At 72.4% G+C, this 53068-nt stretch carries 63 protein-coding genes and 1 tRNA gene (2 of these 64 cut by a window edge); 33 read left to right on the top strand and 31 right to left on the bottom strand.

Annotated elements, in window-relative coordinates; all coding sequences use genetic code 11:
• The 4 genes from infB to rimP all read right to left on the bottom strand — a co-directional run.
• A protein-coding gene (gene infB, locus ACZ7OH_RS21785) for a translation initiation factor IF-2 (RefSeq protein ID WP_470282602.1) crosses the window boundary here: on the bottom strand, positions 1 to 1101 show its 5' portion. 1896 nt of this gene lie to the left of the window's left edge; 1101 of the gene's 2997 nt are visible here — the first part of the coding sequence; it begins with the start codon at positions 1099 to 1101; its stop codon lies beyond the left edge, outside the window.
• 77 nt (positions 1102 to 1178) lie between these two features.
• Entirely contained in the window at positions 1179 to 1496 is a 318-nt protein-coding gene (locus ACZ7OH_RS21780; protein ID WP_364271753.1) for a YlxR family protein, read from the bottom strand.
• Between the two features lie 77 nt (positions 1497 to 1573).
• Positions 1574 to 2620, bottom strand: coding sequence for a transcription termination factor NusA (gene nusA / locus ACZ7OH_RS21775; protein ID WP_470282420.1), 1047 nt, complete (start codon positions 2618 to 2620; stop codon positions 1574 to 1576).
• Positions 2617 to 3150 carry a ribosome maturation factor RimP gene (gene rimP, locus ACZ7OH_RS21770; protein WP_470282419.1) on the bottom strand — a complete coding sequence of 178 codons (534 nt, stop codon included), beginning with the start codon at positions 3148 to 3150 and terminating at the stop codon, positions 2617 to 2619. Before rimP ends, nusA begins: the two co-directional genes overlap by 4 nt.
• Before the next feature lie 109 nt (positions 3151 to 3259).
• Here rimP and ACZ7OH_RS21765 point away from each other — a divergent pair, with 109 nt between their 5' ends.
• Complete coding sequence (locus ACZ7OH_RS21765; RefSeq protein WP_470282418.1) at positions 3260 to 4192, top strand: ferritin-like domain-containing protein; 933 nt, start codon at positions 3260 to 3262, stop codon at positions 4190 to 4192.
• A 40-nt stretch (positions 4193 to 4232) separates the two neighbouring features.
• Here ACZ7OH_RS21765 and ACZ7OH_RS21760 read toward each other — a convergent pair whose 3' ends face one another.
• The 6 genes from ACZ7OH_RS21760 to ACZ7OH_RS21735 all read right to left on the bottom strand — a co-directional run bounded on the left by ACZ7OH_RS21760 (position 4233) and on the right by ACZ7OH_RS21735 (position 8264).
• Positions 4233 to 4853 (bottom strand): hypothetical protein, encoded by a 621-nt coding sequence (locus ACZ7OH_RS21760; RefSeq protein WP_470282417.1) that lies wholly within the window; start codon positions 4851 to 4853, stop codon positions 4233 to 4235.
• An 88-nt stretch (positions 4854 to 4941) separates the two neighbouring features.
• Positions 4942 to 5943, bottom strand: a complete 1002-nt coding sequence (locus ACZ7OH_RS21755; RefSeq protein ID WP_470282416.1) for an aminotransferase class V-fold PLP-dependent enzyme — start codon at positions 5941 to 5943, stop codon at positions 4942 to 4944.
• A gap of 31 nt (positions 5944 to 5974) precedes the next feature.
• Positions 5975 to 6739, bottom strand: coding sequence for an isocitrate lyase/PEP mutase family protein (locus ACZ7OH_RS21750; RefSeq protein ID WP_470282415.1), 765 nt, complete (start codon positions 6737 to 6739; stop codon positions 5975 to 5977).
• A 42-nt stretch (positions 6740 to 6781) separates the two neighbouring features.
• Positions 6782 to 7153 carry a winged helix-turn-helix transcriptional regulator gene (locus ACZ7OH_RS21745; protein ID WP_400905059.1) on the bottom strand — a complete coding sequence of 124 codons (372 nt, stop codon included), beginning with the start codon at positions 7151 to 7153 and terminating at the stop codon, positions 6782 to 6784.
• Positions 7154 to 7190: 37 nt separating this feature from the next.
• The gene (locus ACZ7OH_RS21740; protein WP_470282601.1) at positions 7191 to 7763 is read right to left on the bottom strand and encodes a TetR/AcrR family transcriptional regulator; all 573 of its coding nucleotides are present in this window, start codon (positions 7761 to 7763) and stop codon (positions 7191 to 7193) included.
• Positions 7764 to 7829: 66 nt separating this feature from the next.
• Positions 7830 to 8264, bottom strand: coding sequence for an SRPBCC family protein (locus ACZ7OH_RS21735; protein WP_470282414.1), 435 nt, complete (start codon positions 8262 to 8264; stop codon positions 7830 to 7832).
• A 23-nt stretch (positions 8265 to 8287) separates the two neighbouring features.
• On the opposite strand from ACZ7OH_RS21735, the gene ACZ7OH_RS21730 reads away from it, so the two are divergent.
• From ACZ7OH_RS21730 to ACZ7OH_RS21710, 5 genes are all read left to right on the top strand, one after another.
• Complete coding sequence (locus ACZ7OH_RS21730) at positions 8288 to 8824, top strand: TetR/AcrR family transcriptional regulator (RefSeq protein ID WP_470282413.1); 537 nt, start codon at positions 8288 to 8290, stop codon at positions 8822 to 8824.
• Positions 8825 to 9055: 231 nt separating this feature from the next.
• Positions 9056 to 9460 carry a hypothetical protein gene (locus tag ACZ7OH_RS21725; RefSeq protein ID WP_470282412.1) on the top strand — a complete coding sequence of 135 codons (405 nt, stop codon included), beginning with the start codon at positions 9056 to 9058 and terminating at the stop codon, positions 9458 to 9460.
• On the top strand, positions 9457 to 9645 hold the full coding sequence (locus ACZ7OH_RS21720; RefSeq protein ID WP_400905047.1) for a hypothetical protein: 189 nt from the start codon (positions 9457 to 9459) through the stop codon (positions 9643 to 9645). The genes ACZ7OH_RS21725 and ACZ7OH_RS21720 overlap by 4 nt, the downstream gene beginning before the upstream one ends.
• Before the next feature lie 45 nt (positions 9646 to 9690).
• The gene (locus ACZ7OH_RS21715) at positions 9691 to 10377 is read left to right on the top strand and encodes a response regulator (RefSeq protein WP_470282411.1); all 687 of its coding nucleotides are present in this window, start codon (positions 9691 to 9693) and stop codon (positions 10375 to 10377) included.
• On the top strand, positions 10374 to 11744 hold the full coding sequence (locus ACZ7OH_RS21710; protein WP_470282410.1) for a HAMP domain-containing sensor histidine kinase: 1371 nt from the start codon (positions 10374 to 10376) through the stop codon (positions 11742 to 11744). Before ACZ7OH_RS21715 ends, ACZ7OH_RS21710 begins: the two co-directional genes overlap by 4 nt.
• Here the strand turns inward: ACZ7OH_RS21710 and ACZ7OH_RS21705 are convergent.
• Entirely contained in the window at positions 11698 to 12111 is a 414-nt protein-coding gene (locus tag ACZ7OH_RS21705; protein ID WP_470282409.1) for an ester cyclase, read from the bottom strand. The two genes, ACZ7OH_RS21710 and ACZ7OH_RS21705, sit on opposite strands and share 47 nt — an antisense overlap.
• A gap of 80 nt (positions 12112 to 12191) precedes the next feature.
• Between ACZ7OH_RS21705 and ACZ7OH_RS21700 the strand changes: the two genes are divergently transcribed.
• The 7 genes from ACZ7OH_RS21700 to ACZ7OH_RS21670 all read left to right on the top strand — a co-directional run bounded on the left by ACZ7OH_RS21700 (position 12192) and on the right by ACZ7OH_RS21670 (position 18517).
• A complete protein-coding gene (locus ACZ7OH_RS21700) occupies positions 12192 to 12743 on the top strand; it encodes a TetR/AcrR family transcriptional regulator (RefSeq protein WP_470282408.1) in 552 nt (183 codons plus the stop codon).
• 9 nt (positions 12744 to 12752) lie between these two features.
• The gene (locus tag ACZ7OH_RS21695; protein ID WP_470282407.1) at positions 12753 to 13658 is read left to right on the top strand and encodes a LysR family transcriptional regulator; all 906 of its coding nucleotides are present in this window, start codon (positions 12753 to 12755) and stop codon (positions 13656 to 13658) included.
• A 117-nt stretch (positions 13659 to 13775) separates the two neighbouring features.
• On the top strand, positions 13776 to 14918 hold the full coding sequence (locus ACZ7OH_RS21690; protein ID WP_470282406.1) for a CaiB/BaiF CoA transferase family protein: 1143 nt from the start codon (positions 13776 to 13778) through the stop codon (positions 14916 to 14918).
• 13 nt (positions 14919 to 14931) lie between these two features.
• Positions 14932 to 15675 (top strand): crotonase/enoyl-CoA hydratase family protein, encoded by a 744-nt coding sequence (locus ACZ7OH_RS21685; RefSeq protein WP_470282405.1) that lies wholly within the window; start codon positions 14932 to 14934, stop codon positions 15673 to 15675.
• A 1-nt stretch (position 15676) separates the two neighbouring features.
• A complete protein-coding gene (locus tag ACZ7OH_RS21680; RefSeq protein WP_470282404.1) occupies positions 15677 to 16423 on the top strand; it encodes an acetoacetate decarboxylase in 747 nt (248 codons plus the stop codon).
• Complete coding sequence (locus ACZ7OH_RS21675; RefSeq protein ID WP_470282403.1) at positions 16420 to 17325, top strand: 3-hydroxyacyl-CoA dehydrogenase NAD-binding domain-containing protein; 906 nt, start codon at positions 16420 to 16422, stop codon at positions 17323 to 17325. The genes ACZ7OH_RS21680 and ACZ7OH_RS21675 overlap by 4 nt, the downstream gene beginning before the upstream one ends.
• A 1-nt stretch (position 17326) precedes the next feature.
• The gene (locus tag ACZ7OH_RS21670; protein ID WP_470282402.1) at positions 17327 to 18517 is read left to right on the top strand and encodes an acyl-CoA dehydrogenase family protein; all 1191 of its coding nucleotides are present in this window, start codon (positions 17327 to 17329) and stop codon (positions 18515 to 18517) included.
• A gap of 4 nt (positions 18518 to 18521) precedes the next feature.
• On the opposite strand, the gene ACZ7OH_RS21665 is transcribed toward ACZ7OH_RS21670, so the two are convergent.
• Positions 18522 to 19724, bottom strand: coding sequence for an LCP family protein (locus tag ACZ7OH_RS21665; protein ID WP_470282401.1), 1203 nt, complete (start codon positions 19722 to 19724; stop codon positions 18522 to 18524).
• Positions 19725 to 19910: 186 nt separating this feature from the next.
• On the bottom strand, positions 19911 to 20708 hold the full coding sequence (locus tag ACZ7OH_RS21660; RefSeq protein ID WP_470282400.1) for an SDR family NAD(P)-dependent oxidoreductase: 798 nt from the start codon (positions 20706 to 20708) through the stop codon (positions 19911 to 19913).
• 40 nt (positions 20709 to 20748) lie between these two features.
• On the opposite strand from ACZ7OH_RS21660, the gene ACZ7OH_RS21655 reads away from it, so the two are divergent.
• Positions 20749 to 21723, top strand: coding sequence for an RNA polymerase subunit sigma-70 (locus ACZ7OH_RS21655; RefSeq protein WP_470282399.1), 975 nt, complete (start codon positions 20749 to 20751; stop codon positions 21721 to 21723).
• A 147-nt stretch (positions 21724 to 21870) separates the two neighbouring features.
• On the opposite strand, the gene ACZ7OH_RS21650 is transcribed toward ACZ7OH_RS21655, so the two are convergent.
• Both ACZ7OH_RS21650 and ACZ7OH_RS21645 read right to left on the bottom strand, forming a co-directional pair.
• Complete coding sequence (locus tag ACZ7OH_RS21650) at positions 21871 to 22134, bottom strand: WhiB family transcriptional regulator (RefSeq protein ID WP_086679434.1); 264 nt, start codon at positions 22132 to 22134, stop codon at positions 21871 to 21873.
• Positions 22135 to 22327: 193 nt separating this feature from the next.
• Complete coding sequence (locus tag ACZ7OH_RS21645; protein WP_470282398.1) at positions 22328 to 22960, bottom strand: endonuclease; 633 nt, start codon at positions 22958 to 22960, stop codon at positions 22328 to 22330.
• A 158-nt stretch (positions 22961 to 23118) separates the two neighbouring features.
• Between ACZ7OH_RS21645 and ACZ7OH_RS21640 the strand changes: the two genes are divergently transcribed.
• Both ACZ7OH_RS21640 and shbA read left to right on the top strand, forming a co-directional pair.
• On the top strand, positions 23119 to 23604 hold the full coding sequence (locus ACZ7OH_RS21640; protein WP_470282397.1) for an RNA polymerase sigma factor: 486 nt from the start codon (positions 23119 to 23121) through the stop codon (positions 23602 to 23604).
• Between the two features lie 146 nt (positions 23605 to 23750).
• Positions 23751 to 24347 carry an RNA polymerase sigma factor ShbA gene (shbA, locus tag ACZ7OH_RS21635; protein WP_470282600.1) on the top strand — a complete coding sequence of 199 codons (597 nt, stop codon included), beginning with the start codon at positions 23751 to 23753 and terminating at the stop codon, positions 24345 to 24347.
• On the opposite strand, the gene ACZ7OH_RS21630 is transcribed toward shbA, so the two are convergent.
• A complete protein-coding gene (locus ACZ7OH_RS21630) occupies positions 24344 to 25177 on the bottom strand; it encodes a LysR substrate-binding domain-containing protein (RefSeq protein ID WP_470282396.1) in 834 nt (277 codons plus the stop codon). The genes shbA and ACZ7OH_RS21630 overlap by 4 nt on opposite strands.
• A gap of 96 nt (positions 25178 to 25273) precedes the next feature.
• Between ACZ7OH_RS21630 and ACZ7OH_RS21625 the strand changes: the two genes are divergently transcribed.
• A complete protein-coding gene (locus ACZ7OH_RS21625; RefSeq protein ID WP_470282395.1) occupies positions 25274 to 26242 on the top strand; it encodes a bile acid:sodium symporter family protein in 969 nt (322 codons plus the stop codon).
• Between the two features lie 40 nt (positions 26243 to 26282).
• The gene (locus ACZ7OH_RS21620; protein WP_470282394.1) at positions 26283 to 26843 is read left to right on the top strand and encodes a dihydrofolate reductase family protein; all 561 of its coding nucleotides are present in this window, start codon (positions 26283 to 26285) and stop codon (positions 26841 to 26843) included.
• A 191-nt stretch (positions 26844 to 27034) separates the two neighbouring features.
• On the opposite strand, the gene ACZ7OH_RS21615 is transcribed toward ACZ7OH_RS21620, so the two are convergent.
• Entirely contained in the window at positions 27035 to 27310 is a 276-nt protein-coding gene (locus ACZ7OH_RS21615; protein WP_470282393.1) for a hypothetical protein, read from the bottom strand.
• Between the two features lie 187 nt (positions 27311 to 27497).
• Between ACZ7OH_RS21615 and ACZ7OH_RS21610 the strand changes: the two genes are divergently transcribed.
• Positions 27498 to 27571 (top strand) — tRNA-Ile (locus ACZ7OH_RS21610).
• A gap of 294 nt (positions 27572 to 27865) precedes the next feature.
• Here the strand turns inward: ACZ7OH_RS21610 and ACZ7OH_RS21605 are convergent.
• Positions 27866 to 28657 carry a metalloregulator ArsR/SmtB family transcription factor gene (locus tag ACZ7OH_RS21605; RefSeq protein ID WP_470282392.1) on the bottom strand — a complete coding sequence of 264 codons (792 nt, stop codon included), beginning with the start codon at positions 28655 to 28657 and terminating at the stop codon, positions 27866 to 27868.
• A gap of 45 nt (positions 28658 to 28702) precedes the next feature.
• Positions 28703 to 29659: a hypothetical protein gene (locus ACZ7OH_RS21600; RefSeq protein ID WP_470282391.1), complete on the bottom strand. Its 957-nt coding sequence runs from the start codon at positions 29657 to 29659 to the stop codon at positions 28703 to 28705.
• 180 nt (positions 29660 to 29839) lie between these two features.
• Between ACZ7OH_RS21600 and ACZ7OH_RS21595 the strand changes: the two genes are divergently transcribed.
• Complete coding sequence (locus tag ACZ7OH_RS21595) at positions 29840 to 30844, top strand: hypothetical protein (RefSeq protein WP_470282390.1); 1005 nt, start codon at positions 29840 to 29842, stop codon at positions 30842 to 30844.
• A 512-nt stretch (positions 30845 to 31356) separates the two neighbouring features.
• Here ACZ7OH_RS21595 and ACZ7OH_RS21590 read toward each other — a convergent pair.
• Positions 31357 to 31872 carry a hypothetical protein gene (locus ACZ7OH_RS21590; RefSeq protein WP_470282389.1) on the bottom strand — a complete coding sequence of 172 codons (516 nt, stop codon included), beginning with the start codon at positions 31870 to 31872 and terminating at the stop codon, positions 31357 to 31359.
• A gap of 207 nt (positions 31873 to 32079) precedes the next feature.
• Between ACZ7OH_RS21590 and ACZ7OH_RS21585 the strand changes: the two genes are divergently transcribed.
• Complete coding sequence (locus ACZ7OH_RS21585) at positions 32080 to 32361, top strand: early set domain-containing protein (RefSeq protein ID WP_470282388.1); 282 nt, start codon at positions 32080 to 32082, stop codon at positions 32359 to 32361.
• A 1-nt stretch (position 32362) separates the two neighbouring features.
• Here ACZ7OH_RS21585 and ACZ7OH_RS21580 read toward each other — a convergent pair whose 3' ends face one another.
• Entirely contained in the window at positions 32363 to 33082 is a 720-nt protein-coding gene (locus ACZ7OH_RS21580; RefSeq protein ID WP_470282387.1) for a LysR substrate-binding domain-containing protein, read from the bottom strand.
• Positions 33083 to 33124: 42 nt separating this feature from the next.
• On the opposite strand from ACZ7OH_RS21580, the gene ACZ7OH_RS21575 reads away from it, so the two are divergent.
• The 4 genes from ACZ7OH_RS21575 to ACZ7OH_RS21560 are packed head-to-tail and all read left to right on the top strand — an operon-like array spanning position 33125 to position 36002.
• Positions 33125 to 33496 (top strand): DUF5997 family protein, encoded by a 372-nt coding sequence (locus ACZ7OH_RS21575; protein WP_470282386.1) that lies wholly within the window; start codon positions 33125 to 33127, stop codon positions 33494 to 33496.
• Positions 33493 to 34698, top strand: a complete 1206-nt coding sequence (locus ACZ7OH_RS21570) for a kynureninase (RefSeq protein WP_470282599.1) — start codon at positions 33493 to 33495, stop codon at positions 34696 to 34698. The genes ACZ7OH_RS21575 and ACZ7OH_RS21570 overlap by 4 nt, the downstream gene beginning before the upstream one ends.
• Positions 34699 to 34734: 36 nt before the next feature.
• Positions 34735 to 35178 (top strand): MarR family winged helix-turn-helix transcriptional regulator, encoded by a 444-nt coding sequence (locus tag ACZ7OH_RS21565; protein ID WP_470282385.1) that lies wholly within the window; start codon positions 34735 to 34737, stop codon positions 35176 to 35178.
• Positions 35175 to 36002 carry a haloalkane dehalogenase gene (locus tag ACZ7OH_RS21560; protein ID WP_470282384.1) on the top strand — a complete coding sequence of 276 codons (828 nt, stop codon included), beginning with the start codon at positions 35175 to 35177 and terminating at the stop codon, positions 36000 to 36002. Before ACZ7OH_RS21565 ends, ACZ7OH_RS21560 begins: the two co-directional genes overlap by 4 nt.
• A gap of 1 nt (position 36003) precedes the next feature.
• On the opposite strand, the gene ACZ7OH_RS21555 is transcribed toward ACZ7OH_RS21560, so the two are convergent.
• The 5 genes from ACZ7OH_RS21555 to ACZ7OH_RS21535 all read right to left on the bottom strand — a co-directional run bounded on the left by ACZ7OH_RS21555 (position 36004) and on the right by ACZ7OH_RS21535 (position 39932).
• Entirely contained in the window at positions 36004 to 36630 is a 627-nt protein-coding gene (locus ACZ7OH_RS21555; RefSeq protein WP_470282383.1) for a TetR/AcrR family transcriptional regulator, read from the bottom strand.
• Between the two features lies 1 nt (position 36631).
• The gene (locus ACZ7OH_RS21550) at positions 36632 to 37786 is read right to left on the bottom strand and encodes an NAD(P)/FAD-dependent oxidoreductase (protein ID WP_470282382.1); all 1155 of its coding nucleotides are present in this window, start codon (positions 37784 to 37786) and stop codon (positions 36632 to 36634) included.
• Positions 37783 to 37971: a ferredoxin gene (locus tag ACZ7OH_RS21545; RefSeq protein ID WP_364461850.1), complete on the bottom strand. Its 189-nt coding sequence runs from the start codon at positions 37969 to 37971 to the stop codon at positions 37783 to 37785. The genes ACZ7OH_RS21550 and ACZ7OH_RS21545 overlap by 4 nt, the downstream gene beginning before the upstream one ends.
• A complete protein-coding gene (locus tag ACZ7OH_RS21540; RefSeq protein WP_470282381.1) occupies positions 37971 to 39362 on the bottom strand; it encodes a fatty acid desaturase in 1392 nt (463 codons plus the stop codon). The genes ACZ7OH_RS21545 and ACZ7OH_RS21540 overlap by 1 nt, the downstream gene beginning before the upstream one ends.
• Positions 39363 to 39566: 204 nt before the next feature.
• On the bottom strand, positions 39567 to 39932 hold the full coding sequence (locus tag ACZ7OH_RS21535; RefSeq protein ID WP_470282380.1) for a hypothetical protein: 366 nt from the start codon (positions 39930 to 39932) through the stop codon (positions 39567 to 39569).
• A 518-nt stretch (positions 39933 to 40450) separates the two neighbouring features.
• On the opposite strand from ACZ7OH_RS21535, the gene ACZ7OH_RS21530 reads away from it, so the two are divergent.
• From ACZ7OH_RS21530 to ACZ7OH_RS21500, 7 genes are all read left to right on the top strand, one after another.
• Positions 40451 to 42865, top strand: a complete 2415-nt coding sequence (locus ACZ7OH_RS21530) for a sensor histidine kinase (protein ID WP_470282379.1) — start codon at positions 40451 to 40453, stop codon at positions 42863 to 42865.
• Between the two features lie 52 nt (positions 42866 to 42917).
• A complete protein-coding gene (locus ACZ7OH_RS21525) occupies positions 42918 to 43343 on the top strand; it encodes a roadblock/LC7 domain-containing protein (protein WP_364461841.1) in 426 nt (141 codons plus the stop codon).
• Positions 43340 to 43711, top strand: a complete 372-nt coding sequence (locus tag ACZ7OH_RS21520; RefSeq protein ID WP_086680729.1) for a DUF742 domain-containing protein — start codon at positions 43340 to 43342, stop codon at positions 43709 to 43711. The genes ACZ7OH_RS21525 and ACZ7OH_RS21520 overlap by 4 nt, the downstream gene beginning before the upstream one ends.
• Positions 43692 to 44270: a GTP-binding protein gene (locus ACZ7OH_RS21515; RefSeq protein WP_400904946.1), complete on the top strand. Its 579-nt coding sequence runs from the start codon at positions 43692 to 43694 to the stop codon at positions 44268 to 44270. Before ACZ7OH_RS21520 ends, ACZ7OH_RS21515 begins: the two co-directional genes overlap by 20 nt.
• 286 nt (positions 44271 to 44556) lie before the next feature.
• On the top strand, positions 44557 to 45513 hold the full coding sequence (locus ACZ7OH_RS21510) for a hypothetical protein (protein WP_470282378.1): 957 nt from the start codon (positions 44557 to 44559) through the stop codon (positions 45511 to 45513).
• A 48-nt stretch (positions 45514 to 45561) separates the two neighbouring features.
• On the top strand, positions 45562 to 46191 hold the full coding sequence (locus ACZ7OH_RS21505) for a hypothetical protein (protein WP_400904942.1): 630 nt from the start codon (positions 45562 to 45564) through the stop codon (positions 46189 to 46191).
• Positions 46188 to 47000, top strand: coding sequence for a hypothetical protein (locus tag ACZ7OH_RS21500; RefSeq protein ID WP_470282377.1), 813 nt, complete (start codon positions 46188 to 46190; stop codon positions 46998 to 47000). Before ACZ7OH_RS21505 ends, ACZ7OH_RS21500 begins: the two co-directional genes overlap by 4 nt.
• On the opposite strand, the gene ACZ7OH_RS21495 is transcribed toward ACZ7OH_RS21500, so the two are convergent.
• The 5 genes from ACZ7OH_RS21495 to ACZ7OH_RS21475 form a co-directional block, all read right to left on the bottom strand.
• The gene (locus tag ACZ7OH_RS21495) at positions 46997 to 49291 is read right to left on the bottom strand and encodes an ATP-binding protein (protein WP_470282376.1); all 2295 of its coding nucleotides are present in this window, start codon (positions 49289 to 49291) and stop codon (positions 46997 to 46999) included. The genes ACZ7OH_RS21500 and ACZ7OH_RS21495 overlap by 4 nt on opposite strands.
• A gap of 70 nt (positions 49292 to 49361) precedes the next feature.
• Positions 49362 to 49817, bottom strand: coding sequence for a hypothetical protein (locus ACZ7OH_RS21490; protein WP_470282375.1), 456 nt, complete (start codon positions 49815 to 49817; stop codon positions 49362 to 49364).
• Between the two features lie 497 nt (positions 49818 to 50314).
• Positions 50315 to 51193, bottom strand: a complete 879-nt coding sequence (locus ACZ7OH_RS21485) for an RNA polymerase sigma-70 factor (protein WP_470282374.1) — start codon at positions 51191 to 51193, stop codon at positions 50315 to 50317.
• On the bottom strand, positions 51190 to 51552 hold the full coding sequence (locus ACZ7OH_RS21480; RefSeq protein ID WP_470282373.1) for a DoxX family protein: 363 nt from the start codon (positions 51550 to 51552) through the stop codon (positions 51190 to 51192). The genes ACZ7OH_RS21485 and ACZ7OH_RS21480 overlap by 4 nt, the downstream gene beginning before the upstream one ends.
• Before the next feature lie 64 nt (positions 51553 to 51616).
• On the bottom strand, positions 51617 to 52117 hold the full coding sequence (locus ACZ7OH_RS21475) for a winged helix-turn-helix transcriptional regulator (RefSeq protein ID WP_470282372.1): 501 nt from the start codon (positions 52115 to 52117) through the stop codon (positions 51617 to 51619).
• A gap of 87 nt (positions 52118 to 52204) precedes the next feature.
• On the opposite strand from ACZ7OH_RS21475, the gene ACZ7OH_RS21470 reads away from it, so the two are divergent.
• A protein-coding gene (locus ACZ7OH_RS21470; RefSeq protein ID WP_470282371.1) for an NmrA family NAD(P)-binding protein crosses the window boundary here: on the top strand, positions 52205 to 53068 show its 5' portion. The gene runs 27 nt beyond the window's last position; only the first 864 of its 891 coding nucleotides appear in the window; it begins with the start codon at positions 52205 to 52207; its stop codon lies off the right edge, out of view.

The following is a 53068-nucleotide window of genomic DNA, read 5'->3' as shown; positions in this document are numbered from 1 at the left end:
ACCCGGACGCCCGAAGGCACCCGCCGTGCCGCCACGGCCACCGGGGCCGCCACGGCCACCGCCACCGCCGCGGAAACCGCCGCCACCGGCCGGGGCACCTGTGCCGCCACCGGGACGGAAACCGCCGCCACCGCCGCCGCCGCCACCGGGGCCGCCGCGGAAGCCACCGCCGCCGCCACCGCCACCGGGACCGCCACGGAAACCGCCGCCACCGCCACCGGGGCCGCCACGAGCGCCGCCACCGGGACCGCCACGGGCACCGCCACCGGGACCACCGCGGGCGCCGCCACCGGGACCGGCGGGACGCTGCGTGCGGCCCGGCATCATGCCGGGGTTCGGCCGCGGGGGCATGTTGCCCGGGCTCGGCCGGTTGCCACCGGCGCCGCCGCCGGGCCGCGGGGCCGGACGGTCACCGCCGCCTTGACCGCCACCGGGACGCGGCGGGCGGTTGTCGCCGCCCTGACCGCCACCGGGGCGCGGGGCCTGCGGGCGCGGCGGGGCGCCGGAACCGACGCCGAACGGGTTGTTGCCGACCCGCGGGGTGCGCGGACCGGGCTTGGGACCGCCGGGCTTGGGGCCCTGCGGCTTCGGCGGGACGACCGAGCCGGTGCCCTGCGCGGGCGCGGCCGGGGTGTCCTGCTTGGGCGCCGCCGGAGCCTCGGCTTTGGCCGCCGGGACCTGCTCCTGGGGTGCCGGTGCGGCGGGCTGCTGGCGCGGGCCGGGCCGGGGGCCGGGGCGCTGCCCCGGGGTGGCCGGCTTCGACGCCGCGGGCGCCTGCTGCTGGGGTGCGGCCTGAGCCGCAGCGGCCGGTGCGGGAGCCGCCTGGGCCGCCGGCGCCTGCTGGGCAGGTGCGGGGGGCTTCGGGGCGGCGGGCGCGCCGGGCTTCGCGGCCGGCGGGCCGGGGCGCGCCGACGGACCGGGGGTGGGCTTCTTCGCGCCCTTCGGCGCATACGCGTCGCGGAGACGGCGGGCGACGGGCGCCTCGACCGTGGACGACGCGGACTTGACGAACTCGCCCTGTTCCTTCAACTTCGCGAGAACGTCCTTGCTGGTGATGCCGAGCTCTTTCGCGAGCTCGTGTACGCGGGCCTTGCCTGGCACAACTCTCCTCATCTAGGGGAGGCCAGGCGGGGATCCGCTGACCTCGTCCTTATTGTCTGACGCTCATGGCTTCAGCTTCACGGCTGACTCATGACGGGTCGACCTGCTTCCTTGATTCCTCGCGACCCCGGGGACGTCCCGGGTTCGTGGTGCGGGGTGGTGCGCCCGACGTGCTCGCGGACCTCGCGGGCGTCGAGCGCCCCGGGAGCCCGCAAGGCTCTCGGGAAGGCCCGCCGCCGCTCGGCCTTGGCCAGGCAGTCCGGGTCGGGGTGCAGCCAAGCCCCCCGGCCCGGCAGCCGCCGACGTTCGTCGACGACCACCCGCCCGGCCACCGCGACCACGCGCAGCAGCTCACCGATCAATGCCCGCCGCTTGCAGCCGACACAAGTCCGCACCGGGGAATTCCGGTGGGGCTGGTGCTCGGCTACCCGCCGCGGGCGTTGAACCACTCCTGAGTCTAGCGCTTCGACCTTCACTCAGCCGAACCGGTTGTCGCGGCGGGCCGCGACGGACTGGCGTGGTCTTGATCACCCTCGTCGTCCGCGGGCGCGGCGTCGCTGCGGATGTCGATCCGCCAGCCGGTCAGGCGGGCGGCGAGGCGGGCGTTCTGGCCCTCCTTGCCGATCGCCAGCGAGAGCTGGAAGTCCGGCACCACGACGCGGGCGGTCTTCGCCCGCTCGTCCACGACTCGTACCGAAACAACCTTCGCCGGCGACAGGGCATTCCCGACGAACCGGGCCGGATCCTCGGAGTAGTCGATGATGTCGATCTTCTCGCCGGCCAGCTCGCTCATCACGTTCCGCACGCGCGCGCCGACCGGGCCGATGCACGCGCCCTTGGCGTTGACGCCCGGCACGGTGGACTTGACCGCGATCTTCGTGCGGTGCCCGGGCTCGCGCGCGATGGCGGCGATCTCGACGGTCCCGTCGGCGATCTCCGGCACCTCGAGCGCGAAGAGCTTGCGGACCAGGTTCGGGTGCGAGCGCGAGAGCGTGATCTGCGGGCCGCGGTTGCCGCGCGAGACGGTGACCACGTACGCCTTGATCCGGCTGCCGTGCTCGTAGGACTCCCCCGCCACCTGCTCGGCGGACGGCAGGACGCCCTCGGTGTCCCCCACCTGGACCACGACCATGCCGCGGGCGTTGGCGCGGGCGTCGCGCTGGATCACCCCGGCGACGATCTCGCCCTCCTTGGTGGAGAACTCGCCGAAGGTCTTCTCGTGCTCGGCGTCGCGCAGCCGCTGCAGGATGACCTGGCGCGCGGTGGTGGCGGCGATCCGGCCGAAGCCCTCGGGGGTGTCGTCCCACTCCTCGTCGACCTGGCCGTCGTGGGTCAGCGTGTGCGCGAGCACGCGCACCAGGCCCGTCTTGCGGTCGATGTCGATGCGGGCGTGCGGCTGGTGGCCCTCGGTGTGCTTGTACGCGGTGAGCAAAGCCGTCTCGATGGCTTCGATCACCGTTTCGAAGGGGATGTCCTTGTCCCGTTCGATCGCCCGCAGCGCGGCGATGTCGACGTTCACTTCGACCCCTTCTCCGTCTCGGCGGCGATCATGCCGGACGCGTCGTCTTCGAGCAGTTTCAGGTCCTCGGCGGGCGGCTGCTTGAACTCGATCTCCACGACCGCCTTCGCCACGTCGGCGTAGCGGACGTCGCGGAGCTTGCCGCCTTCGAGGACGCGGGCGGCGTCTTCGCCCGCGTGACCGACCCGGCCGATGAAGGCCGTGCCCTCGGCCGGGGTGATCTTCACCAGGCGGAACCGCGCGCGCCGCCAGTGCCGCGGCTGGGTGAGCGGGCGGTCGAGGCCCGGCGAGGTGACCTCGAGCGTGTAGGCGCTCGCGAGGACGTGCTCGTTCTCGTCGAGCGCCGCCGAGACCTTGCGGCTGACCTCGGCGACTTCGTCCAGCCCGACACCGTCGTCGGCGTCGACGACGACCTTGACCAGCTGCCGCCGGCCGGCCTGCTGCACCTCGAACGAGTCGAGGTCGAAACCCGCGGCGGTGACGGCTTCGGCCACTATCGGCTGAAGCCGGCTGGCGAGTTCTCCTGGCACGTGGGGCTCTCCTCGGTTGCGCGGGTCGGTGGTGGACCAGCTTATCCGGTCCCCCGGTCACCCCGCGCGAGCGGCGGGGCCGCCCCGGGGCCTGGCAGGATGGGCCGACGTGACCGGAAGACCGACCGACCTGACCCGTCGTGCCGCCCTCCGCGCGGGGGCGCTGGCCGCGCTGGCCGTCCCCCTGGCCGCGTGCGGGCCCGGCTACGACGAGAGCCCCGACCCCCTGCAGCCCCTGCTGGCCGCCGCCGAGGCGGACGCCGCCGCCGCGCGGGCGCTGGCCAAGGGCGGGAACGCCGACGCCGCCGGCCAGCTCGCCGACGCGCGCGCGGCCCACGCGGCCGCGCTGAAGTCCGAAGTGGACCGGCTGAACCGGCCGAAGCCGTCGACGTCCGCGACGCCGCCGGCGCCGGCCGCGCTGAGCGACCTGAAGGAGCGGCTGGCGACCGCGCGCAAGCAGGCCGAGGACCTCGTCGGCGGCCTGCCGCGCTACCGGGCCGGCCTGGTCGCGGCGGTGGCGGCGGGCTGCGCGGCGCTCCAGCGCACGGCCCCCGCGCTGGGCCCCGGCGAGGACGCCCCGGCGCCCGCGCCGGCCGCCGGGGCCGTCCCGGCGGAGGCGGTGGACCCGCTGCAGACCGCGCTCGCCGCCGAGCACGCCGCCGTCTGGGTGTACGGCCTGGTCAGCGCGTTCCTGCCGGGCGACTTCGGCGACGCCGAGAAGGCCGGCGCCGACGAGCACGCGGTGCGCCGCGACCTGCTGCAGACGATGCTGTCGGCGTCCGGGGCGACCCCGGTGGCGCCGGAAGCGGCGTACGTGCCGAAGAAGCCGGTGACGGACGCGAAGTCGGCGTCACTGGTGGTCGCGGCGGCCGAGGCCGACTGCGCGAACGCGTGGCTGGCGGTGGTGAACCACACCGACGACGCGGGCCTGCGCACGACGGCGCTGCACGCGCTGGTGGCGGCTTCGCGGCGCGGGACGCCGTGGCGTTCGGAAGCGGGCGAGAAGCCGACGGCGATCGCCCTGCCCGGCCAGGCGAGCTGAGCCCTCCCGGTCGTGCGCGGCGCGCCCGCGCACGACCGGCTCAGCCGGGAAAGTCGGCGGACAGCCGCAGCGCGTCTTTCGCGATGTTGTCGAGCAGCGTCTTGTCCGAGTGCTTGCCGTAGAAGTCGGCCAGCACGATCGTCGTGTTCGTGCCGTCCACCTTCGACGCGTACGCCGCGTCCGTGCCGCTCACGCTCGGGGTGCCGGTGCCGGCGAACGTCTTGTCCTTCACCAGGTCCGTGACGTTGCCCGTGCCGTCCTGCTCGGTGAGCGTCTTGAGCGCCTTCGCCTTCGTCGAGTCCGGCATCCCGACCAGCACCACCGACACCAGCGCCTTCGCCCCGCCCGTCTCGGTCGTGTACAGCGCGCGTACCAGCGACTGGCAGGCGTTGTCCACGAAGAAGTCGTGCGTCTTGCCGTAGGACTTCGCGGCGCAGTCCGTGGACTTCGCCGGCCCGGCGACCTGGGTGAACTGGTACTGCCCGGTGTTCTGGGCCGGCGGCTGCGCGACCGGCCCGTCGGGCGTCGAGTCGTGCCGGATCAGGTACCACAGCAGCCCGGCGACGACGGCGATCGCGACCAGCCCGGCGCCGCGCAGCGCCAGGGCCTTGGTGTCCCTCGGCGGCGGGCCCGGTGCGGGCGGCCGCGGCTGCGGGGGCACCGCGCCCAGCGGAGCCGTGTCGGACGGGCCTGGGGTGAAATGCGCACCAACCACGAGGCCATACGGTAGTTCACCGCGCCGGCGGCGTTCACTCGAATGCGCGTAAGACGCGTTCGACGTCGTCAGCGGTGTTGTAGAGGTGGAAGCCGACGCGCACCCGGCCGCCCCGGACGCTCGAGACGATCCCCGCCGCCGCGACCCGCTCCGGGTCGGCGTCGAGCGACACGATCGCGGTGCCGCGCGCCGGCAGTCCGAGCTTCTCGAGCAGCAGGTCGGCGAGGCCGGTGTTGTGCGCCGCGACCTGCGTGAGGTCGAGCCCGCCGAGGTACTCGAGCGCGGCGGCCGCGCCGACCTGGGCGAGCCAGACCGGCGAGAGGTCGAACGCGCGGGCGTCGCCGGCCAGGCGCAGCGGGAGGCCATAGACCGTGGCCCACGGGTCCTCCCCCGCGTACCAGTTCGCCGCGACCGCCCGGGTGCGCTCGTGCGCGTCCGGGCGCACGTAGAGCCACGCGCAGCCGCGCGGGGACAGCAGCCACTTGTACCCCGCCGCGACCACCCAGTCCGCCCAGGCGACGTCCAGGGGCAGCCAGCCCACGGCCTGGGTCGCGTCGAGCAGCACCGCCGCCCCGGCGGCCTCGGCCGCGGCCCGCAGCGCGGGCAGGTCGGCGAGCCGGCCGTCGGCGGACTGCACGACGCTCACCGCGACGACGTCGTGGCCCTCGACCCGCTCCGGCACTGCCTCGAGGGGCACCTCGGTCACCGTGACGCCCGGGTTGGCCGCGAAGGGGAACGTCACGCTGGTGAACTCCCCTTCGGCGGCGAGCACGCGGGTGCCGGCGGGCAGCGCGGCGGCGACGTCGGCGACCAGCTGCGAGGCCGACGCGCCGATCGCGACCCGCCCGGGTTCGAGGCCGAGCAGCCGCGCGAACCCGGCCCGCGACCGGTCGACGTACGGGTCGAACTCCCCCGGCCGCGTGGCGCCGGTGCGCCACCGTTCGACGGACTCGGCGACCGCCGCCGCCACCGGGGCCGGCGGGACGCCGACGCTGGGCGTGTTCAGGTATCCGGGCGGAACGGCGAAGTCGGTCATGGCTTCAGGCTGGCAGACCGGGGCAACCCGATTAGGGCAGGAAAGCGACGACGTCGGCGTAGCTCGGCGGGCTCAGCGGCAAGTCCCGGCCGTCGCGGATCGCCGCCGCCGTCTCGGCCGCCGCTTGGAGGGCCATGCGGTACGGGAGCGAGCCGAGGCTGACGCGCGCGACGCCCAGCTCCGCCAGCCCGGCGAGGGTGACTTTGCCGGGAAGGAACAGGAGGTTGAGCGGGAGGCCGATCCCGGCGATCCGTTCGACGTCCGCGGGTGCGGCGAGGCCGGGGACGAAGAGGCCGTCGGCGCCGGCGTCCGCGTAGGCCTTGGCTCGGTTTTCGGCTTCCGCCATCGAGCGGTCGCCGGCCCAGTGGGTGTCGGTGCGGGCGTTGAGGAAGAGGTCCGGGACGCGGTCTTCGACGGCTTTGATCAGGGCGGTCTGGTGGTCGATCGGGGCGAGTCCGCCGTCGGCGCGGCCGTCTTCGAGGTTGACGCCGACGGCACCGGCGTCGCCGAGTTCCGCGGCGAGATCGGCGACGGCGGCGGGATCGGCGCTGAAGCCGTCGGCGATGTCGACGCTGACGAGGACGTCCAGCCGGGTGAGGCGACGGGTAAGGGCGACGGTGGCGTCCCGCGTCGAGGGGGCGCCGTCGGGTTCGCCGGTGGCCGCGGAGACGCCGAGGCTGGTGGTGCCGAGGGCCCGGAAGCCCTGGGCGGCAAGGAAAGCGCCGACGCCGAACTCCCACGCGTTCGGCAGCAGGAGCGGGGAACCGGGGATGTGGAGGGCGCGGAATTCGTCCATGGCTCCGAATCTAGGAGCGGGACGCTTCGGTGGGCGCCGAACTCACGCCGAGGCGGGGGTGTGCTCCGCGTCGTAGGCGTCGCGGGCTTCCTGCACCGCCGTCATGTGCGTGCGGGCCCAGCGGTCCAGCACGTCCAGCGGCTCCGACAAGTTGCGGCCCAGGGCCGTCAGCTCGTACTCCACCTTCGGGGGGATCACCGCGTACGCCGTGCGGGTCAGGATTCCGTCGCGGACCAGGCTTCGCAGCGTCTGCGTCAGGACCTTCTGGGAGATCCCGTCCACCCGGTGGCCGATCTCGGTGAACCGCAGCGGGCCGTCCTTCAGCGCGCCGACGATGAGCACCGTCCACTGGTCGCCGATGCGGTCAAGCAACTGGCGGGTCGGGCAGTTGCGGTCGTACGGGTCCGGCCCCACGGCACACCTCACTTTCCGCGGGAGAGTAACACGCCGTTCAGACAGTGGCCATCAGCGTCGTGAACAGCAGCCGCAGGTGGCGGCGGCCGCGCTCCCAGCGGGCCTCCAGCTCCTCCTGGTCCCGCGTCGCCCAGCTCGCGATCAGGATGCCGCGCACGACGTCCATCGCCGTGTACACCGCGTGCAGGAACTCGTGGTGCTCCGCGTGGTCCGGCAGCAGCGCCCGGCCGAACTCGACCAGACTGGACGTCGCGATCGGCTCGACCGCCGCCATCTGCCCGCGCAGCTCGGGGTCGGTGCGGGACGCGACCCACAGCTCGACCGTCGCCGAGAACACCGGCCCCTGGTGCATCTCCCACATCAGCTGCAACGCGTCGCCGACGGGGTCACTGGACGCGCGGAGCCGGTCGAGCTCGGCCATCGCGACCTCGGTGCGCTTCTGCGCGAGGTGCCGGACCGCCGAGGTCACCAGGTCGGCCTTCGTCGGGAAGTGGTGCACCTGCGCACCGCGCGTGACGCCGGCGCGGTCGGCCACCCGGGTCGTCGTCGTGCCCGCGTAGCCGTACTCGACGAGGCAGTCGATCGTCGCGTCGAGCAGCCGGACGCGCATCGCCGCGCTGCGTTCCTCCTGGGTGCGGCCGGTCGATCCCCGTCGTGGCGCTGACATGCGCCTACTTTATGGGGCCACCGGCGCGGCCTCGACCAGCCCCGCCACGACCCGCCCGATGAAGCGGGCGAGGAACCGGCGGTAGAACCAGCCGGTGCCGGGGACCTTCGCCGTGAACGACGAGTGCCAGTGGATCTCCGTGCCGCCGTCCACCGGCGCGAGGTCGACGTAGGCGACGTAGTCCCGCAGCGGCAGGCCGTGGTCGAGCGCGTAGCCGAACCGGCGGCCGGGCTCGAGCGCGACGATCTCCTCGTACGAGCGGATGCCGCCGGTCCGGAACAGCCGGATCGCGCCGAGGCCCTCCGGTTCGTCCGCCCCCTCGCGGACCAGTTCGAACGACCCCAGCGGCGACCAGCGGGGCCAGCTCGCGCCGTCCCGCAGCAGCGCGTACACGGTGTCGGCGTCCGCGGCCGTCACCGAGCGGACCGAGATTCTCTGTACCATTTGGTACGTGTACCATTTGGTACATGATCGACGCAAGCCCGCGCGCGAAGCTCCTCGACGCGGCGATCGACCGCATCGCCCACCACGGCGGCGCGAGCAAGAGCCTGCGGGCGCTGGCCGCGGACGTCGGCACCAGCCACCGCATGCTGATCTACCACTTCGGGTCGAAGGAAGGCCTGCTCACGGCGGTCGCGCGGGAGGTCGAGGCCCGGCAGCGGGCGGCGCTCGCCGACCTGGACCCGGCGGACTTCTGGCGCCGGCTCACCGACGACGACCTGCGCGCCAACGAGAAGCTCTTCTTCCAGCTCTACGGCCAGGCCCTCGGCGGCACGCCGGGCACCGCCGAGTTCCTCGACGGCGTCATCGACGACTGGCTCGCCCCGCTCGAGGCGCTGCTGGCCGAGCGAGGCGTCCCCGAAGCCGACCGGCCCGCCCACGCCCGGCTCGGCCTCGCCGTGACACGCGGCCTGCTGCTCGACCTCGTGACGACCGGCGACCGCGACGCCGTGAACGCGGCGATGGCGCGGTTCCTGGCGATGTACGAGCGGAGCACGCGATAACGAGACCCAGACCCCCCGCACCCCGATCCGAAGCCCGAACACGGCCGGCAGCGCCGGGTCAAGGCATCTTTCCCGCCTTGACGCGGTGTTGCCGGCCGTAGTCACAATCGAGCTTCGGGGTGCCGGAGAGCACCGGCCAGGCCCTTACAAAGCCCGAACACCAGGCGGACGCCCTCCGAACACCGCCCCGCGAGAGTTCTCCTCGTAAGCAACGGACACGAGGGAGACACGATGCGAGGAACCACCTGGACGCGGCTGGCGCTGGCGGGCTGCGGGAGCGCGGCCTGCCTGCTGGTGGCGGCGCCGCTGGCCTCGGCCCAGACCACGTCGCCGGCGCCGGTCGCGCCGATCACGCTCAGCCCCGAGGAGTCGCAGCAGGTCTGCTCGGACTGGGTGCCGAAGCTGCAGAAGAAGGCCGACAACCTGGAGAAGCGGATCAACGGCGGCCCGGAGGTGGCCGGCTCGGTCGCCAACCTCAAGGCGCGCGCGCAGGACCAGCGCGCCGCGGGGCACGAGGACCGCGCCAAGAAGCTCGACGACCGCGCCACCAAGCGGCAGGGCCGGATCGGCGAGCTGAACACGGCCAAGCAGAAGCTCGACGCCTTCGCGTCCGCGCACTGCAAGCCGGCCAAGTGAGGGGCGCGAGGGTCGCGGCGGCGGTCGGGGCCGCCGCGCTCATCGCGCTCGGCTGCTCGGCCTGCCGTGACAACCTGGTCGGTTCGCCGGACTCCGGCACCTCCCCGGCGTCGTCCGAGCTGAGCGGGGTCGAGTCGACGCTCAACGGCATCGAATCCGACATGAACAGCGATGGCTCACCCTGACCGGCTAGCGTCTCCCCGTTGGTGACGGCGGCGACGGGAGCAGGCATGGGGTCACCGGGACGCGGCCTCGTCCTCGTGGTCGAGGACGAGGCCGCGATCGCCGAGCTGGCGGCGATGTACCTCAAGCGCGACGGCTTCGGCGTGCACGTCGAGGCCGACGGTGGCCGCGCGCTGGACGCCGTCCGGCGGCTCAAGCCGGTGGCGGTCGTGCTCGACATCGGACTGTCCGGAATGGACGGTATCGAGATCTGCAAGGCGCTGCGCGCCGCCGGCGACTGGACGCCGGTGCTGTTCGTCACCGCCCGCGACGACGAGCTGGATCGCTTGCTGGGCCTGGAGATCGGCGCGGACGACTACCTGACCAAGCCGTTCAGCCCGCGCGAGCTGGCGGCCCGGGTCCGGACGGTGCTGCGCCGCGCGTCCGGGGCGACACCGGTCGCGGAGACGTTCGCCGTGGGCGGCACGCGCGTCGACGTCACGAGCCGCCGCGCTTGGGCCGGCGACACCGAGGTTTCCCTGACGTCGACCGAATTCGACCTCCTCACGCACCTGCTCCGGCACCCGGGGCAGGTGCTTTCGCGCGACCAGCTGCTGAGCGCCGTCTGGGGGTACGCCGCGGCGGCGGGCACGCGCACGGTCGACGTCCACGTGGCGCAGCTGCGGGCGAAGCTCGGCGCGGCCAGTCCGATCAGGACGGTCCGCGGCATCGGGTACGCGGCGGACCCGGCATGAGGGGGACACTGGCCGGGCGGATCACGCTCGTGTGCCTGGCGGTGGCGGGCGTGGCGGTGATCGTCGCCGGGCTGGTCGCGGCCCGGCTGATCCGGACCACGGCGGACAACGTGCTGCAGTCGTCGCTGTCGGCGCAGGCCGACGTGGTCGCGACGCAGCTCGACGAAACCGGCATCGGCAACCGGCTGGGCGTGGGCAAGGTAGCCGACGTCCTGCGCGGGCAGGGCATCTCGGTGGTGGTCCGGCGCGCGGGCGGGCAGGCGCTCGGGGACGCGGTGGCGGTGCAGGCCGCGGGCAAGCTCGGCCTCGCGGCGAACCACTCGGGACGCGTCACGGCCGGCGGCACGCAGTACCTCGTCGAGACGCGGGTGGTCAGCACGCGCGGGGCGGCGTTCGCGCTGGTCCTCCCGGCGCGCAACGCCGAAGCGACGCAACGGGCGCTGGTGCGCAGCATCGCGCTGGCGTTGGGGATCGGGCTGCTGGTGGCGGCGCTGGCGGGCTTCGTCTCGGGCCGGCTGCTGGGCCGTCCGCTGCGCCGCGCGGCCGCGGTGGCGGGGTCGCTGCGGGCGGGCCGGCGGGACGTCCGGGTGCCGGTCCAGGGGCCGCGCGAGGTGGCGGAGGTGGCGGGCTCGCTGAACTCGCTGGCCGACGCGCTGGCGGTCAGCGAGACGCGGCAGCGGGACTTCCTGCTGTCGGTGTCCCACGAGCTGCGGACGCCGTTGACGGCGGTGACCGGCTTCGCCGAGGCGATCGCGGACGGCGTCGCCTCGGGGGACGACGCAGTGCGCGCGGGTCAGACGATCCAGCGCGAGGCCGCGCGCCTGGAACGGCTGGTGACGGACCTGCTGGAGCTCGCGCGGCTGGGCGCGGACGAGTTCCGGCTGGATCTGGCCTCGGTGGACCTGGGTGCGCTGGTCCGCGACTGCGCGGAGGTATGGCAGTTGCGATGCGCCCGCGAGGACGTGCAGCTGTCGGTTTCGGCGCCTCCGGTCGCGGTCCTGGTGACGGCGGACGCCCGGCGGCTGCGCCAGGTGGTGGACGGGCTGGCGGAGAACGCCCTGCGGGTGACGCCCTCGGGTGCGCCCATGGTGTTCGCGCTTTCCACCGACGGATCCTCGGCACAGCTGTCGGTCCGTGACGGCGGGCCGGGGCTGGCGCCGGAGGACTACCCGGTGGCGTTCGAGCGCGGGGTGCTGAACGCGCGCTACCGGGACCGGCGGCCGGTGGGGTCCGGGATCGGGCTGGCTCTGGTGCACGGGCTGGTGACGCGGATGGGCGGGACGCTGGCGGCGGGCCCGGCGCCCGAGGGCGGGGCGGCGTTCACGATGACGTTCCCTCTGGCGCCAGCTGGGCCGCACGGTCGGTGACGTCCATCAGGGCCCAGTGCTCGACCACCCGGCCGTCGCGGACGCGGATCATGTCCATGCTGGTCACGGCGTAGCCGCGGCCGGTCGAGATCTGCGTTCCGGTGCTCGTGTAGCGGTTCACCGAGAACTCGCCGGCGGCGACGTTCTGCTCGACCCGCACGCCGATGTCGCGGAAGCCGGCGAAGATCCCGCCGTCCAGCATGGCCTCCCACTTCGCCCGCCAGGCGTCGATGCCGTGGTGGTCGCCCCCGGCGCCGCCGCGGTGGTCGATGACGTCCGGATCGATGTAGCGCAGGCCTTCCTCGACGCTCTCGGCCGTGAACGGCGTCAGCGCGACCAGCCGGCGGTGAACTTCGGCGGCGTCCATGCTCGCTCCTCAAGTGGGGAGTTCCCCGGATAGTGTGCGGCTACGCTAACCGGGGAAGTCCCCGTTTTGCAAGGAGCGCGATGCCCGCACGAGCCCGCCGATCCGACGCGCGCGACAACCACGCGCTGCTGCTGGCCGCGGCGAAGGAGGTGTTCGCCGAGGACGGCCCGGACGCCCCGCTCGACCGCGTCGCCCGGCGCGCGGGCATCGGCAACGCGACGATGTACCGGCACTTCCCCAGCCGTCGCGAGCTGGTCATCGCCGTGTACGCGAGCGACGTCGCTTCGCTGACGGGCAACGCGCGGCTCGACGCGGCCGACCCGGGCGCCGAGCTGTTCGCGTGGCTGGCGGCGTTCGTCGAGCACGTGCGGGACAAGCGTGACCTCGCGCTGTCGCTGACCACCCCGGCCGGCGACCACGAAACGCTGTTCGCCCAGTGGCACGCGACGGTGAACGAGACGGCCGCGGCCCTGGTGGACCGCGCCAAGGAGGCCGGAGCCATCGCCGCCGACACCGACGCCCTCGACCTCCTCCTGCTCGCCACCGGCATCGCGCTCTCCGGCGCTTCGGACCGCACCGACCGGCTCCTGGGCCTGGTCCGCCGCGGCGTGTCGAGCACGGGCGGGCCGTAGGGTCGGGGCATGGAGATGCTGCACCTGCGCTACTTCGTCGCGGTCGCCGAGGAACTGAACTTCTCCGCCGCCGCGCGGAAGCTGCACATGGCCGCCTCTCCCCTCTCGCAGCGGATCAAGGACCTCGAACACGAGCTCGGCCAGCAGCTGTTCGACCGCAGCACCCACCACGTCACCCTCACCGCCGCCGGCGCCGCGCTGCTACCGCTCGCGCGGGACGTCCTCGAGCAGGTCCGGGCCATTCCCTGGAAGCTCCGGGAGGCGACCCGGCCGCGGCGCAGCACCGTCTTCCTCGGCATGCCCGCCGGGGTGCACCCCGAGCTGCGGGAGCTCGTCAACGCCCTCGCCGGGCGCGTGCACGACACCTACGAGCTGAAGCGCTGGCCCGGCACCACCGCCGATCTCGTCCAGGGCGTGCACGAGGGCAAGCTCGCCCTCACCCTGGCCCGGCTGCCCGTCAACGACCCCGCACTCGAGCAGGTGCCGGTCATGTCGGAACGGCTCGGCGCGGTCGTCCCGGCCGACCTCTTCGCCGGGCGGGACTCGGTGAGCCTCGCCGAGCTGACCGAATTCCCGTACGTGGCCTCACCTGGGGAAATCACCCCGGCCTATTTCGACCAGCTCGACCACCAACTGGCCGAACTGGGCGTCAAGAAACGAATCAGATTGACCAACACCGGCTACGGCGGGACGTCGGAAATCATTTCCAGCGGCGAAGCCTTTTCCATTTCGATGCTCGACGAGAAGAGCCCGATGCACGGCTACCGACTCGACAACGTCATCGTCCTGCCCTTCACGGATTTCCGCCCCCAGCTGGACACCGGCCTGCTCTGGCGCCGCGACCGCGCCGAGGGCGACCTGCGCGAGCTCGTCGACGCCGCGAAAGAGATCTTCGCCGAGCCGCTGGCCACCTAGAAATGGTATGACCGCCGCGGTCACACCATTGTTCGTATCATGATCATTCCCTTTCGCGCCGCCCGCGCCTACGTTCGTAAGTAGAGCGAAACAGCAAGGCGCGAAAGGACGGAAGCGATGAACAGCACCGGCCCCCTGGACGGCGTGCGCGTGATCGACCTCTCGACCGTGGTGATGGGCCCCTACGCGGCCCAGATCCTCGGCGACCTGGGCGCCGACGTGATCAAGATCGAGTCGCCCGCGGACACCGTCCGCGTCGGCCAGTACCGCACCACGCCAGGCATGACCGCGCTGAACCTGAACGTCAACCGCAACAAGCGCAGCGTGGCCCTCCACCTCAAGGACGAGACCGAGCGCGAGCAGGCCCTCAAGCTGATCGACACGGCCGACGTGCTGATCACCAACATGCGCCCCGGCGCGCTGAGCCGGCTCGGCCTCAACTACGCCGACGTCGCCCAGCGCAACCCGCGCCTGGTCTACGCCCACGCGCAGGGCTTCCGCGGCGACTCCCCCCAGGCCGGCAACGCGGCCTACGACGAGACCGTGCAGGCCTCCTCGGGCCTGGTCGACGTCGCCAACCGCGCGCTGGGCGAGCCGGTCTACCTGCCGACGATCATCGGCGACAAGGTGTCGTCGCTGACCATCGCCTACAGCGTGCTCGCCGCGCTGGTCCACCGCGACAAGACCGGCCAGGGCCAGCAGATCGAGATCCCGATGACCGACACGCTGCTCGCGTTCAACCTGGTCGAGCACCTCGCGGGCCACACCTACGAGCCGGCCGAGGGACCCACCGGGTTCGCGCTGTCGATGACGAAGGGCCACGCCGCGGTCCGCACCAAGGACGGCCTCGCCTGCGTGATCCCCTACAACCCGAAGAACTTCCGCGACTTCTTCGCCGCCGCCGAGCGCCCGGACCTCGCCGAGGACCCGCGCGTCAACGGCGAGGCCATCGACCGCGCCGACAACGAGTGGCTGACCGGGCAGATCGCCGCGTGCGCGCCGGCGCTGACCACCGACGAGTGGGCCGAGGTCTGCGCGAAGCACAGCATCCCGATGGCGCCGGTGCTCGAACTGGACCGGGCGCACGAGAACCCGTACGTCCGCGACGGCCACCTGCTCGACACCGTCGAGCACCCGAGCGAGGGCACCATCCGCACGGTCGGCATCCCGGTCAGGTTCTCCGCGACGCCCGGCTCGATCCGCCGCCTGGCCCCGCTGGCCGGCCAGGACACCGCCGAAGTCCTCGCGGAACTGAACTGAGAGAAGCACGACGATGACCGAAGTACGCACCGAACGGATCGGCAGCACCCTGCTGATCACGATCGACCGGCCCCAGGCCCGCAACGCGGTCAACGCCGCCGTCGCGGCCGGGCTGGCCGCGGCCCTGGACGAGCTGGAAGCCGACCCCACGCTCCGCGCGGGCGTCCTGACCGGCGCCGACAACACCTTCAGCGCCGGCATGGACCTCAAGGCCGCCCTGCAGGGCGAGTCCCCGGAGATCCCGGGACGCGGGTTCGGCGGCCTGACCGAAGCCGAGCTGACCAAGCCCTTGATCGCCGCCGTGGAGGGGTTCGCCATGGGCGGCGGGTTCGAACTGGCGCTGGGCTGCGACCTGATCGTCGCCAGTGAGCACAGCCGCTTCGGCCTGCCCGAAGTCAAGCGCGGCCTGATCGCCGCGGGCGGCGGCGTGATCCGGCTGCCGAAGCGGATCCCGCACCACCTGGCGATGGAGCTCCTGCTGACCGGCGAGCCCGTCACCGGCCGCCGCGCCGGGGAGCTGGGCCTGGTCAACCGCGTCACGCCGGACGGCGACGCCGCCGCGGTCGCGCTCCAGCTGGCCGAGAAGCTGGCGGAGAACGCGCCGCTCGCGCTCGCCGCCGTCAAGAAGATCGTGCGTGCCGCGGATCCTGCGGCGGTGCAGCGCGAAGAAATCAAGAAACTGATGCAGTCCGCCGACGTCCGCGAAGGCATGACCGCCTTCGCCGAGCGCCGCAGTCCGAAGTGGACCGGTGTGTGACATGAAGATCGACGAAGTCCGCAGGCACGTGACCACGCCCCTGACCGCCCCGGCGTTCGCGCCGGTGGTGCCGAGGTTCACGAACCGCGAGTACCTGAACATCGTCTACCGCACCGACGCCGATGCCCTGCGCGCCGTCGTGCCGGAGCCGCTGCGGGTCGAAGAACCGTTGGTGCGCTTCGAAGTCATGAAGATGGGCGACGTCTCCGGCTACGGCCCGTACACCGAGTCCGGCCAGGCGATCGAGGTCAGCTTCGACGGGGAGCGCGGCGAGTACCTGCACGCGATGTACCTCGACAACTTCCCGGCGACCGCGTCCGGGCGCGAAGTGAGCGCGTACCCGAAGACCGTCGGCAGCCCGGACCTCTACGTCGACAACGGTGTCCTCGTGGGCACGTTGGACTACGGGACGCTCCGGGTGGCCACGGCGACCATGGGCTACAAGCACCACGAGCTGGACGTCCGCGAGGCCGAACGCCAGATCACGGTCCCGACGTTCATGCTCAAGACGATCCCCGGCTACGACGGCGCCCCGCGCGTCCAGGAGCTGGTCCGCACCGAGATCACCGACGTCGTGGTCAAGGAGGCCTACACCGGCCCCGCGCGGCTGCAGCTGTTCCAGCACGTCCTCGCGCCGCTGGCCGACCTGCCGGTGCTGGAGGTCGTCTCCGCGAGCCACATCCTCACCGACCTGACGCTCGCCTCGGTCAAGCCGGTCTTCGACTATCTGGAAGGAGCGCGGTCATGAAGAACGCCGCAATCATCGGTGCCGGCACCATCGGCCTGTCCTGGACGGCGCTGTTCGCCCGCCACGGCCTGACCGTCCGGGTCACCGACCCCCGTCCCGACCTCGCCGAGGCCGTCGCCGACGCGCTGGCCCAGTTCGCCCCGCACCTCGGCACCACCGCCGAGGACCTGGCGAGCCGGGTGAGCATCGCCGCCGACGTCACCGAAGCCGTGCGAGACGCGGATGTGGTGCAGGAGAACGGCCCCGAGAACGTCGAGTTCAAAAAGGACCTTTTCAAGCAGCTCGTCGCGGAAGCTCCGGAGCACGCGCTGCTGCTCAGCTCGTCGAGCGCCATCCCGTCCACGGCGTTCACCGAAGAGATCGACGGAACGCGGGTCCTCATCGGACACCCGTTCAACCCGCCGCACCTCATTCCGCTGGTCGAGGTCGTCCCCGGCGCGCAGACGAGCCAAGAGAGCGTCGAAAAGGCCGTCGAGTTCTACACCGCTCTCGGCCGGACGCCGGTCGTGGAGCGCAAGGAGATCCCCGGGTTCGTCGGCAACCGGCTGCAGAACGCGCTGAGCCGCGAGGCCATCTACCTCGTCGAGCAGGGCGTGGTGACCCCGGCCGAACTGGACGCGGTGATCACGAACTCGCTCGGCATCCGCTGGGCGACCGTCGGGCCGTTCCTCGGCTCGCACCTCGGTGGCGGCCCCGGCGGCTACCGGCACATGGCCGAGCACATCGGCAAGTCCATGAAGAAGATGTGGGCCGGTCTGGGCAACCCCAGCCAGAGCCCGGAAAAGCAGGAACGGCTCATCGAAGCCGTCGAACAGGCTTACGGCTCCTCCACGTACTCGGAACTCGCCGAGACGCGCGACCGCAAGCAGCTCGCCGTTCTGCACGCAGTGGAGGAGAACTGACATGGAACCGCTCAAGGACAAGCTGACCGCCGACTTCTACGACTTCGAGGCGCTGCTCCCCGACGACGAGCGCAAGCTGCTCGTCAAGGCGCGCGAGTTCATGACGAACGACGTCAAGCCGCTGGTGAACGAGAACTGGGAAGCGGGCACCTTCCCGAAGGAACTCATCGGGATGTTCCGCGAAAGCGGTCTCGCCGGCCTGCCCTACGAAGGCTACGGCGAGCACAAGCCCGCGGTCAGCCACCTGCTCACCGGCATGATGGCGATGGAGATGAGCCGCACCGACGCGTCCGTCGCGACGTTCTTCGGTGTCCACAACGGACTCGCGATGTACTCGATCTACAGTGGAGGCAGCCAGGAGCAGCGCGACCGCTGGCTTCCCGAGATGGCCGCGATGGACAAGATCGGCGCGTTCGCGATGACCGAGCCGCTCGGCGGGTCCGATGTGGCCGGTGGCATGCGCACGACGGCCAAGCGAGAGGGTGACACCTGGGTTCTCGACGGGGCCAAGAAGTGGATCGGCAACGCGACCTTCGCCGACTACGTCGTGGTGTGGGCCCGGGACGTCGACGACAACCACGTCAAGGGCTTCGTCGTCGAGAAGGGCACGCCGGGCTTCGTGCCGGAGAAGATCCAGGGCAAGACCGCGTTCCGGATCGTCGAGAACGCCGAGATCACCCTGACCGGCGTCCGCGTCCCGGAGGCGAACCGCCTGCAGGGCATCAACGGCTTCCGCGATGTCGCGGAGATCCTGCGCGCCACCCGCGGCGGTGTCGCGTGGCAGGCGCTGGGCGTGATGATCGGCGCCTACGAGGCCGCACTGGCCTACTCGCAGGAGCGCACGCAGTTCGGCCGGCCGATCGCGCGGTTCCAGCTGGTGCAGGACCTGCTCGTGAAGAGCCTCGGCAACATCACCGCGTCGTGGGGCATGCTCGTGCAGCTCGCCCGGCTGCAGGACGCGGGGATCTTCAAGGACGAGCACTCGTCGCTGGCCAAGGCGTTCGTCACCTCGCGGATGCGCGAGGTCGTCGCCTGGAGCCGGGAGATCTTCGGCGGCAACGGGATCGTGCTCGGCTACGACGTCGCGCGGTTCTTCGCCGACGCCGAGGCGATCTACTCCTTCGAGGGCACGCGCGAGATGAACACCCTGATCGTCGGCAAGGCGATCACCGGACAGTCCGCGTTCGTCTGATCACTCAGTTCACGCAGCCGGCGGCCGTACTGGTCGCCGGCTGCTTGGTGTCCGAGGACGGCGTCCGGGTCGTCGTCGCGGCGACCGGCTTGACGCCGCCGGCGGTGTCGGCTCCCGAGGCCCGGGCCGCGGGGGTGCTGATCGCCGTCCGGATGAACTGCTGGACCTGCGCCGGGTCGACCTTCACCGCGTCGCCGTCCGACGGCGTCGCCAGCGAGAGGCTCTGCACCGGGATGGTGGCGAACGCGATCGCCCCCGAGCTCATCCCCCGCAGCTGCTGGGCGAAGCTGAGCACGTCCCAGCCCCGGTCGAGGACGACCGAGCCCTGCACGGCGGTGACCAGCGCGTTCAGCTTCGACACGTCGGTGAACGTGCCCGCGCTCAGCACCTTCTTGGCCATTCCGGACAGGAACGCCTGCTGCCGCGCGATGCGGTCGAGGTCGCCGTTGGCCAGGCCGTGGCGCTGGCGCACGAACGCGAGCGCCTGCGCGCCGGAAAGCGTTTGCGGTCCGGCCGGGAAGTCCGCACCGGAGTAGGTGTCTTGCACCGGCACCTTGAGGCAGACCTCGACGCCGCCGACGGCCTGCGACAGCGCGTCGAAGCCGGCGAGGTTGATGGCCGCGTAGTGGTTGATCGTCAGGCCGGTGAACTTCTCGATCGTCTGGATCGCGGTCTTCGCGCCCGCCTCGTTCGCCGCCACCTCCAGCTGCGCGCCGGAAAGGCCCTGGGAGCGCAAACCGGACATCGCGGCGTTCTTGCCGCGGCTGTAGGCGGAGTTGATCTTGTGCTTGCCGTACCCGCCCGCGATGTCCACATAGGAGTCGCGCGGGACCGAGATCGCGGTGGCCGCGGCGCCGCCCGCCGGGATGTGCACGACGATCATCGTGTCGGTCGTGTCGCCGCCGTCGCCGCTGTTGCCGGCGTGCAGGGCGTCGAGCACGTTCTGTGGCAAGGGGTTGCCGTACGCGTCGGTACGCGCGTCGATCCCGACGAGCAGGATGTTCTGGGCGACCTTGAGCGGTTCACCGGGCAGGGCGTCTTTGTCCTGGACCTGGCCGGACGGTGAGATGACGTCGGCGGTGACGAGGCCGTGGTCCAGTTTGCTCAGCTGCGACCAGGCGTACCCGGTGGCGCCGAGCACGAGCGCCGACACGACGCCGAGCGCGACCCGCCCGCCGATGCGGCGCCCCCGGGACGACAGCAGCACGACACTTCCCCTTGCTTCCCTCTGGTGGACCCCCTCCTTCGAGGATCACCGCGTTAGCTGGGAATCAGCTGAGAAAGTTGTCGAAAAACTGTGACGCTAGCCGAACGGCCGAGCCGTTGCGCCGGTTTCGCGACGGACTGTGCCGGAACGCGTACGCGCGAGTGCTGTGGCCGCGGCCACAGTGTGTCAGCGCGGCATCCGGCGCCAGACCGCGCGCGGCAGCAGGCGCATCGCGAAGAAGACCGGACGGAGTACCCCGGGCACCCAGACGACCCCGCGCCGCTTCCGCAGCGCGGCGACGGTCGCGTCGGCGACCTGGTCCGGAGTGCTCGAGAACGGCGCCGGGCTCATGCCTTCGGTCATCCGCCCGATGACGAACCCGGGCCGGACGAGCAGCAGGTGGACGCCCGAGCCACCGCGTTTTCGGGGGTCCGGGTGGCGGAGCCCCCGGCCCGGGGCGAAGCCCCGGTTGTCACTGTGGAGGGCGTCGGCGAGGCCGCTCGCGAAGCCGTCGAGGCCGGCCTTCGCGGAGCCGTAGACGTAGTTGGCGCGGCGGACGCGGATCCCGGCGACCGAGGAGAACACGACGAGGCTGCCGTGGCCCTGGGCGCGCAGCAGGTTCGCGGCGTGGGTGAGGACGCCGACCTGGGCGACGTAGTCGGTGTGCACGATGGCCGCGGCGTGGGCGGCGTCCTCTTCGGCGCGGGCCTGGTCGCCGAGGATGCCGAAAGCGAGCACGACGACGTCGAGCGGGCCGTGTTCGGCGGCGACCTTGTCGAGGAAGGGGCCGTGGGCGGCGAGGTCGTCGGCGTCGAAGTCGGCGGTTTCGACGGCTTTGGCCTTCCCCAGGGCCGCGACGGCGGCGGTGAGGTCCGCGCCCGGGCGGGCGGCCAGCACGACCTTGTCGTGGTCGCCGGCCAGGCGTTCCGCCACGGCCAGGCCGATTTCACTGCGTCCGCCGAGTACCAGCACCGTTCCGCTCACGGAGGCAGTCTCCCAGCCCCGGGTGCGCTAGCGTGCCCGGGTGGGGCGCGCACTGGATTTCGAGACTCTCGTCGAACGGCACCGGCGGGAGATCCACGTGCACTGCTACCGGATGCTCGGCTCGCTCGCCGATGCCGAAGACCTCGCCCAGGAAACTTTCCTGCGCGCCTGGAAGGCCCGCGACTGCTTCGAAGGCCGGGCCAGCGTGCGCACCTGGCTCTACCGGATCGCCACCAACGCCTGCCTCGACGTCCTCGCGCGGCGGCCGCGGCGGGTGCTGCCCGACCAGCTCGGTCCCGCCGGCGAGCCCGACGGCCCGATCGCCGCCGCCGATCTGCCGTGGCTCGAGCCCTTCCCCGACCGGCTGCTCGACGCGGCCGGGCCGGACGCCGTCGTCGTCGAACGGGAGACCATCGAGCTCGCCTACCTCGCCGCCGTGCAGTACCTGCCGCCCCGGCAGCGGGCCGCGCTCGTCCTGCGCGACGTCCTCGGGTGGTCGGCGAAGGAAACCGCGGAGCTGCTGGAGACGAGCGTCGCGTCGGCGAACAGCGCCCTGCAGCGGGCGCGCGCGACCCTGCGTCAACGGCTGCCCGCGCACCGTACCGAGTGGACGGCCGGCGATCCGACGGCCGAGGAAACCGCGCTGCTCAAACGGTTCATCGCCGCCTACGAGCAGGGCGACCCGCAAGCCGTCGCGCGGCTGCTGCACGAAGACGCCCGCGCCGTCATGCCGCCGTACGAACTCTGGTTCGGCAGTGCCGCGGCGATCGTGCGCGCGCTGTCGCTGTCGATGGACCCCGCGTCGCCGCACTGCGTCGGCCGCTTCCGGATGCGCCCGACGCGCGCCAACCGCCAGCCCGCGGTGGCGACCTGGCTGCGGCGCCCCGGCGACACCGAGTACCGCTGGTTCGGTGTCTCGCTGCTCACGATCGAGCACGGGCTGATCACGGAGCTGGCCGCCTTCGAGTCCGTCCCGGCGGCGGCGTGGGACCTGCCGGAAATCCTGCGTGAATGAGCACGATCACCGCGGGTGGGCGTGAAAAAGCCCGGGCGGGTGATTCAGGGGAATCACCCGCCCGGGCACGCACTGATCCGGAAAGTAATTCTTCCGATTCGGTGTTCGCCTTCGAGGCCGCCGGGAAGAGGTCACCGGGCGGCTGGGTCAAGCAGCTCGGTGCCGCTGCGGCGCGGTACGCGCCAGCCGGCGTCGGTCCTCGGCGGTGGTCCCGCCGAAAACACCGTGGTCCAGGCCGTTGTCGAGCGCATAGCCGAGGCACTCGGCGCGCACCGGGCAGCGGGCGCACACGGCCTTGGCCTGCGCTGTCTGCCGGGCGCCGGGGCCCACCGCGGAGATCGGGAAGAACAGTTCCGGGTCCTCGTCCTTGCAGGCCGCGAGCTCCGCCCAGCCCGTCATCGTGGCTTCCATTTCCTTCGTTCACCTCCCTCTACTACTGCTGTTTCCCATTGTCAGGGCGCGTCAACCGACTTGAAGCTCGCGGGCGCGCGTGCGCATCCGCGTGGGTCAAGGGGGTTTTGGCTTCGGTCCCCGGCTCACCCTCCGGGCAACCAAGACTGCAACACATGAGAGTACGCCTTTCTTCCCGGGATCTCGATGTCGATCACGTCACTCGATCGGCGAGGCCGCGCTCCAGCGCGACCCGCACGAGAGCCGCCGCGAAGTGCGCCAGCTCGTCGGGAGCGACCAGTTTCGCGAGCCGCCCGGGCTGTGTCGGCAGGCCGAGCTTTTCGGCCCCCCGCAACGCTTTCCCGTCCAGTCGCGGTCGAAACTCCGGCCACACGAGCTGCACCTCGCGGCCGAAGATGTCCGCACCCACCGGCCCGAGCCGCGGCACCTTCCCGAGGAGCCGGGCGAGTGTCCGGAATTCGCCGTTCGCGGCCTCGCGCACCCGTCTCAGGTCGCCGCGGTACTCGTCGAGCAGGTACTGCGCGCCCTCGCCGAGCGCCGTGGCGGTCTGTTCGTCGTAGCGCTTGTAGTGCGCTCGGCCGAGGGCGTCCACCCGCTGCCGCCACGTCGAGCCGGCCATGGCCCGCGCCGTGCCCATCCCCGCGGCCCGCAGCTCCCGGGCCGCGTCGACCGCGATGCCCGCCTTGATCCGGGTCGAGAGCAACACCGACAGCACCAGCAGCCGGTAGAGCGGCGCCGGCTGGTCGGCGAGCTTGATGCCCGCCTCGGCGGCGTACGTCGGGCCTGCCTCTTCCAGCAGGCGCCGGACCGTGTCTCGCTGGGTCATCGGGTCCGGGTACCCGAGATGCCCGCACCCATTCGTCACCGGTCGTCACCGATCCGGAGCAGACCATTACTCCTACCGAGCAGTCTTGATCGAATCGTTACACGTGGGAGTCACCTCGGCGCACTTGTTCTGTGGAGGCGAGGGGTGGTGAGGGGTCCGTGTGCGCTGGCGACGATTTCGACGCGTTCTTCCGCGCCGACTTCCCCCCGCTCGTGGCGTTCCTGTGCAAGGCCGGCTTCGAGGTCGAGACCGCCCGTGACGCCGCCATCGAGGCCATGCTCCACGCGCTGGAGGCGTGGCCGGTCCCCGAAGACCCGCGGGCCTGGGTGCGCCGCGTCGCCGGCCGGCTGCTCGACGCGGCCGGCGAAGCGCGCGCGGACTGGACGCCGGCCGACCCGCAGGACGACGAGAAGCTGGCCGTCCTGGTCGACCAGCACGCGGGGTTCGTCGACCTGCTCGCCTCCCTGCCCGGCCAGCAGCGGATGGTGCTCGCGTGGTCACTCGACGGCTTCTCGCCGACGCAGATCGCGAACGCGCTGAGCATCGCCCCCGCGACCGTCCGTTCGAACCTCCGCCACGTGCGGGAACGCCTCAGGCGCCACCGGGCCGCACCGCCCGGCGACCAGCGGGACAGGGAAGGGTGAGCACCATGCCGGCAACCGAGTACGGGGATCGGGCGATCACCGAGCTGCTGCGGGAGTCCAACGCCGCGCTGCACGACTCGCTGCGGGTCGGCCTCGACGTGGAGGGCACCCTGCTCCGGGTGCGCAGCCGCGCCCTCGTCCGCGAGATCGCCGCGACGCAGCCACCCGAGGCGTTCCCCTCCCACTGGCGGCGCCACGACGAGCCGGTCGCCGACGCGATCGCCGGCGACGACGCCGCGACCGCCCGCCTGCTCGCCACCATCCGGCCGCTGGTCGTGCGCTACTGCCGCGCCCGCGTCGGCCGGCACGAGCGGTCGTTCGCCTCGGCCGACGACGTCGCCCAGGAGGTGTGCGTCGCCGTGCTCACCGCGCTGCCGTCCTACCGGGACCAGGGCCGCCCGTTCCTCGCGTTCGTCTACGGCATCGCCCAGCACAAGGTCGCCGACGCCCACCGCGCCGCGGCGCGCAACCGCTCCGACCCGGTCCCGGAGATCCCCGACGGCGTGTCCGACGCGGACGGTCCCGAGCAGCACGTCCTGCGGTTCGAGCTCAACGAGCGGCTCGCCCGGCTGCTGGACGTCCTGCCGGCCAAGCAGCGCGAAATCGTCGTGCTGCGGGTGGTCGTCGGGCTGTCGGCGGAGGAGACGGCGGACGCGGTGGGCTCGACGCCGGGCGCGGTCCGCGTCGCCCAGCACCGCGCGCTGGCGCGGTTGCGAAGACTCTTGACGGGCGAAGAGGATTAGCGCCGCACGTAGTCGAGGACGAACTCCTCCAGCGCCGCCGCCGGGCCCTCCTTCGACTCGCGGGCCAGCAGCATGAACTCGATGTCGCCGGGTTCGGGCAGGCCGTCGAGCTCGATCAGGTCGGCGGGCACCAGGCTGCGCGCGTGCAGGGTGACGCCGAGCCCGGCGGCCGCCGCGGCGCGCAGGCCGGTGAGGCTCGACGTCTGGCACGCGGCGCGCCACTCGAGCCCCGCGCGTTCCAGGCACTCGACGGCGAGCTGCCGCGTGATCGACGGCATCGGGTACTGCACCAGCGGCACCGGCTGGCCGGGCTCCAGCACCGTCGCCGCCGAGCCGATCCAGACCAGCGGCTCCCGCCAGAGCAGCCGCCCGTGGTGCGCGCCCGGGCGGCGCTTGCCCAGCACCAGGTCCAGCTGGCCGGCGCGCAGCCGCTGCGCGAGGACGTCCGACAGCTCGACGGTCAGTTCGACGTCCACCAGCGGGTGGCTGCGGCGCAGCCGGTTCAGGATCTCCGGCAGCTCGCCGAGAGCGAAGTCCTCCGAGACGCCGAAGCGCACGCGGCCGCGCAGTTCGGCGCCGCGGAAGTGCCGCTCCGCGCGTTCTTCGGTGTCCACGATGGTCTGCGCGAACCCCAGCATCGCCTGCCCGCGCGCGGTGAGCTCGACGGTGTGCGTGTCACGCGCGAAGAGCAGCCCGCCGGAGTCGCGTTCGAGGCGCCGGACGTGCTGGCTGACGGTCGGCTGGCCGACGCCGAGGCGCCGCGCGGCCGCGGTGAAGCTGCGCGTCTCGGCGACGGCGAGGAACGAACGGCACAGGCGCGGGTCGAGCACGCGGTCACTTTATCGCGATCCGCGATGACAGTCAGTCCGGTCATCGGGGTTCACAATGAGCGCTCGGCTGCCGAGAATGGGTGTGGAAGGAGATCCATGTCCCGCTTACGCCTCGACCCGTTCGTCCTCGCGATTCTCGCCACCGTCGGGATCGCCACGCTGCTGCCCGCGTCCGGCGTCGTGGCGGACGGCTTCGGCACCGCCACCACCATCGCCGTCGGGCTGCTGTTCTTCCTGTACGGCGCCCGGCTGTCGACGCAGGAGGCCCTCGACGGGCTGCGGCACTGGCGGCTGCACGCGGTCGTCCTGGCGGCCACGTTCGTCCTGTTCCCGCTGCTCGGCCTGGCGCTCACGCTGCTGCCGGCGTCGGTGCTGCCCGCCGAGCTCGCGGCCGGCGTGCTGTTCCTGGCCGTGCTGCCCTCGACGGTCCAGTCGTCGATCGCGTTCACCTCGATCGCCCGCGGCAACGTCGCGGCCGCGATCTGCAGCGCGTCGCTGTCCAACCTGGCCGGGATCGTGCTGACCCCGCTGCTGGTGGCGCTGCTGCTGTCCGGCGACGGCGCCGGCGTCGACGGTTCGGCGGTGCTCGGGATCGTGCTGCAGCTGCTGGCGCCGTTCGTCGCGGGCCAGCTGGCGCGGCGCTGGATCGGCGGCTGGATCACGCGCAACTCCGCGCCGCTCAAGCTGTTCGACCGCGGTTCGATCCTGCTGGTGGTGTACACGGCGTTCAGCGCGGGCATGACCGAGGGCATCTGGCACCGGCTCGACGTCGTCCCGCTGCTGGTCCTGCTCGCCCTCTGCGGCGTGCTGCTCGCGGCGGTGCTGGCGGCGACGAGCTGGGGCGCCCGCCTGCTGGGGTTCGCGCGCGCGGACCGGATCACGATCGTGTTCTGCGGGTCCAAGAAGAGCCTGGCGAGCGGGCTGCCGATGGCGACGGTGCTGTTCGGGCACGCGCAGGTCGGGCTGATCGTGCTGCCGCTGATGCTGTTCCACCAGATCCAGCTGATCGTGTGCGCCTCGCTGGCGCGGCGGTACGCCTCCGCGCCGGAGCTCGTCCCGGCCTGACTTCACGACCGATGAGTTTCCCGGCGGCCTTCGTCAGTACGTGGTGACCCCCTACGCGGAAGGCACCACCATGGCCAAGGTCCTGTACCACATCACGATGTCCCTCGACGGCTTCGTCGCGGCCCCCGGCGACGACATGACGTGGCTGTCCGGCCTGCACGCGGGCCCGAACCCGGTCGTCGAGCGCGTGATCGCCGGCATCGGGGCGATCGTGATGGGGCACAACACGTACGCCCCGGCGACCACGGCGGAGGGCCAGGTCTACGGCGGCCGGTGGCGGGGGCCGATCTTCGTGGTGTCCCGGTCGGCTGAGCCGTCACCGGGTTTCACGGTGGTCCCCGAGCTGGCGGAGGCCGTGTCGTCGGCCGCGGCGGCGGCCGGTGACGGGTACGTCGCGGTGCTGGGCGCGGCGACGGCCCGGCGGTGCTGGGAGGCCGGGTTGCTCGACGAGGTGCTGGTGCACGTGGCGCCGGTGCTGCTCGGCGACGGGGTGCGGTTGTTCGACCGTGCGGGCGGGGAGGCGGTTCGACTGAAGGCCGTTGAGCTGAGTTGCGCCGGGCCGATCCTGAACGCCTGGTACCGAGTCCCTTGTGGACAGTAGCGGGTGACGTGTAACAGCGGGCCGTGGCCGGAGCAGCGGTGGTGGGGCGGCCACGGCACAGGACTCGTGATCACGGCCGGCTCTCGTTCACCCGCCCGGCTCCCGAGTTCGCCGACCAGAATGGAGCTCAGCCGACCACCACACACGCGCGACATCGATCGAACGGCGGCACCTGAGCGGAATCCGCCGTCTCACCGCGGCCGCGGCGACGGCTTTCGCAGTTCCTCCGCGAAAATTCCCTCCATACGCCGGTTCGCGCGGCGCAAGGCGCGCACCGCCGCCCGGATCACGTACCCCGCCGCCAAGACGAGCAACAGCCCCAGGCCGATGGCCGCGAGGTTCGCCACGAGCGCCTCCCGGTACAGGTGCGCCAGGTACCCCAGACCCGCCCCGGCGATGAGTGCGTCCAGCAGCGCCAACCTGAGAGCGCGGGGTTCGTGCGGACCGGCGCGCGGTGCCGTGACCATCGCTCACCCTCCCGCCGTTCCGTTCAGCGGTGACGCCCTTGCAACCTAGACGAGCCTGCGCCACCCGGTGGCCACTTCAACCTGTTTGGCCTACCGGATCTCCCCGGATGGCCGCTGTGATAACTTGAAGCGAACTGGGTCTTCTGTGCAAACGCACATCCCCGAGCCATCAACGCGCCGGGGCCAGGGGGCGGTAGCTCAGTTGGTTAGAGCAGGGGACTCATAATCCCTTGGCCGCGGGTTCGAGCCCCGCCCGCCCTACCCTTTGCTCCTCTCGCTTCGCTCGACTCGCTCGGTTCGCTTCCTCCCTGTGGGGGTGCGACCCCCACACCCCGCCCGGGGGCACGCCCCCGGACCCCCGTCCGTGTGGTCGGGTTGGAATGGTGGCTCCTGCCAGTGTCTATAAAGGACGTTGGCTTGCGGTCCAGTGGTCTGCCGCCGTCAGCGTTCCGGCGTTCCAGTACCGCTGTTGTCGCTCCCTATGACTGGTCCCATGTCGGCTGGGCCGTGGTAGCGGCCTTCGCTCGGGTTTGCCGTTCTCTTCTGGTCGTCTGATCAGCCCTTTCGCTGCGCCAATACCTCGGTCAGGCGGTCCAGCACCTGGGCCCAGCCCGTTTCGATCCCCGCTATCGCCGGGGCCGCCTCCACCGTTGTTGCCGTTATGCGCAAGCCCAGCCGTAAGCGGGTGCCGCCCGGTAGGGGCGTCAGCTCCAGGTCGTAATGGCCCGTGAACGACGCTGGGCCCGTCACCGCCAAGTCGAACGCCAGCCTCCCTGGCTCGTCCGCTACGCGGACCCAGCCTTCGGCTCGGTACTCGCCGTCCGCGTCGCGGTACGTCAGCGCCGCCCGGCCTCCCGGGCGCGGCTCCAGGAGACACGTGGTCACCGTCATCGACGGCGGGACCCACCACGACGCCAGCAACGCCGGGTCCGTCCAGTACTCCCAGACAACCTCCCGCGGGGCGGGCAACGCGCGCTCGAACCCGAACGCGCGGCCATCCGCCCATCGCTCCCGGTCCGCGGCCGCCGTCTCCGTTTCGACCGCTTCGCGGTAGCGCGCCACCGCGTCCCGCTCGCCTCGGTGCGCTTCGGTCTCCTTGGCCAGCTCCGACAGCCGGCCCGCGAACGCCGTCAGCGGCTCGGCTTCGAGCGCGTAGACCCGGCGCTGCCCCAACGGGAACACCGTGACCAGACCGGCGCGGGCCAGGCTCTGCAGGTGTTTCGTGGTCTGCGGCTGCCGCAGGCCGGTCAGCTCCGCCAGCTCCCCGACCGATCGGGGCCGCTCGGCCAGGAGCTCGACGAGGCGCCACCGCGCCGCGTCACCCAGTGCTGCCGCGATCCCGTCCATGCACCCGAGTATTCACGCAGTAGAATATTCACGTCAAGGAATACTTTAGGTGAGCCACCGGAGGCCGTGGGCGTAGCCCAGCTGCGGGGCGGTGAACTCCTGCGCGACCTCGCACGCGCCGTCGAGCGGCAGCGGCGTGCCCGGCTGGGGCGGGTCGGCGAGCACCGACGGCGGCACCCGGTCCACCCGCCACACCCGCCACGGCAGCCGCCGCGGGTCGAAGCGGACGCGCACGGTGAACGACTCGCACGCCACCAGCGGCACGAACGTGTACGACGGCCGGATCGGCAGGCCGTCCTCGATCCGGACCACCAGCGCGTACGTGTGGGTGTCGCCCCGCGACAGCGGCCGCGGGAGGTCGAGCAGCCAGCGGAAGTGCCGCTGCCCCACCCGTTTCGCGTCGGTGATCCGGACGCCGTGCTGGGCGTCGGCGGCCACGTGGCGCTCCCCGTCGTGGCCGTCTTCGAGGCGGGGCACGGTGAACTGGGCGGCGATCCGGCTCAGCCCGTCGCGGGTCGCGACGATCAGCCGTTCCTCGATCAGCTCCGGTTCGGGAGTGTCCAACCGGACGATCGCGCGCAGCCGCTTGACGAACCAGCCCTGATCCGGGTCCGGGACGTCGTCGCCGGGTTTCGCGGCGGCCTCGATCTCGGCGGCGAGCCGCGCGAACGACCGGTCGATCCGGCGCCGCGCCGTGCGTTCGGAGACGCGCAGCTGGTCGGCGAGGACGCCGACCCGATCACTGAGCAGGGCGTGCTGCGAGCCGGGCGCGATGCCGAGCGCGACGTTGACCGCGAGCCGGTCGTCGGCCGGGAACTCCGCGATCGCGGCGGAAATCGCGTCGCGCAGCACCCGCCGCGCTTCGCGGTCGTTCGCGGTGCGGTGGATTTCGCACCACCCGGCGACGATCGGCCCGAGCCGGTCGCGCAGCCGATCGGCCTCCAGCCCCCAGCCGCGGCGCAACGTCGTCAGCTCGCGGAGCAACCCGTCCTCGTGTGCCATGGGGTTTCGATTGTGGCACGCGGACTTCCGCGCGATCGGGGGCAGCGCCTGCGCCGATCAGGTGATTCGCCGGGATGGCCAGCGCGTGGCCAGTTCCGCGGTGATTCGGCCCGCGGGCGGCCTTTGCCGGTTCCCCGGCTGACCGACCATGTCCCGGTCGACGGCATCGGGGAGGACGGGTTGCTCGACACCACTTTTCCGTGCGCGGGACCGGCGGACGTCGACGGCGTCCGCCGGCTGGCCCGCGACGGCAGGCTCGCCGGCTCCGCGTCGGCCGCCCCGCCCGGCGACCTCGCCCGGTTGCGCGGGGCCGTCTACACGGTGGCCTGGCCGCTGGTCTTCACGCGGATCACCAAACCACTGGAACGGCAGCGGCGGCACCCGGACTGCGCCCGCGGGCTGCACTGGCTGCGGCCGGACTGCCTCGACCGGTTCCACGACGACGTCGAAGCCGTCGTGGAGCACGCGCTGCGGCGCGCGACGGACCCGATCGAGAACTTCGACGGCTGGCTGGCGACCCGGCTGAGCCCGGCGACGGTCGACGCGCACCGGCGGCGCCGCGGCGAAATCGGGGCCCTGCAACGGCCCCGGCTGCCGGGCTGGCTGGGCGAAGCGCTCGGGCGGGACCCGTGGCTGTGCGACCTCGCCGTGCAGATCCTGGTGTGGGCCGGGGTGCCGGCGACGGCGGGCGCGGAGCTCTGGCCGCTGGACGGCTGGGCCGCGCGCCGGGCCGAGGTCACGGGCGCGCCGCCGCCGGGTCGCGACACCCTGGACCTGGAGGTGCGCCAGGTGCTGGCGGCGATGGGCAGGCGGCCGAAGTGGTACGCCGAGCACGTCGAGCGGCCGCTCGGGCAAAAGCGGGCCCCGGTGGCGCCGATGCCGGCGGACGGCGCGGCCGAGCCGGCCCCGTTGCAGCTGGTGGGCGAGGAGGAGGCGGACGACGCCCGGCTGGCGGGACTGGCCGAGCAGGCGCTGCGCGCGATCGAGCGACGGCTGGACGCCGGAGCGGACCCGCAGACGGCGGTGCGCGCGGTCGTCCGGACGGTGTTCGGAGCCGGCGGCGGGGCGCTCGACCGCTTGCCGCACAACGGATCCACGCTCGACGACTGGCTAGCCACCGCCCTCGCCGACGAGGCCCGGCTGGAGGGGGTCGTCGCGACGGTGCTCGCGATCCTCGGCCGCTGAGGGCGGATGGACGGGCGGAGGGGCCGTGGTCGGGCTCGGGCTCGCGGGCCGGTCGCCGACCGCGGCGACGAAAACCGGGGCGAGGCAGCCGCGGTCGCTCGCGGACCGGTCGGAGCCCGCTGGAATCGGCTGCCCGCAAGCATTCTCGGCCGCCGAGGGCGGGTGGGCGGGCCGGCGGCCCGCGCGCTCGTGGGCTAGGGTCGCGGACCGGTCGGCGACGGCGGGAATCGGCTGCCCGCAAGCATCCTCGGCCACCGGACGCGGGTTCGCGGCCGCTTCATCGGCCATCGAACTCAACCGGGCGTCCAGCACCTCGAACAACGTCTCCCTCGAACACCCCGCGGCGAGCGCCCGGCGGTCCGCCGATCTCAGCTCCGCCAGCAGCACCTCGCGTACCGCCGCGCGGGTTCTCTCCGCGAGTCTCGTGGGCGGGACAGCTGATCCGGCCACCCCCGCCTCCTTTCGCCCAGTGCCGGGTTCGGCCGGCCCAGCCTTCCCCTGACGGACGGCCTTCACCGCCACCACGACGGCGGTGGCACCGGCAGCCGCAGGGGGCAGCCCGTGTGGCGGCCCGTCCAGCAGTCGGCCAGCCAGCGGGTCAGCGCGACCGGCCCGAGCAGGCTGTCCTCCCACACCGGTGTCAGCTCGCCGGCCCGGCGGAGCATCGTTTCGGCCGTGGCGCAGAAGGAAACGATCGCGGCGACGGCGGCGTCGGCCCGCGTGACCGGCCAGGCGACCGCGGCGCCCGGCAGCCGGGCCGGGATGGCCAGGCCGGTGCCGACGGTGCAGTTGCCGGCCAGCTGGAGCGCGAGATCGAACTCGACCGCTTCGGCGTGGAGCTGCCGCGCCCGCCACCGGGGCGAGGCCACGGCGGCGTGCAGCCCGGCGAGCCGGGCGGCGACCAACCCGTCCCACACCGTCAAGAGCACCCCTCGGGTGTCGGCCGGATGAGCGCCGGCGAGGTCGAGGGTGACGGCGCTGAGCCAGGCACACGGGTCCTTGACTTGACTATCAGCGGCGACGGTCACGGCAGTCAGTCTCGCACCGGAAAGCACGCCCGGCAGCAAGATGATCATGGATCACCGCAGGACCACCCGGTCGGTGGCGAACCGTTGAGCGGCTGGGTACCACCTTCGGGCACTGCGGGTGACCGAACCGTTACCACTGTGCCATCATGTCGGCGCTCAGTGCCGAGCACGCCCCTCGTCCGCCCTCCCCGAAAGGCCGTCACCGCCGTGATCAAGACCAGCAAGAGCCGGGCCGGCACCCAGCGCGTCACGTTCAGCCTCCCAGCCGGGGCGCCACCCGGACGGGTGAGCGTCGTGGGGTCGTTCAACGACTGGACGCCCGGCCGCCACCACCTGACCCCGCGCTCCAACGGCCGCCGCTCGGCTTCGGTGGACGTCGCGCCGGGGACCGTGCTCCAGTTCCGCTACCTCGGCGAGGACGGCCACTGGTTCGACGACCCCGACCTGCCGGACCGCGCGGACGGCAACTGCGTCTACGCGACGAACTGAATCAGGACTTCCGGCGCGGCTTGCCCCGCTTCGGGGCGCCGCCGCCGGCCCGGCGGGCAGCCGGCTTCTTCGGCGCCGGCGGCTTGCGCTCCGGGCGCTTCTTCTCCGCCGACGCCGCCGGCTGCTGCTGGCGTCCGCGCGTGCTGTTGACCGTGCGGCCGCGCACGATGCCGATGAACGTCTCCATCAGCTCCGACGTCTCGTCCTCCGGCCAGGACAGCGCCACGCTCGACTGAGGCGCGTCCGCGACGGTCCGGTACGTCAGGTCGCGGCGGTGGTGCAGGCGGGCCAGGGACTGCGGGACGACCAGCACGCCGACGCCCGCCGCCACCAGCTCGATCGCGTCCGCCGTCGTTTCCGGCCGCTCGGTCGCCGGCCGGCCCGGGAGTGCCGGCCACTCGATCGTGTCGTCCAGCGGGTGCAGCACGAAGTCGTCCGCCAAGTCCGTTGTGGACACTTCGTCGGCCGCGGCGATCAGGTGGTCCTTCGGGACGACCACGACGGTCGTCTCGGTGTAGAGCGGGATCGCGTGGAGGCCGTCGCGGTCGATCGGGGACCGCAGCAGCGCCGCGTCCGCCCCGCGCGAGCGGATCAGCTCCGTCGCGTCCGCGGCGGCGACCGGGACGAGCTCCAGCGGCACGTCCGGCTGCCGCTCGCCCCAGGTCCGCACCCACTTGGCGGGCGTCGCGCCCGGGACGTACGCGAGACGGAACGAGGTCACCGGGTCAGGCTACCGGGCGGGGCGCTGGCTACCCTGGACGGCATGACGTCGCACAAGACCGCCCAGACGATGAAGCCCGCGACCGCGGCGAAGAAGCTGGGCGTGTACCTCGAAGCCACGCCCCCGGAGTTCCAGGAGGGCGTCGTCTCGCGCGACGAGCTGAACGCGCTGCAGACCGACCCGCCGGAGTGGCTGCGCGAGCTGCGCCGCACCGGCCCGCACCCCCGGCCGGTCGTCGCGGCCAAGCTGGGCGTCTCCATCGGCGGCCTCACCCGGGGCGGCATCACCGAGGCGCTCACCACCGAGCAGATCGACGCGCTCAAGGCCGAGAACCCCGACTGGCTGGTCCGCGAACGCGCCACCCAGGCCGAGGTGCGCAAGGAAACCGTGCGCGTCAAGGAGCAGAACCACTGACCACGCTCGAAGAGGCCGCGCGCCTCGACGCCGCGGACGAGCTGGCCGCGTTCCGGGACCGCTTCGTCCCGATCACCGACCCCGGCGTCGTCGCCTACCTCGACGGGAACTCGCTCGGCCGGCCGCTGCTGGCCACCGCCGAACGCCTCCGGGACGTCGTCGCCGAGCAGTGGGGTGCCCGGCTGATCCGGTCGTGGGAAGAGCGCTGGCTCGAGCTGCCCGAGCGGATCGGGGACGAGCTGGGCCGCGTCGCCCTCGGCGCCGGGCCCGGGCAGACGATCGTCGCCGACTCGACGTCGGTGTGCCTGTACAAGGTGCTGCGGGCGGCCGTCGCGCTGCGGCCGGGCCGCGACGAGATCGCCACCGACACCGCGAACTTCCCCACCGACCGGTTCCTCGTCGACAGCGTCGCCGCCGAACTCGGCCTGACCGTCCGGTGGATCGAGAGCCCGGACGTCCGCGCCGACGACGTCGCGGCGGTCACCGGCCCGCGCACGGCGGCGGTCGTGCTGTCCCATGTGGACTACCGCTCGGCCGCGATCGCCGACCTCGCCGGGATCACGCGGGTGGTGCACGAGCGCGGCGGGCTGACGGTCTGGGACCTCTGCCACAGCGTCGGCTCGATCCCGGTCGCGCTGGACGCCGACGGCGCCGACTTCGCCGTCGGCTGCACGTACAAGTTCCTCAACGCCGGCCCCGGCGCGCCCGCGTTCCTCTACGTCAACGCGCGTCACCACGAGGCGTTCGGGCAGCCGATCACCGGCTGGATGGGCGCGGCCGACACGTTCGGGATGGCCGAGCGGTACGTGCCCGCGCCCGGCATCCGCCGCGCGCTCTCGGGGACGCCGCCGGTGCTCGGCATGGTGGGCGTCCAGGAGGGCGTGGCCCTGCTGGCCGAAGCGGGGATCGAGCGGGTGCGCGCGAAGGCGGTCGCGCTCGGGCGGTGGGTGCTCGACCTCGCCGACGCATGGCTCGTCCCGCTCGGGTTCACGGTGGCCTCGCCGCGGGAGGACGCGCGCCGCGGCGGGCACGTCACCCTGCGCCACCCCGACGCCGAACGGCTGTCCCGGGTGTTCATCGAGAACGGCGTGCTCATCGACTTCCGCCGTCCCGACGGCATCCGTATCGGACTGAGCCCGCTCACCACGGGGTTCACCGAAGTCCGCGCGGCCATGGAGCGGATCCGCGAGCTCGCCAGATAGTAGCCATGTACTTAATAGCCATGTACAGTATCTGGCATGAGCACTCCCGGCCACCTCATCTGGCGGCTCTCCACGAAGTGGCGCGTGGCGGTCGACCGCGCGTTGGCCCCGGCTGGCCTCACGCACGCGCAGTACGTCTTCCTGGCTTCGCTCTTCGGGCTGGAACGCACCGGAAACCTCCCCAGCCAGCGGGAACTCGCTGACGAGGCCGGGCTGGAAGCGCTCTACACCTCCAAGCTCGCGCGCTCCCTCGACGCCGACGGCCTGATCGAGCGCACCCGCGACCCCGCCGATACCCGCACCATCCGGCTGCGCCTGACCGCTCGCGGCCGGGAGGTCGTCGAGCCGGCGATCGCGACCGTCGCCGAACTGCTCGACCGCCTGCTCGAGCCCCTCGGCGGCCGGAAGAGCGACCGCACCGCGGCCCTGAGCCGCGAACTCACGCTCCTGCTCGACACTCCGCTGAAGGACGAGAAATGACGCTGCACCACGAAGAAACCGGCACCGGCACCCCGATCGTCTTCCTGCACGGCAACCCCGGCTCGTCGCACGGCTGGCGCAACGTCCTGCCGCACGTCGGCGCCGGGCGGCTGCTGGCCCCCGACCTGATCGGGATGGGCCGCTCCCCCAAGCCGGACATCGCGTACTCCTTCGCCGACCACGCCCATCACCTCGACGCCTGGTTCGACGCGCTCGGCCTGGACGACGTCGTCCTCGTCGGGCACGACTGGGGTGGCGCGCTCGCCTTCGACTTCGCCGCCCGGCACCCGGGCCGCGTCCGCGGGGTGGCGTTCTTCGAGACGATCGTGAAGCCGATCGCCTGGGACGACGTGTCCCCGCAGGCCGCGGAGCGCACGCGCAAGATCCGCACGCCCGGCGTGGGCGAACAGATGGTGCTGGAAGAGAACCTGTTCGTGCGGCAGGCGTTCACCGGCGGCGTGCGCACGCCGGTGGCGGACCTCGAGCCCTACCTCAAGCCGTTTCCCACGCCGGAAAGCCGCCGCCCGGTGCTCGCGTGGGCGCGGCAGCTGCCGATCGGCGGCGAGCCGGCCGAGGTCGTCGCGCGCGTCGAGGCCTACGACGAGTGGCTGGCCACCAGCACGGGGACCCCGAAGCTGCTGATGACGTTCGAGGGCTCCCCCACGCTGATGATCGGCGAGGGGGTGAGGCGGTGGTGCGAGGAGAACATCGCCGCGCTCGACGTCGTCGCGTGCGGGGAAGCCGGACACCACGCGCAGGAGGACCGGGCGAAGGAGATCGCCGCCGAGATCTCGGCCTGGCTGGACCGGCACGGCCTCCGGTGAGTCAGCGGTGCCGCAGCGGCGGGGTCGCGTCCACGCCGAGGACGCGGGCCGCGAGCCACGCCAGCGCGTCCGCGGTGCGGGCCGGCGTGTCCGACGGCTGCATCACGTGGCTGAGGACCGTGCGGACCACGATGTCGATGACCACCCCGAGCTGCTCCCCGGTGAACGGCGGGTCGTAGGCCGCCACCCGGGCGGTCAGCATCCCCTTCGCCTGCGTCAGCAGCGTTCCCGCCTCCGTCGTCAGCAGCGGCAGCAGCTCCGACGCCGTGCCGTGGGTGGCGGAGGCGATCGCGCGCAGCAGCGTGTTGTCGTCGGCCAGCTCGAGGACCGCGCGGACGGCGTCGTAGATCGCCTCGACCAGGTCGTCCCCGTGGCGGTCGAACGCCGCGGCGACGACCGAGAGGAACCGGCCGAGCTCGTGGGTGACCATCGCTTCGGCCAGCGCCGCCTTGGAGCCGATCTCGTTGTAGACCGTCTGGCGGCTGACGCCGACGACCTCGGCCAGCCGGGCCATCGTGACCGCCTGCCAGCCCGACCGCGCGGTCAGCTCGATCGCCGCCGTGATGATCGGCTGCCGGTGCTGACCACCTTCGGGCGCCGCCGGAAGTGCCGCACTCATGATCGCCATTCTAGGCGGCGCCCGCGAAGGCCAGGGCCTCAGCCCAGGGCGCCCGGGCGGCGACGCGGCGGCGGTACTTCATGATCTCGCGCGGCCGGTCGACGGTGAGCGCGCCGGCGATCCGGTCGCCGCGGCGGTAGAGCGTCACCCCGCCCGCGGACACCACCTCGTCGGCATGCGGGGTGCCGACGAACTGGATGCGCCGGCCGTACCAGTCCGACCAGAAGTACGGCACGGCTTCGAGCGGGCGGGCCGCCGCGGGGTCGAGCGCGTGCCGCGCGGCGGCCGCACCCTGCTCGGCCGCGTTCGTCCAGTGCTCGAGCCGCATGCCGACGCCGTCGAAGAGCGGGTTCGGCACGTGCGCGACGTCGCCCGCCGCGTAGACGCCCGGCGGGCCGGCCGCCAGCGTCGCGTCGCACACGACACCGCGGTCGCGCTCGTGCAGCGTCAGCCCGCTGCCTTCGAGCCAGCCGGTGGCCGGCACCGCGCCGATGCCGGCGACGACGAGGTCCGCGGGCAGGACTTCGCCGCCCGCCAGGTGCACGCCGCCGGCCGCGACGCCGGTGACTTCGGTGGCGAGCCGCAGCTCGGTGCCGGCTTCGCGGTGCAGCGCGGCCAGCTCCGCCCCGGCCGTCTCCCCCACCGCGCGGGCGAGCGGGACGGCCGACGCTTCGACGATCGTCACCGGCAGGCCGCGCTTGCGTGCCGCCGACGCCACTTCCGAGCCGATGAACCCGGCGCCGATCACGACCGTGCGCGCACCGGCGTCCAGCGCGGCGCGCACCGCGACGGCGTCCTCGGCCGTCCGCAGCGTGCGTGCGCCGGGGAGGGTTCGCGCCGTCGCGCCGGTGGCGATGACCAGGGCGTCGTACGGCACAGCTGCGCCGGCGACCGTCACCTCGCGCGCGTCGGTGTCGAGGCTTTCCGCGGGTGCGCCCAGCATCAGGTCGACGCCGAGTTCGTCCCGCAGCACCGTTTCCGCGTGGAACGGTTCGACGCGGCGCGGGCCGTCGGCGTCGAGGAACGCCTTCGACAGCGGCGGCCGGTCGTAAGGCAGGTGCTCCTCGGCGCCGACGAGGACGATCCGGCCGCGGTACCCGGTGCGGCGCGCGGACTCCACCGCGCGCAGCCCGGCCAGCGAGGCACCCACGACGACGAGGCTCATGTCAGCTTCAGCGCCAGGACCGGGCAGGCGTCCACCGCCGCGGCGACGTCCTGGCGGTGCTCTTCGCCGGGCCGCTCGTCGAGCACGACGACCGTGCCGTCCTCGCCCACCTCGAAGAAGTCCGGCGCCATGGCCTCGCACATGCCGAGGCCGTCGCACTTCGCGCGGTCCGCGTCGATCCGCATCACGCACCCACCCGGCCCGGCGCGACGAAGTCGACCTTCTCGCGGACGCCGCAGTCGGGGCAGCACCAGGAGTCCGGGATCGCCGACCACGGCGTGCCGGCCGGGAAGCCCTCACGCGGGTCGCCGAGCTTCTCGTCGTAGACGTACCCGCAGCCCGGGCACATGCCGCCTTCGCTGGCGTCGCCGTGGGTGTCGCCGTGCTCCGGGACGGCCGCCGTGACGCGGGTTCCGTACCGCGCCAGGATCTTCTCGCGCTTCGACGGCTGGATGTTCGCGCGGGAGATGTCGCCGTCGAAGTGGGCGAGCACGCGCGGGTCCATCACCCGGCGCCACACCGGCGGGATCAGCGCGAGCACGATCATCCCGGCGTACCCGGTGGGCAGCACCGGCGACTCGGCGAAGTCGCGCAGCGTCTGGTAGCGGCGGGTCGGGTTGGCGTGGTGGTCGCTGTGCCGCTGCAGGTGGTAGAGCAGGACGTTGGTGGCGATGTTGTTGGAGTTCCAGCTGTGGCTGGGATCCACGCGCTCGTGACGCCGCTTCCCGGGCGCGCCGACGCGCTGCCGCAGCATGCCGTAGTGCTCCATGTAGTTGACGACCTCCAGCAGGGAAAACCCGATCACGGCCTGGATCACCAGGTAGGGCAGGACGCCGGCGCCGAGCCACGCGACCATCGCGGCCCAGAGGACCGCGGACATCAGCCAGGCGTTGAGGACGTCGTTGCCGAGCCGGAACGGGTGCTTGTCCCGGCGGGCGTAGCGCTTGCGCTCCAGGCGCCACGCGGACTTCAGCGAGCCGAAGACCGTGCGCGGCCAGAAGCGGTAGAAGCTTTCGCCGACGCGGCTGCTCGCCGGGTCCTCCGGCGTCGCGACGCGGACGTGGTGGCCGCGGTTGTGCTCGATGTAGAAGTGGCCGTAGAAGCTTTGCGCCAGCGCGATCTTCGACAGCCAGCGCTCGTGGCTCTCCTTCTTGTGGCCGAGCTCGTGCGCGGTGTTGATGCCGATCCCGCCGATGCAGCCGATGGAGATCGCGAGCCCGACCTTGTCGGCGACGGTGAGGTTCCCGCGGGCGATCAGCCAGAACGCGGCGACGAAGCCGACGTACTGGATCGGCAGGAACGCGAAGGTGATCCAGCGGTAGTAGCGGTCGTTCTCCAGCCGCTCGAGGACGTCGTCGGGCGGGTTGCTGCGGTCCAGCCCGGCGCCGAGGTCGATCAGCGGCACGACCACGAGGATCACGAACGGCCCGATCCAGAACCAGGCGCCCCAGCCGGTGGCGGCGTGCAGGCCGATCGCGAGGAACGCCAGCGAGGGGACGACCAGGCCGATCAGCCACAGGTAGCGCTTGCGATCGCGCCAAAGCTCGGTGGACCCCGCGGGCACGGTTCCGGTCATGACACCCTCCTCCGTTGGCTGGGTTTACAGAACTGTAGGTGATGTCGAGTGTGCTTGACAATAGCTCGTCCGATGTAAAACCTCGCGCGTTCGCTGCACTGACGGCAAGCGTCGTGACGGTGCGGATCAGCGGCGGCGGAAACCCGGCCGGAGTCCGCGAACCCGGCGAGGGATGAACCGTCCGGCCGTCATGATGAGCCAGACTCAGCCGAGGAGGTCGTGCGGATCCCGGACCGCGAGCGCCTCCGCGTCCGACACCCCAGCGCGCTCGGCAACTCGACGCCGAGCCCGCACCTCCGCGGACTTGCGCGGCCGAAACGCCGGAACGCGGCTACACCCGCACGGCTCGAAGCCTTCGTACGCCAACCCGGCCGCCAGCACGGCGGCGACCGCGGCCCAGCCCGAACCGTCGCGACGCGGGGGTGCGGCGAAGTCGTGGCCGGCGAAGACCATCGGCGCGCGGCACCCGGGACACCGGTGCTCGGCACCGTCCCAGGCGCGCTTGCCACTCCGGCGGCACGGCACGCACACGTAGTGGACCTTGTAGACGGTCTCGGCGTACCGGCACATGCGCCGCACGCTACCCGGCCGGCGAGCGCGGCCTCCAAACCTTTTCCCGGCCCGCGCCACACCTCTCGTGACGAAGATCATCTTCCCCTCGCACCATGACTCACCGTCGCCCATGACCACGGTCCGAACCGGACTCCCGGGCAACCGCGTTGCCCTTCATTCCCACGCCGCGAACACTTCGGCGCGGCGAACCGGAGGAATTCACTTTCACCCGTTCGGCCCAGCGTGCAAGACGCCGAAATGCAGCTCGGGGCCCTTACCAGAGGAAATGCGGGTAATCAACCGGACGCGGTCGGTAAACACCGTTCGCCCTTCGGCGGACAACCGTCCGGACGCCGGGTCAGCGGCACCGCCCCCTCCCGGTTCGTGGTAAAAAACGGACCCTGATCGATTCCGCGGCAACACGGAGGGTGAGGCGAAGACGGGTGACGGCGGCCGCTGTGTCCCATCGTCGTGTCCGCTTCCTCGTCCGGGTCCGTAGTTTTCGCCGACCGTCACTCAGGAGTTCGTGAACCGCCGTGTTGAACAAAGACGCCCAGGACGAGTCGGACAAGCCGTACGACAAGTCGATCCGCAAAAGGCTGACCAGGACCGTTCTCATTCCCAGCGTGACCCTGCTGGTGCTGTGGATCGCGGTCTCCTCCTACTTCCTCTTCAACGGCGTTTACGTCCGGCTGGTCGCGGCGTCGGTGCGCGAGGTGTCCATCCCCGCCGCCTCCGCGCTGGCCGAGTTCCAGAAGGAACGCCAGTCCGCGCTGCAGTACCTGGACGACCCGGCGCTCGGCCCGGGCCGGCTCCAGCAGCAGCAGAAGGCCACCGACGAAAAGCTCGGCGCGCTGAAGAACGCGTTCGCCGCGACGATCTCCAACGCGCCGGACGAGATCGCGGCCAAGGTCAACGCGCTGAAGTCCCAGTTCGACCAGCTGCCCGTGCTGCGCTCGCAGATCTCCTTCCGCAGCATCGACCGCGCGCAGGTCAACGGCTACTACAACGGCGTGATGGACACCGCGTCCAACCTCTTCGACACCCAGGCCCGCGTCGTGCCCGACGCCGAAGCCGCGACCGGCGGCATCACGGCGACCTCGGTGTTCCGCGCCGGTGACGCCATGTCGCGCGAGACGTCGCTCGTCTCGACGGCCTTCTCGGCCGGTACCTTCGCCCCTGACGACTTCGCCCAGTTCGCGCAGCTGTCCGGCACCTACCGGACGCAGCTGACGCAGATCGAGCCGTTCCTCGACGCGAGCGTCCGCGACAAGTACCGGGCCCTGACCAAGAGCACCGCCTGGCAGCAGCTGGCCACCGCAGAGCAGGCGATCGTCAAGCACGGCCCGTGGTCGCCGAGCGAGCAGAACACCGTGCCGGTGTCCGAAACGGACTGGCTGAACGCGACGACGCAGGTCGCCCAGGGCCTCAACGACCTCGCGATCACCCAGGCGGACAAGGTCTCCGCGGCCGCGATCGACTCCGGGGACGCCCAGCTGCGCAACGTCATCATCGGCAGCATCCTGGCGCTGCTCGCGTCGCTGGCGGCGATCATCGTCGCGGTGCGGGTGTCCCGCTCGCTCGTCGACCGCGCGCTGATGACGCGCCTCGCGCGGCTGCGCAACGACTCCCTCGACCTCGCCCGCAACCGGCTGCCGAACATCGTGGAGCGGCTGAAGAACGGCGAGCCGGTCGACCTCTCCGAAGAGCTCCCGCAGCTCGACCACGGCCGCGACGAGATCGGGCAGGTGGCCGAGGCGTTCAACACCGCCCAGCTGACCGCGGTCAACGCCGCGGCGAGCGAGGCGAAAGCACGCAGCGGCGTGCACAACGTGTTCCTCGGCATCGCGCACCGCAACCAGGTCCTGGTCCACCAGCAGCTGCAGATCCTCGACGAGATGGAAGCCCGCGAGGACAACTCGACCCAGCTGGCCGCGCTGTTCCAGCTCGACCACCTCGCCGCGCGCGCCCGCCGCACCACCGAGAACCTGATCATCCTCGGCGGCAAGCAGCCGGGCCGCCGCTGGCGCAAGCCGGTGGCGCTGATGGAGGTCCTGCGCGCGGCCGTCTCGGAAACCGAGCAGTACGCGCGGGTCCAGGTCGAGCAGGTGCCCGACGTCGCGATCGTCGGCGCCGCGGTGGCCGACACCATCCACCTCGTCGCCGAGCTGGTCGACAACGCGACGTCGTTCTCGCCGCCCGGGTCGCCGGTCGAGGTGACCAGCCGCAAGGTCGCGCGCGGGGTCGTCGTCGACGTGTCGGACCAGGGGCTCGGCATGAAGGACGGCGTCCGCGAGTGGGCCAACTCGATGATGGCGGAGGCGCCCGAGTTCGACGCGATGGCGTTGCGGGCCGACTCCAGCCTCGGCCTCTTCGTGGTCGCGCGGCTGGCGGCGAAGCTCGGCATGACCGTCACGTTCGACCCGTCCCGCTACGGCGGCCTGCGCGCCACCGTGCTCATCCCGACCCAGCACCTGGCCGGACAGCAGGGGGACGTCCCCGAAGAGCCCGGCTCCTCCCCGGCGGAGACCACCGCGGTCCTGGCCCCGGTGGGCGCACCCGCGCCGCAGGCAGCAGAAAGCTCACCCGGTTCCATGGACACGCCCAGCTCGTTCAGCGGTCAGATCCCGATGAAGCGGGACACCAAGCCGAGGCCGTACCCGGCCCGCGCGCTCACCCAGCCCGACCCGCTGCCCGAGGTGCCCGCCGCGACGCCGCGGGTCGCGGAACCGCCGGCCGCCGAGGCGCCCGCGACGCCGCCCCCGACCGCCGACGACCGGCCCCGGCTGCCCCGGCGCGAACCCCAGCAGAACCTCGTCGCCCAGCTCGAACACGAACCCGACGAAGGCGACGAGGACGTCGTCGCGCCCGGCGAGGGGACCGCGCGGACCCTCGCCGCGTTCCACAAGGGCACTCGCCGGGGCCGGGTGGTCGGGTCCGACGACGCGTAAGTCCGCGACAGCACATCGAATGTCCACAGAGGAAAGTCAAGGTCTCTGACGCATGAACGAGTACGGGAACCCCAAACCCGATCTCAACTGGCTGCTCGACGACGTGGTCAACCGCGTGGTCGGCGCGCAGAACGCCATCGTGCTGTCCGCCGACGGTCTGCTGATCGGCAAGTCGGCCGGCATGGGCAAGGACGACTCCGACCAGCTGTCGGCCATCGCCTCCAGCCTGCAGAGCCTGGCCAAGGGGGTGAGCAAGCAGTTCAACCGCGGCCCGGTGCTGCAGAACATGATCGAGATGGAACGCGGCTACCTGTTCGTCTCGGCGGCCGGGCAGGGCGCGTGCCTCGCCGTGCTGGCGGCGGACGACGTCGACGTCGAGATGATCGCGTACGAGATGAGCCGCCTGGTCAAGCGGGTCGGCGACTACATGGTGTCGGCGCCGCGCGAGGCGGCGCAGATCCTGCGGGAGGCCACATGAGCGGGGACGAGAGCTGGTACGACGAGGCCGCCGGGCCGCTCGTCCGGCCGTACACGATCACCAGCGGCCGGACGCCGGCGGACAACGCGCGGCTGGACCTGTCCACGCAGGTGATGACCCTGCGCTCGGAACAGGAGCCGGCCGGGCTGGGCCCGGAGCACCAGGCGATCGTGCAGCTGTGCCGGCACCCGGTGTCCGTGGCCGAGATCGCCGTCTACGTGAAGATCCCGCTGGGGGTCGTGCGCGTGCTCGTCGGCGACCTCATCGAACGCGGCCTCGTCATCACGCGCTCCCCTGCCCACCACCCGGCGCAGTCGCCGGACCTCGAAACACTCCAGGCGGTTCTCGATGGCCTCATCAAGTACTGACGAATTGGTCCCCACGCCGGTCAAGATCATCATCGCCGGCGGGTTCGGCGCCGGGAAGACCACCATGGTCGGGTCGGTCAGCGAGATCCCGCCGCTGACCACCGAGGAGGTGCTCACCGAGGCGAGCGCCGGGGTGGACGACCTGTCCGGCGTGGAGCGCAAGACCACGACGACGGTCGCGCTCGACTTCGGCCGGATCACGATCTCGCCGCGGCACGTGCTGTACCTGTTCGGGACGCCGGGGCAGGCGCGGTTCTGGTTCATGTGGGACGACCTCGCGCGCGGCGCGATCGGGACGATCGTGCTCGTCGACACCCGGCGCCTGGAGACCAGCTTCGCCGCGATCGACTTCTTCGAGCGCCGGAAGATCCCGTTCGTCGTCGCGGTGAACTGCTTCGACAACTCGCCGCGCTACACCGCGGACGAGATCCGCGAGGCCCTCGTCGTCCCCGACCGGGTGCCGATCGTCATGTGTGACGCGCGTGACAGGGACTCGAGCAAGCTCGCGCTGATCCGGTTGGTCAAGCACGCCATGACGGTGGTGCCCGCGCCGGTCTGAGACCTGCGGTTTGTCCGGTCCGTGTCCGGCTCGGACGGCGCCGGTGTCCGATGTGTCCGAGCGTGTCCACGTCGGACACCGGCAAACCCACATGGCGCAATTGGTTGGACCACCCGGGTGCAGCTTTTTAGTTGAGCAAGCATCAAACTGATAGCATCCGGTCGTGACGAGTCGTGAGCCGGAGTTTCCCGGATATATAAGGGAAAACTACCCGCCACAGGGTCGTCTTTTCGGTGACTTCCTGTGCGGGCTTTGGTCTACCGCGTGTGATGCGCTCGAGGTTCCGGTGGAGCGGTCCGTCCGGACCACGCGGATGCTGCGCGCGCTGCTGCCGCCGTGGGCGCACGAACGGATCGGCGCCGTGCCCGCCCAGCCGTCCTATGTGGCGGACGACGGGTTCCCCGCCGAGATGTCGGTGAACTGGTCCGGGGCGCACCCCGAGCTGCGGGTGCTGTTCGACGGGCTCGGGCACGCCGTCGCGCCGCCCCCGGAGAGCGGTTTCCGCAGGCTGCACCGGGTGCACGAGACGTTCACCGTGCGCGGGGGCCGCCCGTCGCCCGCGCCCCTGTGGCACTCGATCGCCTGGCGCCCGCCGTCGCGGATCGTCCACAAGACCTACTTCGGGCTCTACCCGTGGCCGCACGCGCACCGCGAGCTGGCGGTCGCCGAGGCGATGGACCGGCTCGGCATGGCCCGCGCGTGGGACGACGCCCGCCGCCTGGTCGAAACCGTCGACGGCAGCCGGGAAATCGAGTTCTTCGCGGTGGACCTGGCCGACGAGGCCGAGGCGCGGGTCAAGGTCTACTACCGCAACCACGGCGCCGGGCTCGCCGAGGTGAACCGCGTCGCTTCGGTTGCGCTGCGCCACGACGCCGAAGACGCCCGCGCCGCTTACCAAATCCTGGCCGGCGACCGGGAAGACGCTGGTGAGGCGGCGTTGAGCTGCCTGGCGTTCCGGTCGGGACTGGACCGCGCGGCCGAGTCCACGACCTACCTGCGCCTGCCGGATCTCGCTGCCAGTGACGAAGAAGCCGTCGAACGGACGGCCGCGCTGCTGCACCGCGAAGGCGTCGACCCCGGCCGGTTCCGCCTCCTCACCGCCGCGCTGGCACCGGGACCGCTGACGGAGACGCGGATCCTCGAGCTGGTGAGCTACCGCACAGCGGGCCGCCGCGGCGACGTCACCACGTACTTCCGGTTCCCCGTGTACGACCGGTCGCTCGACCCTGTTGATCTTGCTTAGCGTGGCAGGAAAGATGATCTCCCGAAGCACCACGGTAAGGAGCCGATCGTGACCCAGCAGGACGTCGAGCGCGTGGCCCGGCACAACGAGCAGCGGCAGCGGGAGTACGAGGGGTCGGCCCTGATCCGGCTGCTGACCGACGCGGACACGACCGACGACACCAAGAAGGCCGTGCTCACCTACCTGCAGCCGTGGTCGAACGCCTTCCAGCGGATGATCAGCGCCCGCGTCACGTTCGAGAGCGACCCGGAGCTGCGCGCGCTGGCCCTGGAGCACCAGGAAGAGGAGATCGGGCACGACAAGATCCTCGCCCGCAGCCGCGCGGAAGACCGGCAGCTGGTGTGGGACCCGGTGATCGAAGCGGGCGCGTCGTGGTTCGTCGACCAGTTCGGGATCCTGCCCGGCGTGCAGCGCGCGGTGCTGGCGCACCTGGCCCTCGAAGCGGGCAGCCTGGTGTTCAGCCAGGCGGGCACGCGGGCGTTCCCCGAGGACGAATACTTCGACCTGCACGACGAAGCCGACGTCGAGCACCTCGAGATGGGCTACGAGCTGCTTCGCCGGCGTAGCGACTGGACGGTGGACGACGTCGTCACGGTGCTCGACCGGGCGTGGCAGGTGATCGGCGTCGTCTCGGACCGCATCGCCGAGTGCGCCCGCCGCGATACGGTGGCGGCGTGACGAGCACCGACCCGGCCGCGGCCGCCCGCGAAATCGCCGCCGAAGCCGCCCGCGCGTACCAGGAAGCGTTGGGAGAACGCCTGATCGGCGCGTACCTGCTGGGCAGCCTGTCCTACGGCGGCTACTCCCCGGCGGCGAGCGACATCGACCTGGCGCTGGTGCTGACCGACGCGGACGGCGCTTCGATCGCGGACACCACGACGGCGTTGCAGGAGCGGAGTCCGTTGCACCGCAAGCTTTCGGTGTTCTGGGCGTCCCTCCCGGCGTTGCGGGAAGGCCGCGACGACGGGCGGTTCCCGGCACTGGACCGCCTGCAGCTGGCCGACCACGGCGTGGTCCTGCTGGGCTCGGACGTCCTGGCGGAGATCGCCCGCCCGTCGCCGTCGGAACTGTTGCTGGAGAGCGCTTCCTTCGCGATCGCGGTGCTGGCGACGCCCGAGGTGACGGCGGAGTTCCGCGCGCCGCGCCGCCTGCTGGTGGACACGGTGTGGTTCACGAAGGCGGTGCTGTTCCCGGTCCGGTTCCTGTACTCGGGAACGTTGGAGACGGGCCGAGCGGCGAACAACGACGAGGCGATCGAGTGGTACCTGTCCCAGCCGGACGCCCCGGCCGCCTCTTTGGTGCGGCTGGCGTTGCGGGTCCGCGAGGGGCATCCGCTGGACGCGGAAGAGCTGCGGCCGGAGCTGAGCGCGGGACTGGTTCCGTTGTACCGCTACTACATCGAGGACCAGCTGCGGCGGCTGAAGGACATCGGGGCGCCGGAGGACCTGGTGGCGTCGTTCGCCGATTGGGACAGCCGGCTCGACTAGAGCCGCGAGACCTGCGCCGCCCAAGCCGCGACCTGGCTGCGTGAATCGAACCCCAGCTTGCGCAGGATCCGGTTCACGTGGCCCTCCGCGGTCCGCCGGGAGATCACCAGCTTGTCCGCGATCTCCTGGTTCGACCGGCCGTCCGCGATCAGCACCGCCACTTCGCGCTCCCGATCCGTCAACGGCGTCACCCGGGACGCGCTGGGTTCGGGCGACGGCGTCACGTCACCCAGCGCGTACGCGATCGCTTCCTCCAGCCCGAACTCGCGGCCGCGGCGGACCGCCGCCGAGAACTGGCCCTCCCCCAACGCCCGGCGGGCCGAACTCTCGCACTCGCCGTGCGGGGCCCCGAAGTACCTCGACCCGAACATCGGGAAGCCGACCGCCTGCCAGATCGGCTGGGCCGATCCCAGCATCGTCGCCGCCGGCTCCCAGTGGCCGCGGGCCGCCTCGTTCCACGCCAGGAGCTCGATCGCCAGCACGATCCCCAGCAGGTCGTGGAACTTCCGCTTGACGCGCAGGCAATGCCGGCCGCGCTCGGCCGCGCGCGCGAAGTCGCCTCGGCCCAGGGCCACCAACGCCTGGACGAAGATCGCGTACGCCTGGGCCCACTGCTCGCCGTGGGCGGCGCCCGTCGCGCACGCCTCTTCGCACAGCTCGCCCGCTCGGTCCAGGTCGCCCAGGAAGATCGACGCCACCGCCAGCTCGATGCCGGCCAGCATCACGTTGCTGTTCAGCTCGCCGAGCCGCCGGTACCGCGCCTGCGCCTCCTCGAACAGCGCCTTCGCGTCACCGACGTCGTCGCCCACCAGCAGGTTGCAGCCGAGCCGGTGCGTCGCGTACGCCAGGGCCACCTCGTCGCCGGCCCGGCGGGCGTACGCGCGGCACTCCTCCAGCATCGCGATCGCGCCCGCGTTGTCGCCCTGCAGTGTCGCCACGTACCCGTTGACCCACAACGCTTTCGCCCGCGACGCACCCGGTTCCGGCGAGAGCGCGAGCGCGCGGTCGAGCCAGTGGCGGCCTTCGCCGAACACGCCGCAGCCCGCCCAGTAGTACCAGAGCGTCGAGGCCAGCCGGAGGCCGGTTTCGAGCTCGCCCGGCACCGTCAGGCTGTAGTCCAGCGCCGCCCGCAGGTTCGCGTGCTCGACCCGCGTCCGGCGGAAGATCTCCGCCTGCTCCGGCCCGAACCACGCCCGTTCGCCGCACTCCACCAGGTCGAGGTAGTGGTCCCGCATCGACCGCAGGGCCTCCGCCGCTTCCCCGGACCCGGTCAGCTTGGCCCGGCCGAACTGCCGCAACGGCTCCAGCAGCCGGAACCGCCCGGCCTCCCGGATCAGCACCGACTTCTCCACCAGCCCGGCGAGCCCGGCGCGGACGTCCTCGCCCGCGCAGACGCGCTCGGCCGCCCGCAGGTCGAACCCGCCGGCGAACACCGACGCCCGGGCCCACAACCGCCGCTCGGCCGGGCTGCACAGCGCGAAGCTCCAGTCGATGGCCGCCAGCAGCGTCTGGTGCCGGGGCTCGCCGCCGCGCTTCACCGTCCCGGGCAGCCGGAAGCAGTCGTCCAACCCGGACTCCAGCTCCGCCAGCGTCAGCACCCGCAGCCGGACGGCCGCCAGCTCGATCGCCAGCGGGATGCCCGCCAGGAGCCGGCACACCTGCGCCACGCGCTCCTGGTTCTCCGCGGTGACGGCGAACCCGGGGTCGACGGCGGCCGCGCGTTCGGCGAACAGCGTCAACGCCGGGTAGCGCAGCCAGGCGCCACCGGGCAGCGGACGGCCGGGCTCCGGCAGCGGCAGCGGCGACACCGGCCAGAGGTGCTCGGCGGCGAGCGCGAGCCGCTCGCGGCTGGTCGCGAGCAGCCGCAGGCCAGGCGCGGCCCGCAGCAGGTCGTGCGCCAGCGTCGCGCACGCGTCGAGGACGTGCTCGCAGTTGTCCAGGATGACCAGCAGCCGCCGGTCGCGCAGGTGCTCGGCGAGCACGGCCGCCGGCGTCCGGCCGGTTTCGTCGTGGACGGCCAGCGCCTCCAGCACGGTGTGCGCGACCAGCGCCGGGTCCTGCAGCCCGGCGAGCTCGACCAGCCAGACGCCGTCGGGGAACGCGCGGGAGAGCCCGGCGGCCGTCTGCACGGCCAGCCGCGTCTTGCCGACGCCCCCGACCCCGGTCAGCGTGACCAGCCGCGCCCGCGTCAGCAGCTGCTTGACCTCGGAAACGTCCGATTTGCGCCCTACGAAGCTCGTGGTGTCGGCGGGCAGGTTGCCCTTCCCCCACGTCGTGCCGGCCTTGCCCACCCGAGCACCGTAAGGACGTCCGCGCGGGCCGGTCAATGCGAGCCCCTCGGAGGAAGCAACCTCGCGGGTGTCAGGCGTCGGGGATGCGGTAGAGCGTCGGCGTGTCGCCGCCGTGCATCGCGGCGAGGCTCGTGCGGCAGGCCTGGCGGACTTCGCGGTTGGCCGCCGAGTCCGCCTGGCCGCAGCGCGGGCAGAACAGGTGCACCGCGCCGGGCGGGGTCTCGTCGACGGCGACGTCGACCGGGCACTCGCAGCGGCGGCACCACCGGTGCCCGGTGACGACGAGGATGTGCAGCGGGTCGCCGACGCACTGGTGCGCCCAGCACCGGTGCACGTAGCAGGTGCTGCGCGTGTGCGGGCTGAGGCCGTGCTCCACCGCGGTGTCCTCGGCGGCCAGGATGGCGGCCAGCCGCCGGTCGTCGAGGTCGGCGTAGCGGTCGCGCGAGCCGGAAGGGGCCGGCCGCGGCTCCGGGACGCTCGCGGGGGAAACGACCCGGAGGAGGGGACGCGACCGGCCGTGCACCATGGGTTTTCCGACCTCCTGCGGGTCATCGGGGGCGGGGTTCAGCTTGCGCCGGGGCCCGCGTCCCCCGCACCCGTACAAGTACCTGAACCCATACCTGTCCCGCCGTCACGTGCCGCGCCCGCGGCGCTACCCTCCGGCGCCGCGGGGGTCGCCGGTCCCGGGTGCGGCGAGTATGGTTTACGGCCACGACTGGTGCTGCCAGGAGGCGTCGCCATGACCGATGCCGAGTTCCAACCTGGCCGCGTGGGCGAGCTTCGACAGCGGGCACGCCGGCGCCGCGCACCACCACCTCGACCTGGCGCTCGCGCTGGCCGAGCACGGCGGCACCTGCACCACAGCGCGCCGGACGACGCGCTGGCCCAGTTCCAGCACGGCAGGCCGGCCGCGCGGCGCTGCGGGTCCGCGCCGGCGGCGAGCATCCTCAGCGCCAACCAGGCGTGGGCGTACGCCGGGAAGGGTGACGAACAGCTCGCGCTCGCCCTGCTCGGCCGGGAGCGTCACCGCAGGGTCAGCGGGGTCTCCGACTCGACGCGCGTGAGCTTTTCGGGGTTGCGCACGTAGTAGAGACCGGTGATGCGGCCGTCGTCGAGCCGGACCGCCATGACGCCGTCGAGCTCGCCGTCCAGGTGCAGCACGAGCGCCGGGTTGCCGTTGACCACCGTCAAACCGCTGGTGAGCACCGCGTCGGTGCGGCCGATACCGCCGGACATGAAGCGGACCACCTTTCCGGCGCCGGCGACCGGCCGCAGCGCCGCCTGCTTGAGGCCGCCGCCGTCGCTGAGCAGGACGACGTCGGGGGCGAGCACGTCCAGCAGGCCTTGGAAGTCGCGGGTGGCCAGCGCGCGCTGGAACGACTCCAGCACCGCGCGGGTTTCGCGGGCCGACACCGTCTCACGCGGGCGGCGGGCGTCGACGTGCTTGCGCGCCCGGTGCGCGATCTGGCGGACCGCGGCCGGGGTCTTGCCGACGGCGGCGGCGATCTCGTCGTAGCCGAACTCGAAGACCTCGCGCAGCACGAAGACCGCGCGTTCGGTCGGCGCCAGCGTCTCCAGGACGAGCATGAGCGCCATCGAGACGCTCTCGGCGAGTTCGACGTCCTCGGCGACGTCCGGCGCGGTGAGCAGCGGCTCGGGCAGCCAGGGGCCGACGTAGGCCTCCTTGCGGCGCTTCATCGTGCGCAGCCGGTTGAGCGCCAGCCGCGTCGTGATGCGGACCAGGTAGGCCCGCTCGTCACGGACCTCCCCGAGGTCGACGTCGGCCCAGCGCAGCCAGGTCTCCTGCAGGACGTCCTCGGCGTCGGCCGCCGAGCCGAGCATCTCGTAGGCGACGGTGAAGAGCAGGTTGCGGTGGGCGACGAAGGTTTCGGTGGCGGTCACAGGCGTCCCCAGGCGATGAAGACCGCGAGGGCGAGGTAGGTCAGGTTCAGGGCGACGAACTTCGCCTCGCCGTGGCGCAGGTGCGTGATCATGGCCCCGATCATGAGCAGGACCCAGCAGGCGGCGGTCACCGGGACCAGGACGGGAGCGATCCCGAGGGCGGCGGGCAGGATCAAGCCGGCCGCGGCCAGCAGTTCGAGGACGCCGAGCGTCTTGACGAAGCCGGAGCTGCTCTCCCCGGTCCACGCGCCACCCGGGTGGGCGGCGAGCTTTTCCTTGGGCACGAACGCCTTGCTGACACCCCCGGTGAGGGCGACAACGGCGAGCAGCGCGGCGGCGATCCAGAGTGCGATGGTCATGAGGTCTCCTTTGTCGGCCTCAAGACACCGGGTGCCCGGTCGCCGTGACAGGGCATGACGCGGGTCACACGACCGGTTCGAGCAGTCGCCGCGGAGCGCTCATGGCGGCCGACACCGGGTCGGGGTCCGCGGGCGGCCGGTACCCCGGGCCGGGCTCGATGCGGATCTCCGGCACCGGGACGGCCAAGCCGCACTCTTCGCAACGGCCGTCCGCGTCGAGACGGCCGCCGTCCGCGTCGTGGCGGGTCGTGCGCTTCTCGCCGTCCGGCGAGTAGAAGGCGTCACCCCAGCCCATCAGCGCGCGCACCACCGGCCAGAGCGCGACGCCCTTGTCGGTGAGCCGGTATTCGCCGTTTTCGCGGACCAGGACGCCCTCCCGCACGAGGGCTTTCAGCCGGCTGGTCAGGACGGCACGCGGAATCCCGAGCTGGGCGGCGAAGTCCCCGAACCGCCGGACGCCGAAGAAGGCGTCCCGGACGATCAGCAGCGTCCACCGCTCCCCGACGACCTCCAGCGAGCGCGCCAGGGAGCAGTTGCGGTCCGCGTAGGTGCTGGGGAGGGCCATGGGGCCAGCTTACACCGGCAGTTCGTTCATTGAACCAGACCGTGCTACGGTGCGGTAGTTCGGTGAATGAACTTCCCAGGAGGTCCCATGTCCCGCTTCCTCGTGACCGCCGCGGCCGGCAAGACCGGCAGCGCGACCATCGACCACCTGCTCGCCCGCGGCCACCGCGTCCGGGCCATGGTCCGCCGCGACGACGACCGCTCGCGCGCGCTCGCCGCGGCCGGGGCCGAAGTCGTGCGCGGCGACCTCCTCGACCTCGACGCCGTCACCGCGGCGCTCGACGGCGTCACCGGCGCCTACTTCTGCTACCCGATCCGCGAAGGCCTGCTCGACGCGACCGTCAACTTCGCCCAAGCCGCAACGGAAACCGGCGTCCGCTCGATCGTCGGCATGTCCCAGATCTCCGCCCGCCGCGAGGCCCGCAGCAACGCGGCCCGGCAGCACTGGCTCGCCGAACGCGTGCTGGACCGGACCGGCCTGCTCACCACCCACCTGCGCCCCACGTTCTTCGCCGAATGGCTCACCTCGTGGTGGGAGCTGCGCGACGGCGAAGGCTTGCTGCGCCTCCCCTTCGGCGACGGCCGGCACGCGCCGATCGCCGCGGCCGACCAGGGGCGTGTGATCGCCGCGGTCCTCGCCGACCCCGAGCCCCACGCCGGCGCCGCCTACTCCCTCCACGGCCCGGTCGAGCTGAACCACCACGAGATCGCCGAAACCATGGCCCGCACGCTGGGCATCCCGGTGCGCTACGAGCCGATCACCGTCGAGGAGTTCACGGCGTCGATGACCGCGCGCGGGCTGCCGGCGCACCTGATCCAGCACCTCGGCAACGTCGCGATCGACTACCGGAACGGTGTTTTCGCGGGTACCAACGACGTCGTCGAGCAGGTCGGCGGCCAGACCCCGCTGTCGGTCGAGCAGTTCGTGCTCGCGCACAAGGATTCCTTCGCC

The organism is Amycolatopsis sp. NPDC114478, from assembly GCF_055633805.1.
The sequence above is the reverse complement of the archived record's forward strand: the minus strand, read 5'-3'. Positions and strand labels throughout refer to the sequence as shown.

What these genes read in the sequence shown, in the direction of transcription:
- ACZ7OH_RS21755 (WP_470282416.1), bottom strand. Translation starts at nt 5,943, where the DNA reads ATGACCGACTTCGCCGTTCCGCCCGGATACCTGAACACGCCCAGCGTC.
- ACZ7OH_RS21750 (WP_470282415.1), bottom strand. Translation starts at nt 6,739, where the DNA reads ATGGACGAATTCCGCGCCCTCCACATCCCCGGTTCCCCGCTCCTGCTG.
- ACZ7OH_RS21740 (WP_470282601.1), bottom strand. Translation starts at nt 7,763, where the DNA reads ATGCGCGTCCGGCTGCTCGACGCGACGATCGACTGCCTCGTCGAGTAC.
- ACZ7OH_RS21735 (WP_470282414.1), bottom strand. Translation starts at nt 8,264, where the DNA reads ATGGTACAGAGAATCTCGGTCCGCTCGGTGACGGCCGCGGACGCCGAC.
- ACZ7OH_RS21730 (WP_470282413.1), top strand. Translation starts at nt 8,288, where the DNA reads ATGATCGACGCAAGCCCGCGCGCGAAGCTCCTCGACGCGGCGATCGAC.
- ACZ7OH_RS21725 (WP_470282412.1), top strand. Translation starts at nt 9,056, where the DNA reads ATGCGAGGAACCACCTGGACGCGGCTGGCGCTGGCGGGCTGCGGGAGC.
- ACZ7OH_RS21715 (WP_470282411.1), top strand. Translation starts at nt 9,691, where the DNA reads ATGGGGTCACCGGGACGCGGCCTCGTCCTCGTGGTCGAGGACGAGGCC.
- ACZ7OH_RS21710 (WP_470282410.1), top strand. Translation starts at nt 10,374, where the DNA reads ATGAGGGGGACACTGGCCGGGCGGATCACGCTCGTGTGCCTGGCGGTG.
- ACZ7OH_RS21705 (WP_470282409.1), bottom strand. Translation starts at nt 12,111, where the DNA reads ATGGACGCCGCCGAAGTTCACCGCCGGCTGGTCGCGCTGACGCCGTTC.
- ACZ7OH_RS21700 (WP_470282408.1), top strand. Translation starts at nt 12,192, where the DNA reads ATGCCCGCACGAGCCCGCCGATCCGACGCGCGCGACAACCACGCGCTG.
- ACZ7OH_RS21695 (WP_470282407.1), top strand. Translation starts at nt 12,753, where the DNA reads ATGGAGATGCTGCACCTGCGCTACTTCGTCGCGGTCGCCGAGGAACTG.
- ACZ7OH_RS21690 (WP_470282406.1), top strand. Translation starts at nt 13,776, where the DNA reads ATGAACAGCACCGGCCCCCTGGACGGCGTGCGCGTGATCGACCTCTCG.
- ACZ7OH_RS21685 (WP_470282405.1), top strand. Translation starts at nt 14,932, where the DNA reads ATGACCGAAGTACGCACCGAACGGATCGGCAGCACCCTGCTGATCACG.
- ACZ7OH_RS21680 (WP_470282404.1), top strand. Translation starts at nt 15,677, where the DNA reads ATGAAGATCGACGAAGTCCGCAGGCACGTGACCACGCCCCTGACCGCC.
- ACZ7OH_RS21675 (WP_470282403.1), top strand. Translation starts at nt 16,420, where the DNA reads ATGAAGAACGCCGCAATCATCGGTGCCGGCACCATCGGCCTGTCCTGG.
- ACZ7OH_RS21670 (WP_470282402.1), top strand. Translation starts at nt 17,327, where the DNA reads ATGGAACCGCTCAAGGACAAGCTGACCGCCGACTTCTACGACTTCGAG.
- ACZ7OH_RS21650 (WP_086679434.1), bottom strand. Translation starts at nt 22,134, where the DNA reads ATGGAAGCCACGATGACGGGCTGGGCGGAGCTCGCGGCCTGCAAGGAC.
- ACZ7OH_RS21645 (WP_470282398.1), bottom strand. Translation starts at nt 22,960, where the DNA reads ATGACCCAGCGAGACACGGTCCGGCGCCTGCTGGAAGAGGCAGGCCCG.
- ACZ7OH_RS21625 (WP_470282395.1), top strand. Translation starts at nt 25,274, where the DNA reads ATGTCCCGCTTACGCCTCGACCCGTTCGTCCTCGCGATTCTCGCCACC.
- ACZ7OH_RS21615 (WP_470282393.1), bottom strand. Translation starts at nt 27,310, where the DNA reads ATGGTCACGGCACCGCGCGCCGGTCCGCACGAACCCCGCGCTCTCAGG.
- ACZ7OH_RS21605 (WP_470282392.1), bottom strand. Translation starts at nt 28,657, where the DNA reads ATGGACGGGATCGCGGCAGCACTGGGTGACGCGGCGCGGTGGCGCCTC.
- ACZ7OH_RS21600 (WP_470282391.1), bottom strand. Translation starts at nt 29,659, where the DNA reads ATGGCACACGAGGACGGGTTGCTCCGCGAGCTGACGACGTTGCGCCGC.
- ACZ7OH_RS21575 (WP_470282386.1), top strand. Translation starts at nt 33,125, where the DNA reads ATGACGTCGCACAAGACCGCCCAGACGATGAAGCCCGCGACCGCGGCG.
- ACZ7OH_RS21565 (WP_470282385.1), top strand. Translation starts at nt 34,735, where the DNA reads ATGAGCACTCCCGGCCACCTCATCTGGCGGCTCTCCACGAAGTGGCGC.
- ACZ7OH_RS21560 (WP_470282384.1), top strand. Translation starts at nt 35,175, where the DNA reads ATGACGCTGCACCACGAAGAAACCGGCACCGGCACCCCGATCGTCTTC.
- ACZ7OH_RS21555 (WP_470282383.1), bottom strand. Translation starts at nt 36,630, where the DNA reads ATGGCGATCATGAGTGCGGCACTTCCGGCGGCGCCCGAAGGTGGTCAG.
- ACZ7OH_RS21550 (WP_470282382.1), bottom strand. Translation starts at nt 37,786, where the DNA reads ATGAGCCTCGTCGTCGTGGGTGCCTCGCTGGCCGGGCTGCGCGCGGTG.
- ACZ7OH_RS21545 (WP_364461850.1), bottom strand. Translation starts at nt 37,971, where the DNA reads ATGCGGATCGACGCGGACCGCGCGAAGTGCGACGGCCTCGGCATGTGC.
- ACZ7OH_RS21540 (WP_470282381.1), bottom strand. Translation starts at nt 39,362, where the DNA reads ATGACCGGAACCGTGCCCGCGGGGTCCACCGAGCTTTGGCGCGATCGC.
- ACZ7OH_RS21535 (WP_470282380.1), bottom strand. Translation starts at nt 39,932, where the DNA reads ATGTGCCGGTACGCCGAGACCGTCTACAAGGTCCACTACGTGTGCGTG.
- ACZ7OH_RS21525 (WP_364461841.1), top strand. Translation starts at nt 42,918, where the DNA reads ATGAACGAGTACGGGAACCCCAAACCCGATCTCAACTGGCTGCTCGAC.
- ACZ7OH_RS21520 (WP_086680729.1), top strand. Translation starts at nt 43,340, where the DNA reads ATGAGCGGGGACGAGAGCTGGTACGACGAGGCCGCCGGGCCGCTCGTC.
- ACZ7OH_RS21515 (WP_400904946.1), top strand. Translation starts at nt 43,692, where the DNA reads ATGGCCTCATCAAGTACTGACGAATTGGTCCCCACGCCGGTCAAGATC.
- ACZ7OH_RS21490 (WP_470282375.1), bottom strand. Translation starts at nt 49,817, where the DNA reads ATGGTGCACGGCCGGTCGCGTCCCCTCCTCCGGGTCGTTTCCCCCGCG.
- ACZ7OH_RS21480 (WP_470282373.1), bottom strand. Translation starts at nt 51,552, where the DNA reads ATGACCATCGCACTCTGGATCGCCGCCGCGCTGCTCGCCGTTGTCGCC.
- ACZ7OH_RS21475 (WP_470282372.1), bottom strand. Translation starts at nt 52,117, where the DNA reads ATGGCCCTCCCCAGCACCTACGCGGACCGCAACTGCTCCCTGGCGCGC.